General features: G+C 60.2%; 50 protein-coding genes and 2 pseudogenes (1 of these 52 running past the window's edge). 31 read left to right on the forward strand and 21 right to left on the reverse strand.

Annotation, left to right across the window (positions count from 1 at the left end):
* From RDL77_RS08785 to hutI, 5 genes and pseudogenes are all read right to left on the reverse strand, one after another.
* Nucleotides 1-347 (reverse strand): hypothetical protein (locus RDL77_RS08785; RefSeq protein ID WP_288192560.1); only part of this gene is annotated, 347 nt, incomplete at its 3' end.
* Nucleotides 348-549: 202 nt separating this feature from the next.
* A pseudogene (locus RDL77_RS08790) lies at nt 550-1,104 on the reverse strand (urocanate hydratase); the annotation flags it as partial.
* A complete protein-coding gene (hutG, locus tag RDL77_RS08795) occupies nt 1,101-1,907 on the reverse strand; it encodes an N-formylglutamate deformylase (RefSeq protein ID WP_288192561.1) in 807 nt (268 codons plus the stop codon). The gene hutG and the pseudogene RDL77_RS08790, both read right to left, overlap by 4 nt.
* Entirely contained in the window at nt 1,904-3,445 is a 1,542-nt protein-coding gene (hutH, locus tag RDL77_RS08800) for a histidine ammonia-lyase (protein ID WP_288192562.1), read from the reverse strand. The genes hutG and hutH overlap by 4 nt, the downstream gene beginning before the upstream one ends.
* A 2-nt stretch (nt 3,446-3,447) precedes the next feature.
* Nucleotides 3,448-4,641, reverse strand: a complete 1,194-nt coding sequence (hutI, locus tag RDL77_RS08805; protein ID WP_288192563.1) for an imidazolonepropionase — start codon at nt 4,639-4,641, stop codon at nt 3,448-3,450.
* An 85-nt stretch (nt 4,642-4,726) separates the two neighbouring features.
* Here hutI and RDL77_RS08810 point away from each other — a divergent pair, with 85 nt between their 5' ends.
* The 10 genes from RDL77_RS08810 (at nt 4,727) to RDL77_RS08855 (ending at nt 20,909) form a co-directional block, all read left to right on the forward strand.
* Nucleotides 4,727-6,109 carry a formimidoylglutamate deiminase gene (locus RDL77_RS08810; protein WP_288192564.1) on the forward strand — a complete coding sequence of 461 codons (1,383 nt, stop codon included), beginning with the start codon at nt 4,727-4,729 and terminating at the stop codon, nt 6,107-6,109.
* Entirely contained in the window at nt 6,106-6,807 is a 702-nt protein-coding gene (locus RDL77_RS08815) for a GntR family transcriptional regulator (RefSeq protein WP_288192565.1), read from the forward strand. The genes RDL77_RS08810 and RDL77_RS08815 overlap by 4 nt, the downstream gene beginning before the upstream one ends.
* A 251-nt stretch (nt 6,808-7,058) precedes the next feature.
* The gene (locus RDL77_RS08820; RefSeq protein WP_223612239.1) at nt 7,059-7,217 is read left to right on the forward strand and encodes a hypothetical protein; all 159 of its coding nucleotides are present in this window, start codon (nt 7,059-7,061) and stop codon (nt 7,215-7,217) included.
* Nucleotides 7,198-7,704: a hypothetical protein gene (locus RDL77_RS08825; protein ID WP_223612240.1), complete on the forward strand. Its 507-nt coding sequence runs from the start codon at nt 7,198-7,200 to the stop codon at nt 7,702-7,704. The genes RDL77_RS08820 and RDL77_RS08825 overlap by 20 nt, the downstream gene beginning before the upstream one ends.
* Before the next feature lie 17 nt (nt 7,705-7,721).
* Entirely contained in the window at nt 7,722-7,898 is a 177-nt protein-coding gene (locus tag RDL77_RS08830; protein ID WP_288192566.1) for a hypothetical protein, read from the forward strand.
* A gap of 226 nt (nt 7,899-8,124) precedes the next feature.
* On the forward strand, nt 8,125-9,156 hold the full coding sequence (locus tag RDL77_RS08835; RefSeq protein ID WP_223612242.1) for a sulfate ABC transporter substrate-binding protein: 1,032 nt from the start codon (nt 8,125-8,127) through the stop codon (nt 9,154-9,156).
* A gap of 4 nt (nt 9,157-9,160) precedes the next feature.
* A complete protein-coding gene (gene cysT, locus RDL77_RS08840) occupies nt 9,161-10,021 on the forward strand; it encodes a sulfate ABC transporter permease subunit CysT (protein ID WP_223612243.1) in 861 nt (286 codons plus the stop codon).
* Nucleotides 10,011-10,895, forward strand: a complete 885-nt coding sequence (gene cysW / locus RDL77_RS08845; protein ID WP_288192567.1) for a sulfate ABC transporter permease subunit CysW — start codon at nt 10,011-10,013, stop codon at nt 10,893-10,895. The genes cysT and cysW overlap by 11 nt, the downstream gene beginning before the upstream one ends.
* A gap of 11 nt (nt 10,896-10,906) precedes the next feature.
* Nucleotides 10,907-11,944 (forward strand): sulfate/molybdate ABC transporter ATP-binding protein, encoded by a 1,038-nt coding sequence (locus RDL77_RS08850; protein ID WP_288192568.1) that lies wholly within the window; start codon nt 10,907-10,909, stop codon nt 11,942-11,944.
* Nucleotides 11,945-12,305: 361 nt separating this feature from the next.
* A complete protein-coding gene (locus tag RDL77_RS08855; RefSeq protein WP_288192569.1) occupies nt 12,306-20,909 on the forward strand; it encodes a GH36-type glycosyl hydrolase domain-containing protein in 8,604 nt (2,867 codons plus the stop codon).
* A gap of 36 nt (nt 20,910-20,945) precedes the next feature.
* Here the strand turns inward: RDL77_RS08855 and RDL77_RS08860 are convergent, their stop codons facing one another.
* From RDL77_RS08860 to RDL77_RS08875, 4 genes are read right to left on the reverse strand one after another with little or no spacing between them, the layout of a single operon-like run.
* Entirely contained in the window at nt 20,946-21,797 is an 852-nt protein-coding gene (locus tag RDL77_RS08860) for a metal ABC transporter permease (RefSeq protein ID WP_223612247.1), read from the reverse strand.
* Nucleotides 21,794-22,654 (reverse strand): metal ABC transporter permease, encoded by an 861-nt coding sequence (locus RDL77_RS08865; RefSeq protein ID WP_288192570.1) that lies wholly within the window; start codon nt 22,652-22,654, stop codon nt 21,794-21,796. The genes RDL77_RS08860 and RDL77_RS08865 overlap by 4 nt, the downstream gene beginning before the upstream one ends.
* Complete coding sequence (locus RDL77_RS08870; RefSeq protein WP_288192571.1) at nt 22,651-23,547, reverse strand: manganese/iron ABC transporter ATP-binding protein; 897 nt, start codon at nt 23,545-23,547, stop codon at nt 22,651-22,653. The genes RDL77_RS08865 and RDL77_RS08870 overlap by 4 nt, the downstream gene beginning before the upstream one ends.
* On the reverse strand, nt 23,544-24,437 hold the full coding sequence (locus RDL77_RS08875) for a metal ABC transporter substrate-binding protein (RefSeq protein WP_288192572.1): 894 nt from the start codon (nt 24,435-24,437) through the stop codon (nt 23,544-23,546). The genes RDL77_RS08870 and RDL77_RS08875 overlap by 4 nt, the downstream gene beginning before the upstream one ends.
* Nucleotides 24,438-24,672: 235 nt before the next feature.
* On the opposite strand from RDL77_RS08875, the gene RDL77_RS08880 reads away from it, so the two are divergent.
* Both RDL77_RS08880 and RDL77_RS08885 read left to right on the forward strand, forming a co-directional pair.
* On the forward strand, nt 24,673-25,107 hold the full coding sequence (locus RDL77_RS08880) for a Fur family transcriptional regulator (protein ID WP_223612249.1): 435 nt from the start codon (nt 24,673-24,675) through the stop codon (nt 25,105-25,107).
* A 77-nt stretch (nt 25,108-25,184) separates the two neighbouring features.
* Nucleotides 25,185-25,568 (forward strand): cupin domain-containing protein, encoded by a 384-nt coding sequence (locus tag RDL77_RS08885; RefSeq protein WP_288192573.1) that lies wholly within the window; start codon nt 25,185-25,187, stop codon nt 25,566-25,568.
* A gap of 6 nt (nt 25,569-25,574) precedes the next feature.
* On the opposite strand, the gene RDL77_RS08890 is transcribed toward RDL77_RS08885, so the two are convergent.
* The gene (locus RDL77_RS08890) at nt 25,575-26,432 is read right to left on the reverse strand and encodes a LysR substrate-binding domain-containing protein (protein ID WP_223612251.1); all 858 of its coding nucleotides are present in this window, start codon (nt 26,430-26,432) and stop codon (nt 25,575-25,577) included.
* A 101-nt stretch (nt 26,433-26,533) separates the two neighbouring features.
* On the opposite strand from RDL77_RS08890, the gene RDL77_RS08895 reads away from it, so the two are divergent.
* Both RDL77_RS08895 and RDL77_RS08900 read left to right on the forward strand, forming a co-directional pair.
* Nucleotides 26,534-26,878 carry a DMT family transporter gene (locus RDL77_RS08895; protein WP_288192574.1) on the forward strand — a complete coding sequence of 115 codons (345 nt, stop codon included), beginning with the start codon at nt 26,534-26,536 and terminating at the stop codon, nt 26,876-26,878.
* A gap of 6 nt (nt 26,879-26,884) precedes the next feature.
* Nucleotides 26,885-27,430 carry a DMT family transporter gene (locus tag RDL77_RS08900; RefSeq protein ID WP_288192575.1) on the forward strand — a complete coding sequence of 182 codons (546 nt, stop codon included), beginning with the start codon at nt 26,885-26,887 and terminating at the stop codon, nt 27,428-27,430.
* 60 nt (nt 27,431-27,490) lie between these two features.
* On the opposite strand, the gene ptsN is transcribed toward RDL77_RS08900, so the two are convergent.
* The 6 genes and pseudogenes from ptsN to lptC all read right to left on the reverse strand — a co-directional run bounded on the left by ptsN (nt 27,491) and on the right by lptC (nt 32,904).
* Nucleotides 27,491-27,955, reverse strand: coding sequence for a PTS IIA-like nitrogen regulatory protein PtsN (ptsN, locus tag RDL77_RS08905; RefSeq protein WP_105738035.1), 465 nt, complete (start codon nt 27,953-27,955; stop codon nt 27,491-27,493).
* A 60-nt stretch (nt 27,956-28,015) separates the two neighbouring features.
* Nucleotides 28,016-28,609 carry a ribosome hibernation-promoting factor, HPF/YfiA family gene (gene hpf, locus RDL77_RS08910; protein WP_091878871.1) on the reverse strand — a complete coding sequence of 198 codons (594 nt, stop codon included), beginning with the start codon at nt 28,607-28,609 and terminating at the stop codon, nt 28,016-28,018.
* Between the two features lie 207 nt (nt 28,610-28,816).
* On the reverse strand, nt 28,817-30,481 hold the full coding sequence (rpoN, locus tag RDL77_RS08915; RefSeq protein WP_288192576.1) for an RNA polymerase factor sigma-54: 1,665 nt from the start codon (nt 30,479-30,481) through the stop codon (nt 28,817-28,819).
* A 167-nt stretch (nt 30,482-30,648) separates the two neighbouring features.
* Nucleotides 30,649-31,377: pseudogene (gene lptB / locus RDL77_RS08920) on the reverse strand (LPS export ABC transporter ATP-binding protein); the annotation flags it as partial.
* Nucleotides 31,378-31,486: 109 nt separating this feature from the next.
* Nucleotides 31,487-32,122, reverse strand: coding sequence for an LptA/OstA family protein (locus RDL77_RS08925; RefSeq protein WP_288192577.1), 636 nt, complete (start codon nt 32,120-32,122; stop codon nt 31,487-31,489).
* A gap of 44 nt (nt 32,123-32,166) precedes the next feature.
* Nucleotides 32,167-32,904: an LPS export ABC transporter periplasmic protein LptC gene (gene lptC / locus RDL77_RS08930; RefSeq protein ID WP_223612255.1), complete on the reverse strand. Its 738-nt coding sequence runs from the start codon at nt 32,902-32,904 to the stop codon at nt 32,167-32,169.
* Between the two features lie 260 nt (nt 32,905-33,164).
* Between lptC and sppA the strand changes: the two genes are divergently transcribed.
* The 14 genes from sppA (at nt 33,165) to RDL77_RS09000 (ending at nt 49,476) form a co-directional block, all read left to right on the forward strand.
* Complete coding sequence (gene sppA / locus RDL77_RS08935; protein WP_288192578.1) at nt 33,165-34,151, forward strand: signal peptide peptidase SppA; 987 nt, start codon at nt 33,165-33,167, stop codon at nt 34,149-34,151.
* A gap of 78 nt (nt 34,152-34,229) precedes the next feature.
* The gene (locus RDL77_RS08940; RefSeq protein WP_091878879.1) at nt 34,230-34,511 is read left to right on the forward strand and encodes an integration host factor subunit beta; all 282 of its coding nucleotides are present in this window, start codon (nt 34,230-34,232) and stop codon (nt 34,509-34,511) included.
* A gap of 69 nt (nt 34,512-34,580) precedes the next feature.
* Nucleotides 34,581-34,910: a LapA family protein gene (locus RDL77_RS08945; protein WP_105738045.1), complete on the forward strand. Its 330-nt coding sequence runs from the start codon at nt 34,581-34,583 to the stop codon at nt 34,908-34,910.
* Nucleotides 34,911-34,934: 24 nt separating this feature from the next.
* A complete protein-coding gene (locus tag RDL77_RS08950; protein ID WP_288192579.1) occupies nt 34,935-35,909 on the forward strand; it encodes an ornithine cyclodeaminase family protein in 975 nt (324 codons plus the stop codon).
* Between the two features lie 83 nt (nt 35,910-35,992).
* Complete coding sequence (locus RDL77_RS08955) at nt 35,993-37,099, forward strand: class I SAM-dependent rRNA methyltransferase (protein ID WP_308526390.1); 1,107 nt, start codon at nt 35,993-35,995, stop codon at nt 37,097-37,099.
* Nucleotides 37,096-37,974: an RNA methyltransferase gene (locus RDL77_RS08960; protein WP_223612258.1), complete on the forward strand. Its 879-nt coding sequence runs from the start codon at nt 37,096-37,098 to the stop codon at nt 37,972-37,974. The genes RDL77_RS08955 and RDL77_RS08960 overlap by 4 nt, the downstream gene beginning before the upstream one ends.
* A gap of 5 nt (nt 37,975-37,979) precedes the next feature.
* Nucleotides 37,980-38,483: a signal peptidase II gene (gene lspA / locus RDL77_RS08965; RefSeq protein WP_288192580.1), complete on the forward strand. Its 504-nt coding sequence runs from the start codon at nt 37,980-37,982 to the stop codon at nt 38,481-38,483.
* Between the two features lie 157 nt (nt 38,484-38,640).
* Entirely contained in the window at nt 38,641-39,480 is an 840-nt protein-coding gene (locus tag RDL77_RS08970; RefSeq protein ID WP_223612260.1) for a GNAT family N-acetyltransferase, read from the forward strand.
* Nucleotides 39,481-39,627: 147 nt separating this feature from the next.
* Complete coding sequence (gene mutS / locus RDL77_RS08975; RefSeq protein WP_288192622.1) at nt 39,628-42,348, forward strand: DNA mismatch repair protein MutS; 2,721 nt, start codon at nt 39,628-39,630, stop codon at nt 42,346-42,348.
* A 275-nt stretch (nt 42,349-42,623) separates the two neighbouring features.
* Nucleotides 42,624-45,434 (forward strand): [protein-PII] uridylyltransferase, encoded by a 2,811-nt coding sequence (locus RDL77_RS08980; RefSeq protein ID WP_223612261.1) that lies wholly within the window; start codon nt 42,624-42,626, stop codon nt 45,432-45,434.
* An 82-nt stretch (nt 45,435-45,516) separates the two neighbouring features.
* The gene (gene murJ / locus RDL77_RS08985; protein WP_374042694.1) at nt 45,517-47,070 is read left to right on the forward strand and encodes a murein biosynthesis integral membrane protein MurJ; all 1,554 of its coding nucleotides are present in this window, start codon (nt 45,517-45,519) and stop codon (nt 47,068-47,070) included.
* A 131-nt stretch (nt 47,071-47,201) separates the two neighbouring features.
* Nucleotides 47,202-48,281 (forward strand): tryptophan--tRNA ligase, encoded by a 1,080-nt coding sequence (trpS, locus tag RDL77_RS08990; RefSeq protein ID WP_223612263.1) that lies wholly within the window; start codon nt 47,202-47,204, stop codon nt 48,279-48,281.
* Between the two features lie 27 nt (nt 48,282-48,308).
* Nucleotides 48,309-48,797, forward strand: coding sequence for a universal stress protein (locus RDL77_RS08995; RefSeq protein ID WP_223612264.1), 489 nt, complete (start codon nt 48,309-48,311; stop codon nt 48,795-48,797).
* 100 nt (nt 48,798-48,897) lie between these two features.
* Nucleotides 48,898-49,476, forward strand: coding sequence for a NifU family protein (locus RDL77_RS09000; RefSeq protein ID WP_223612265.1), 579 nt, complete (start codon nt 48,898-48,900; stop codon nt 49,474-49,476).
* Between the two features lie 68 nt (nt 49,477-49,544).
* Here RDL77_RS09000 and RDL77_RS09005 read toward each other — a convergent pair whose 3' ends face one another.
* The 5 genes from RDL77_RS09005 to xylF form a co-directional block, all read right to left on the reverse strand.
* Complete coding sequence (locus tag RDL77_RS09005) at nt 49,545-49,961, reverse strand: type II toxin-antitoxin system VapC family toxin (RefSeq protein ID WP_288192581.1); 417 nt, start codon at nt 49,959-49,961, stop codon at nt 49,545-49,547.
* Nucleotides 49,958-50,206, reverse strand: a complete 249-nt coding sequence (locus RDL77_RS09010) for a plasmid stabilization protein (RefSeq protein ID WP_288192582.1) — start codon at nt 50,204-50,206, stop codon at nt 49,958-49,960. Before RDL77_RS09010 ends, RDL77_RS09005 begins: the two co-directional genes overlap by 4 nt.
* A gap of 137 nt (nt 50,207-50,343) precedes the next feature.
* Nucleotides 50,344-51,123, reverse strand: coding sequence for an ATP-binding cassette domain-containing protein (locus RDL77_RS09015; protein WP_288192583.1), 780 nt, complete (start codon nt 51,121-51,123; stop codon nt 50,344-50,346).
* Between the two features lie 13 nt (nt 51,124-51,136).
* Entirely contained in the window at nt 51,137-52,444 is a 1,308-nt protein-coding gene (locus tag RDL77_RS09020) for a sugar ABC transporter permease (protein ID WP_223612267.1), read from the reverse strand.
* A gap of 86 nt (nt 52,445-52,530) precedes the next feature.
* On the reverse strand, nt 52,531-53,571 hold the full coding sequence (xylF, locus tag RDL77_RS09025) for a D-xylose ABC transporter substrate-binding protein (protein WP_223612268.1): 1,041 nt from the start codon (nt 53,569-53,571) through the stop codon (nt 52,531-52,533).
* A gap of 214 nt (nt 53,572-53,785) precedes the next feature.
* Between xylF and RDL77_RS09030 the strand changes: the two genes are divergently transcribed.
* The 3 genes in view from RDL77_RS09030 to xylA are tightly spaced (at most 24 nt apart) and all read left to right on the forward strand, a layout consistent with a single transcriptional unit that may run on beyond the window.
* Entirely contained in the window at nt 53,786-55,030 is a 1,245-nt protein-coding gene (locus RDL77_RS09030) for an ROK family transcriptional regulator (protein ID WP_223612269.1), read from the forward strand.
* 24 nt (nt 55,031-55,054) lie between these two features.
* Nucleotides 55,055-56,509: a xylulokinase gene (gene xylB / locus RDL77_RS09035; RefSeq protein ID WP_288192584.1), complete on the forward strand. Its 1,455-nt coding sequence runs from the start codon at nt 55,055-55,057 to the stop codon at nt 56,507-56,509.
* Nucleotides 56,506-57,671, forward strand: the 5' portion of a protein-coding gene (gene xylA, locus RDL77_RS09040) for a xylose isomerase (RefSeq protein ID WP_288192585.1). 145 nt of this gene lie beyond the right edge of the window; 1,166 of the gene's 1,311 nt are visible here — the first part of the coding sequence; it begins with the start codon at nt 56,506-56,508; its stop codon lies beyond the right edge, outside the window. Before xylB ends, xylA begins: the two co-directional genes overlap by 4 nt.

The raw sequence follows: 57,671 nt of genomic DNA on the forward strand, positions 1-57,671 counted from the left end.
CGCAAGATCTGGACGATCCGGGTCGGCTCGGTCGGCAGCGTCTTCTTCGGCTCCTCCGGCGCGGCCACCGCAGGGCCAGCGGCGACCGGGCTCGCGTCGAGGTCGCGCTTGATCACCCGGCGCACCCCGGCCACGTCCTGCATCGCGCGCGAGGCAATCGCGCGCGAGAACAGCGAGGGGTCGGCGAAGTGGCCGCTGACTTCGACATCGCCGTCGCCCAGATAACGCGTCTGCGTGGTCAGGCCCTGGCTGCGCAGCACTTCGCGCACGTCGCCGGCGATGTCGTCGCCGGTGCGCAGTTCCAGCCGCGCCTCGACCTCATCGGTGATCAGACGCTTGCGGATCATCTCGCGCGTGGCCGCGTCCTTGACCGTGCCCGACAGCACCAGGCCGCCGTCCTCGTTCTCGACCAGGCGTCCGCCGGCGATCGAGAACTCTTTGATCAACGGCTGCACCAGTTGGGTCGGCGTGGGTTTTTTCTCGAAGCCCGGCATCCCCGCCGCGGCGATCGCCACCGGCACCAGCGACCGCGCCGCCCGGCCGGCCACCGGCGGCCGGCGGCGCCGCGCCCCCCTTCCCGCCAAGGCCGCCGGGAAAAACCACCTTCCCTTTGAATTTCCCGCCGTAATTCTGGCGGCCCGCCTCGACGAAGGTCTCGTAGGTGCCCTGCACGATGCCCTGCGTGCCGATATAGATCCACGAACCGGCGGTCATCTGGCCGTACATGGCCAGGCCCTTCTTATCCAGTTCGTTGAAATGATCCCATGTCGCCCAATGAGGAACGAGGTTGGAATTGGCGATGAGGACGCGCGGCGCATCCGCATGGGTGCGGAACACGCCGACCGGCTTGCCGGACTGCACCAGCAGGGTCTCGTCCTCGTTCAAGGTCTTCAGGGTCGCGACGATCTTGTCGAAATCGTCCCATGTACGGGTGGCGCGGCCGATGCCGCCATAGACCACCAGTTCATTGGGATTTTCGGCCACATCCGGATCAAGATTGTTCATCAGCATGCGCAGGGGCGCTTCTGTCATCCAGGATTTGGTATTGAGTTCCGGTCCGCGGGGGCTGCGGATTTCACGGATATTGTGACGTGGATTGTTCATTTTAAGCTCCCGAGCTTGAAGGCGGTTTGTTCGAGATTTTCGAGAATGTCCTTGAGATGCTTGCGCAGGCGCTCGGCCTTCGTCTCGTCATAGGCAAAGGGAGGCGCTTCGGTCTGCAGATGGGTGGATTGCGCCAGCTCCATCTGGATGGCATGCACACCCTTTTCCGGCTTGCCGTAGTGGCGCGTGGTCCAGCCGCCCTTGAAGCGTCCGTTCATCACGCCGTCGTAACCCGGTGCGGCAAAGGCAAACCGGCCGGTGGCTGCCGCCACCTCCGGGGCACAGCTCGCGCCCTGATTGGTGCCGATGTTGAAATCCGGCAGCTTGCCCTGAAACAGAAACGGGATGTGCGAGCGGATGGAGTGGCAATCATAGAGAATGGCGAGGCCGTGAATGTCCTGCACGCGCTTGATCTCCGCCGCCAGGGCGGCGTGATAGGGCTTGTGGAAATGCTCAAGCCGTTTTTGCGTATCGGCGGCAGCGGGTTTTTCGCCGTCACGCCAGATCGCCCTGCCGTCGAAATCCGTTTCCGGGATGAGGCCAGTGGTGTTCTGTCCGGGATAGAGGCTGACGCCTTCCGGATCGCGGTTGGCATCGATCACATAACGGTGGAAGGTGGCACGAACGGTCGTCGCTTCCGGCAGAAGCCCGTCATAAAGCGTATGGATATGCCAGTCCGTATCGGCCAGCAGCTGACCGTTCTCGTTCAGCCGTGCCCAGATATCGGCCGGAATCTCGGTGCCGGTGTGCGGCAGGCCAAGAATGACCGGGGACGCCCCCTGCTTGACGTCAACAACACTCATAGGCCGGTATCCAGTGCTGGGAGGATGTCGGGGGAGATGGCGGCATTGAGCGTCCCGGAACCAATGAGATCGGACACGGCCTTCAGGTCCGGCGCCATGTAGCGGTCCTCGTCCAGCGTCGGCACGACGGAACGGATCGCGGCATGCGCGCGGGTGAGTTCCGGGCTGGTCTGCAGCGGGCTGCGCAGGTCGATGCCCTGCGCGGCGGTCAATGCCTCGATACCGATGATGGAGAACAGATTGTCCGTCATCTGCAACAGGCGGCGCGCGCCGTGGCAGGCCATGGACACGTGGTCTTCCTGATTGGCCGAGGTCGGCGTGGAATCAACGGACGCCGGATGCGACATCTGCTTGTTTTCCGACATGAGCGCTGCCGAGGTGACCTCGGCGATCATCAGGCCGGAATTCAAACCCGGTTTGCGGGCAAGGAAAGCGGGCAGGCCGTAGCTCAATGCCGGATCGACCAGTAGTGCGATGCGGCGCTGGGCGATCGAGCCGATTTCGCAGATGGCAAGCGCAATCTGATCGGCGGCGAAAGCAACGGGTTCCGCATGGAAGTTGCCGCCCGATACCACCGAGCCATCGCTGAGAACCAGCGGATTGTCGGTGACCGCATTGGCTTCGATTTCCAGCGTCCGCGCCGCCATACGCAGCAGATCGAGGCAGGCGCCGTCGACCTGGGGCTGGCAGCGGATGCAGTAGGGGTCCTGAACGCGTTCGTCGCCTTCGATATGGCTTTCGCGGATCGGCGAATTTTCGAGCAGGCGGCGAAGCGCGGCGCCCGTATCGATCTGGCCGCGATGGCCGCGCAGGGTGTGAATATCGGGGTGGAACGGCGCGGAGGAACCCATCGCCGCATCGGTGGACAGGGCCCCCGTGATCAGTGCCGACTGTGCAGAGCGATGCGCCCGGAACAGGCCCGCGAGCGCCAGCGCCGTTGAAACCTGCGTGCCGTTGATGAGCGCAAGCCCTTCCTTGGCGGCAAGTACCACCGGCTTCAGGCCTGCCTTGGCAAGCCCCTCTCCGGCCGGCATCTGCTTGCCACCGAACACCACATCGCCCTCGCCGATCATTGCCGCCGCCATATGCGCCAGCGGCGCCAGATCGCCGGAAGCGCCCACGGAGCCTTTCTCGGGAATGACAGGAATGACGCCTTTGGCCAGCATCGCTTCGATAAGGCTGATCAGTTCCGGGCGCACGCCCGAAGCACCGCGGCCGAGCGAGATCAGCTTCAGGGCCATGATCAGGCGGACAATGTTTTCCGGCAGCGCATTGCCGACACCGCAGCAATGCGACAGGATCAGATTGCGCTGGAGCGTCCCCACATCGGCGGCGTCGATGCGGATCGAAGCAAGCTTGCCGAAGCCGGTGTTGATGCCATAGACCGGCGCGCTGCCGGCTGCGATTTCGGCGATGCGCGCAGCTGCGGCTGCAATCCCCTTATGAAACGATGCATCGAGCCGGACAGGCGTGCCCTGCCAATAGATTTTTTCCAGTTCAGCCAGAGGAACGGAACCGGGGTGGAGGACGACAGTCATGGTCAAGCCTTCAAGATGAGCTGGTGGAGGGGATTGAAACCGATGCGGTAGCAGAGTTCTGCGGGCTGGGCGGCGTTCCAGATGGCGATTTCGGCGCGTTTGCCGGGAGTGATGGTGCCAATGTCATCCTGCAATCCCAGCGCATGCGCTGCCTCGCGGGTTGCACCCGCCAGCGCTTCCTCGGCGGTCAGGCGGAACAGGGTGCAGGCCATGTTCATGGTCAGGAGCAGCGATGTCAGCGGCGATGTACCGGGGTTGCAGTCCGTGGCGATGGCGATGCGGGCACCGGCGTCGCGCAGGGCTTTGACCGGTGGCGCCTGTTCTTCCCGCAATGCATAGAAGGCACCCGGCAAAAGCACCGCAACCGTGCCTGCGGCGGCCATGGCCCTGGCGCCGTCTTCGTCGAGATATTCAAGATGATCGGCAGACAGTGCACCATAGGATGCGGCAAGCTTGGCACCGCCGAGATTGGACAGCTGTTCCGCATGCAGCTTGACCGGAATGCCAAGAGCTTTCGCCCGGTCAAACACACGCGTGATCTGGGCCGGCGAGAAGGCAATACCTTCGCAAAAGCCGTCGACCGCATCGACCAGACCTTCCGCATGGGCGGCGTCGAGACCCGGCAGCACAACTTCGCTGATATAATCATCCGCGCGGCCGCGATATTCCGGCGGCACCGCATGGGCAGCGAGATAGCTGGTGCGGATGCGCACGGGACGCAGCGTGCCGAGGCGGCGCGCCACCCGCAGCATTTTCAGCTCCGCCTCGATGTTGAGGCCGTAGCCGGATTTGACTTCAACGGTGGAAATGCCCTCCGCCAGCAGGGTGTCAAGCCGCGGCAGGCTTTGCGCGACAAGTTCATCTTCCGATAGACCATTGGTCGATTTCACCGAGGAAACAATGCCGCCGCCAGCCCGGGCGATTTCCTCATAGCTGGCGCCCTCGAGGCGCATTTCAAACTCGCGGGCGCGGTTGCCGCCGAAAACCAGATGAGTGTGGCAGTCGATCAATGCCGGCGTCGCCAGCCGGCCGCCGAAATCCTGCACCTCGACAGCTTTCCAGTCATCCGGAACAGCGGTGCCAACCCAGGAAATACGATCCCCTTCAATGCCGATCGCACCCGCGTCGATCAGGCCATAGGGCGCACCGGTATTCTCCAGCGTCGCGATCCTCAATCCGGACAGAATTTTTCTCATCGGCCTTGATACCATCCCCATTAGTGCTTGCTCATGACGTTATTATGTATATACATATTATGTCAATCCGGGGATGAGAGAAGAAATGAGCGAAGCCAAAAAATCTGTTTTTGCGAGCACGGCCCTCACGGAAAAAGGCTGGGAACGCGACGTCCTCGTGCAGATCGGCGCGAGCGGGCAGATCGTGTCGGTGGACGCAAACAGCACTGCGCCCGCTGACAGTCATCGCACCGCTGTTCTTCTCCCGGCACAGGCCAATCTGCACAGCCACACATTCCAGCGGGCCATGGCCGGCCTTTCCGAAGCGCGCAGCCCGGCGGGCCGCGACAGCTTCTGGACGTGGCGCGAGATCATGTACCGCTTCCTCGATATTCTCGATCCGGATGACATCGAAGCGATCGCCGCCTTCGCATTCGTCGAAATGCTCGAATCCGGCTATTCCAGCGTGGCCGAATTTCACTATGTCCATCACCAGCCGGGCGGCACCCCCTATGCCAGCCTCGGCGAATTGTCGGAGCGCATCGCCGCTGCCGCCAGTGCGAGCGGTATCGGCCTGACATTGCTGCCGGTTGCCTATGCACAGGGCGGCGTTGACGGACGCACGCTGGCGGGCGGGCAATTGCGTTTCGGCAATGATGTCGAGCGCTTTTCCAAACTGGCGCAGGCCGCGCAAAAGGCCGCGCGGCAAACAGGTCCCGATGCGGGTTTCGGCGTCGCACCGCATTCGATCCGCGCCGTCAGCGAACGCGACCTTCTGGAGCTGGAGCGCCGGTTTGCCGCCATGCCCTTCCACATCCACATCGCCGAACAGCTGCCGGAGCTGGCAGAAGTCCAGGCGGCCTATGGCCAGCGCTCCATGAGCTGGCTGCTGGACCATCTGCCCGTCAATGAGCGCTGGTGCCTCATTCATTCGACGCACATGACACCGGAAGAGACCTTGCGCGTTGCTGCCAGCGGCGCGGTGGTCGGCCTCTGCCCGCTGACCGAGGCAAGCCTCGGCGATGGCATTTTTGATGGCGTGCGCTACCTGGGTGCGGGCGGACGGTTCGGTACGGGATCGGATTCCAACATCCGCATTTCACCATCGGAGGAACTACGGCAACTCGAATACAGCCAGCGTTTGCGCGATGTCTCTCGGGTCACGCTTTCCGTCGACGGCAAATCCAACGGCCGTACGCTCTATGACACCGCGCTTGCGGGCGGAATGCAGGCATTGGGCCGCAATGGCGGCAGTCTTGCCGTTGGACAATGGGCCGACATGGTTGCACTCGATGCCGATAATCCCGCGATCCTCGGCCTCCGGGGTGACCGGTTGCTTGACGGCTGGATTTTTGCAGGCGACAGACACGCGGTGACCGATGTGTGGTCGGCGGGCCGTCATGTGGTGCACGAGGGACGCCACCACGCGCGGGAACAAATCTTTGCAACCTACAAGACGCGGCTTGCGTCGGTTCTGGAGCGGGTGTGACGGCAACAGCGCGAAAATCCTTCCATGCCATCAAAGCGGAAATGGCCCGGCGCATCGCCGAGCGGGTCTGGGCACCCGGTGCACTGATTCCCGGAGAGGAAGTGCTGTCCATTGAATTCGGCTGCGCCCGCGCCACGGTCAACCGCGCCTTGCAGGAACTGGCGCGGGGCGGCGTCCTCGTGCGCAAGCGCAAGGCCGGAACCCGGGTAGCCCTGCACCCGATGCGGGAAGCGCGCTTTGTCATTCCCATCGTCCGGCAGGAAATCGAGACAAAGGGCGGCGCCTACCAGTTCAGGCTGCTTTCCAACCAGGTGGAAAAAGCACCGGGAGATGTTGCCCGCCGCATGGGCCTCGCCAAGGCCAAGGACATGCTGCACGTGCGCTGCCTGCACCTCTCCGACGGCAAGCCGTATCAATATGAGGATCGCTGGATCAATCTCGATGCGGTGCCTTCCATTCGCGGCGAGACATTCGAGACCATCAGCCCGAACGAATGGCTGGTGACCCACTCACCGTTCTCGCAGGCCGAGATCGTCTTTCACGCCGGCGTGGCGAGCGCACAGGAGGCTGATATTCTCCGTGTCAGCGAAAAGGACGCCGTGTTCATCGTGGAACGCGTCACCTTCGTGCCGCAGAAGCCGATCACATTCGTGCGGATGATCCACCCCGCCTCGCACCGCATGGTCACACAGCTCTAGAAGACATTCGGCTTGATGACGCAAGGAATAGACCTTCGCGCGCCCTCGGGGTGCGATGATTTGTCAGCTTGCCAGAACAATTGTCTACTAAAAAACTCATAATTTCCTAGAATCATTCTAAGCTATTGATATTTTTCATGCTTTTCGAAAATTATCATTTGACTTTGGAATAAGTCATTGCCTTTATGCACAAGCACACGAGTGCATACCTTTGATGTCTGGGCCTTGAACCCGTTCGATTGGAGGACCCTATGATAGGTCTTTTTCTGCCACGCCTGCGCGTGGTTTTCATGCTGCATGCGCAGCTTCCACGTCCCGCACCCGGCCTGAACCGGCTGACGCAGCCCGTTGCCCGCCCATGCCGCAACAATGAACAGGATGGGAGTGGGCATGTATCCACGCGCATCTGAAGCAGGGCAAGGGACAGGCTGCTATTTCGACCGGGCTCCGGAGAAGCTCGTGCTGGAAGGCTATCGCCGGTGGACTGCCGGTTTTGAAACCGGTTCGGTGATCGCCTGGGAAATGGCGTTTGGCCTGTACAGCGAAATTCTCGGCAGCCGTGCAGGCAACCGCGCCCTGTCGGAACTCTCGTTCTTCATCCGCACCTTGCGCCACTGCGCCCTGTGCCCGCTGAAGACATTTCCATTCGGCTCGCATCACGTGTGCAAGGAAGAATGCCTGACTTTGGGGCTGATCGCCGGACTTCAAAATTGCGACATGCTTGCGGCACGAACCTGCCTCAATGCCATGGCATGCCCCTCCCGCCAGGAAGAGGTTGAGAATGCAGCCATCGGTTTTGCCGAAACGCTCGCCGAGCTGGATCAGGTGCTTTTGCCGATCCCTAAATTTGCCATTGACGACATCATTTCCCGCCCGCTGCGGGCAAAATACCACTAGGACGAAGGGGAAAACCAATGATCATCAACGCACGCATGGAACGACGTCTTTCAATCGCCGCCACCGCATTGCTGACACTGGCGATCTTTGTCACGCCACTCACAGTGCGCACCTCGATCGAAGCCAGGACAGTGACCACCACGTACACCGAAGTCGCAGAGATCACGCCGGTTGACCTGCTGATCCGCAAATAAGGGCCTCCAGCCCGGTACCGGCCGCAGGCCGGTACCACTTCCTCGCCGCCATGAAAGAATCCTGCTGCGGTCAAATTCCACCACCGATCCGGAATAGACTACCATTTCTGTAGACTATGGTATTCAGGTAGAATTTTCTAATTTATCGATATAAAAGGAATTCTTTCCAACGCCCGCTCTGCGGGGCGCTCTGCTACGCTTTAGGTCACACTACACGGAGGCAGGCATGAAACATTCCCGTATATCCCTATCGCTTGCGGCTGCTTTATTCGCCGCAACAGTTTCCTTTCAATCGCTGTCTGCCGCCCATGCGGATACGACGCTGCTGAACGTCTCGTATGACCCGACCCGCGAGCTCTACAAGGACTATAACGCGGCTTTTGCGGCGAAATGGAAGGCGGATACCGGGGAAACGCTGACCATCCAGACATCGCATGGCGGGTCTGGCGCGCAGGCCCGTTCGGTGATTGACGGGCTCGACGCCGATGTGGTGACGCTGGCGCTTGAAAGCGACATCTCCGCCATCGCCAAGGCAACGAAAAAGATCAATCCTGACTGGCGCACGAAATATCCGCACAATTCCGCACCGTATACGTCAACCATCGTCTTCCTGGTCCGCAAGGGCAATCCGAAGGGCATCAAGGACTGGGGCGATCTCATCAAGGATGGGGTCGAAGTCATCACGCCTAACCCCAAGACATCCGGCGGGGCACGCTGGAATTATCTTGCGGCCTGGGCCTGGGCCAATGGCCAATACGGCGGCGACGAAGCCAAGATCAAGGACTATATCGGCAATCTGTTCCAGCATGTCCCGGTGCTTGACTCGGGCGCACGCGGGTCGACCACGACCTTTGCCCAGCGTGAGCTTGGCGACGTGCTGCTCGCCTGGGAAAACGAAGCCTATCTTGCCTCCGATGAATTCGGCGCCGACAAATTCGACATTGTCGTGCCGCCGCAATCCATCCTTGCCGAGCCGCCCGTTGCCGTTGTCGACGGCAATGTCGATGCCAAGGGCACCCGCAAGGTGGCTGAAGCCTATCTCCAGTATCTCTACTCGGCAGAAGGCCAGACCATTGCAGCGAAGCACTTTTATCGCCCTTCCGAGCCCAAGCTGGTATCGGCGGATCTCCTGAAAAAACTGCCGGAGTTGAAACTGGTGACAATCGATGATCCAATCTTCGGCGGGTGGGCAAAAGCACAGCCCTATCACTTCGGAGATGGCGGAACGTTTGACCAGATTTACAAGCCGAAAAAGTAACAGCATGATCTCCAACCTTGCCAAGGCAGGTTGGCGGTTTAAGAGGCCGAGTGTTATTCCAGGGTTCGGAATGACGCTCGGCTTCACTCTTGCCTACCTGACCCTCATCGTCCTTATTCCGCTGACTGGACTGGTCTGGCGCTCCGCCTCGCTGGGCTGGGGCGGCATGTGGCACGTCGCGACGGACGCGCGCACGTTGAACGCCTTGAAAATCAGCTTCGGCACATCGCTGATCGCCGCCCTGATCAATGTCGTGTTCGGCGTTATCGTTGCGTGGGTTCTGGTGCGCTACCGCTTTCCCGGCCGCCGGATCATCGATGCCATCGTCGATCTGCCCTTCGCCCTGCCCACCGCCGTTGCCGGCATTGCCCTGACAGCCCTCTATTCGAAGAATGGCTGGATCGGCCGCTGGCTCGATCCGCTGGGCATCAAGGTTGCCTTCACGCCTGTCGGTATCACCATCGCGCTGATCTTCATCGGATTGCCCTTTGTCGTGCGCACGGTGCAGCCGGTCATGGAAGAAATCCGCAAGGAAGTGGAGGAAGCGGCGGCCACCCTCGGCGCGACCCGCTTCCAGACCATCTCGCGCGTGCTGCTGCCCGGCCTGACCCCGGCAATCCTCACTGGCTTTGCCCTCGCCTTCGCCCGCGCGGTCGGCGAGTATGGTTCGGTGATCTTCATTGCCGGGAACCTTCCCTATATCTCGGAAATCGCACCGCTGCTGATCGTCATTCGCCTGGAAGAGTTCGACTATACCGGCGCAACGGCCATCGCCGCCATCATGCTTCTGATTTCGTTCACGATGCTCTTCGTCATCAATCTGATCCAGGCCTGGAGCCGCAGGAGGTATGGCTATGCGACATGAGTTGCCGCAACCGCCGGAAGCCGCATCCAATGTCTGGCATCCCGCAACCACCGAGAGCCGCACGGCGCGTTTCATCCTCGTCGGCGTGGCGCTGGTCTTTCTCGGCCTGTTCCTGCTTCTGCCCCTGATCGCGGTTTTCTTCGAGGCCTTCCGCAAGGGCCCCGCCGCCTACCTCGCAGCCTTCGCCGACCATGATGCGCTCGCCGCGATCCGGCTGACCCTTCTGGTGGCGGCCATTGCCGTTCCGCTCAATCTCGTCTTCGGGGTGGTGGCGGCCTGGACCATTGCCAAGTTCGAGTTCAAGGGAAAGGCATTCCTGACGACGCTGATCGACCTGCCGTTCTCGGTTTCCCCTGTAATATCGGGTCTCGTCTACGTGCTTTTGTTCAGCACGCACAGCGCACTCGGCCCCTGGCTCAAATCACAGGGAATCGAGATCCTGTTCGCCGTTCCCGGCATCGTGCTCGCAACGGTGTTCGTGACATTTCCCTTCGTTGCACGCGAACTCATCCCGCTGATGCAGGAGCAAGGCACGACCGACGAGGAAGCGGCGCTTTCCCTCGGGGCGAACGGCTGGCAGACCTTCTGGCATGTCACCCTCCCCAACATCAAATGGGGCTTGCTCTACGGTGTGCTTTTGTGCAACGCCCGGGCCATGGGGGAGTTTGGCGCGGTATCCGTCGTTTCAGGCCATATTCGCGGCCTGACCAACACGATGCCGCTGCAGGTCGAAATTCTCTATAATGAATTCAATACGGTCGCTGCTTTTGCGGTGGCTTCGCTTCTGGCGCTTCTGGCGCTGGTGACGCTCGTTCTCAAGACCCTGCTGGAGTTGAGATACGGTGCGGAACTGGCAGCCAATGGCGGACACTGAGAGGAATAAACATGGACGTTCGCGTAAGTGGTGTGCGCAAGGAATTCGATCGCTTCCCGGCGTTGCACGACGTATCGCTCGATATCAATTCGGGTGAACTGATTGCACTGCTCGGCCCCTCGGGTTCCGGCAAGACGACGCTTCTGCGCCTGATCGCCGGGCTGGAAACCCCGACCGAAGGCAAGGTGTTTTTCGGCGACGAGGATGCATCGCTCAAATCCGTGCAGGAGCGCAATGTCGGTTTCGTGTTCCAGCACTACGCCCTGTTCCGCCATATGACCGTGATCGATAATGTCGGCTTCGGGCTCAAGGTTCGCCCCTCCGCCAGCCGGCCGAGCAATGAGGAAATCCGCCGCCGTTCGTCCGAGCTGCTCGATTTCGTCCAGCTCGGCGGCCTGGAAAAGCGCTATCCCGCCCAGCTTTCCGGCGGCCAGCGCCAGCGCGTTGCCCTTGCCCGCGCCATGGCCATCGAACCGCGCGTGTTGCTGCTCGACGAACCGTTCGGCGCATTGGATGCGAAAGTGCGCAAGGAGCTGCGCCGCTGGCTGCGGGAAATTCACGACAAGACCATGCACACGACTGTTTTCGTGACCCATGACCAGGACGAAGCCCTGGAGCTCGCCGACCGCGTGGTGGTGATGAGCCAGGGCAAGATCGAGCAGATCGGAACGCCGGATCAGGTTTATGACACGCCCAATTCGCCGTTTGTCTATGGCTTCATCGGCGAATCAAGTTCGCTGACCGTGCGCATCGACAATGGCGAGGTATGGCTTGCGGACCGCACACTCGGCCTGAAAAGCGATGCACCCGACGGCAACGCCACGCTTTTTTTCCGTCCGCACGATGTCGAGCTGATCGACGGCTGCGGCGGCTGCATTGCCGGAACCGTCATTGCCAGCCGCCGTGTCGGTGCGACAAGGCGCGTGGAACTCGAAATCGGCGGCGCGGCGGAACGCGTCGAGATTGAAATTCCGGCCGATCATCCGGCCCGGGAAAAGAGCCGCGTCGCCTTTCGGCCGAAGCATTGGCGGGTCTTTCCGCAGGCCTGACCCTTTCGGCCCTTGCCCCCGAAGCCGGAGTTCCATGAGCTCCGGCTTTTTGCTGCCCGGCCGTCATATGCTTGTTCACCAGAACAGAAACAGTCTGTTCACAAAGCCCATGCCCGTTCGCAAACAGCTGCAAAGGAGTTTGCGCACTGTGCCTCTGTGCAGCCCGCTACGAATTGCTTAAGATAAACAAATGGCAATCTGACTCATTTTCATCAAAACTGATCGGCAAGGATGAAAGTGGTGGTAGCTTAGTTGATCGTACCCGATTAGATCGTAAACTTCTCCATGGGTCGGTCGACCCGTTATTATCGTCTGTGTTGCAGCCCTGAAGATTTTTTCTTCACAACCGAAACGAAGGCAAATGGCCCTACTGTCTTTTTTTAAATCTTTCACACCACAGAAGAATGCCGTTGGTCAGATTTTTTCGGTCCAACCCAATCCAATCAGAGCCCATTACAAATCCATTGACGACCTGCGGGACCTGGGCGCGCGCGTGGCGCGCGGAGAAGATATCCGCCTGCCCGACTACGAACCGATGGTGTTCGAACAGCGCACGGTTGAAAATGCCCGATTGATCCTCCATTCCTATCGCTCCTCCGACGCGGCTGCACGCAAGGGCGAGACGATTACTCCGGCGGCCCAGTGGCTCCTCGACAATTACTACCTCGTCGACCAGAACATCCAGCAGGTGGAGCGCGATCTTCCGAAGAAGTTTTTCCGCCAGCTGCCGCCGCTGGCCGGCAAGCCGGAAATCCCGCGCGTCATGGCGCTGGCCTGGCTCTATGCGGCCCATACGGACAGCCAGTTCTCGCTCAACAGCCTGACAGCGGTGGTCGAAGGATTCCAGACGGTTGCGCCCCTGCATATCGGCGAACTCTGGGCCCTGCCCTCCGCCGTGCGCTTCATTCTCATCGAAAACGCCCGCCGGCTGTCGCTGCGCGTCGAACGGGCGCGGCGCATGCGCGCCTATGCCAACAGCGTTGCCGACGAAATCACGCTGAATGCCGACAAGGATACCCTGCCGCAGCTTCTGGCGCAGTACACCACTGCCGCACGCGACAGCACCTTCGCCACCCATCTGCTTTACCGCCTGCGCGGCGGCGCCATGCATTCCGGTGCGGCTGTCGCCTGGCTTGAGGAAGAGCTGGAAAAGAACGGCAGCGACGCCGAAGACGCCATCATCCAGGAACATACGCGCCAGTCCACCGGCGGCGTGACCATGGGCAACCTCATCCGCAGCCTGAAGGCTATCGACGACGTCGACTGGATCACCTGGTTCGAGACGGTCAGCGGCGTCGATGCGGTGCTGCGCGAACATTCCAATTTTGATGCGCTCGATTTCCATTCCCGCAATGCCTATCGCGTGGCGATTGAAAAGATCGCGCGCCGCTCGGGCAAGAGCGAGCAGGACATCACCCAGGCCGCCCTCGACCTCGCCCACCACAGCGCCGAAACCAAGGGGGACGAGAAGAGCGTCACGGTGCAGCGCAAGCGCGACGTCGGCTATTATCTCGCCGGCGACGGCCGCTCGGAGCTGGAAGAAACCTGCGGCTCGACCCCAACCGTGCTGCAGCGCTGGGTCCGGTTCTACAAGACACTCGGCCTTGCCGGCCTGTGGATTCCGGCTTCGGTCATTTCCATCGGTATTCTGTTCCTGATCCATTACTGGCTGCGCCGTTACGGCCTGCCGAGCGATACGGTTCTGCTGCTGACGGTCCTGGCGGTGTTCCCGACGATGGAAACCGCCAATGGTTTCGTCAACTGGATCATTCCCATGTTCATGCCGCCGACACGGCTGATCGGTTTTGAATACAAGAATGGCCTGCCCCCCGAGGCGAAAACCCTCGTCGCAGTGCCGACGTTGATCACCTCGCGCGATTCCGTCGACGAGCATATCCGCAACCTCGAAGTGCATTATCTGACCAATCCGCGTGGCGAAATCTATTTCGCCCTGCTCACCGACTGGGCGGACAGCAAGGTCGAGCAGAACGAGAACGATCTCGACATTCTCGACTACGCCCGGGAAAAGGTCACTGCGCTCAATCTGCACTATACGCAGGGCGGCAACCCGCGCTTCTTCCTCCTGCACCGCAAGCGCCTGTACAACGCGCAGGAAGGCCGCTGGATGGGCTGGGAGCGCAAGCGCGGCAAGCTGCATGAGCTGAACCTCCTGCTGCGCGGCGACAAGGACACAACCTATTTCCCCAGCAATGAGGAAGTGCCCGGCGACATCAAATTCGTGATGACGCTCGACTCCGATACGCGCCTCACGCCGGATTCGGTCAACCGCCTGGCGGGCAAGCTGAGCCATCCGCTCAACCGCCCGATCTACAAGGAAAAATCCGGCCGCGTGACCAGCGGCTATGCGATCCTGCAGCCGCGTGTCACCCCCTCGCTGACCACCGGTGACGATGCCTCGTTCCTGCAGCGCGTCTTTTCGGTCAACCGCGGTATCGACCCCTATGTCTTTGCCGTCTCGGACGTTTATCAGGATGTGCTGGGTGAAGGGACATTCACCGGCAAGGGCCTCTATGATGTCGATTTCTTCGAATTGGCGCTCGACGGCAAGATCGACGAGAACACCGTTCTCAGCCATGATCTTCTGGAAGGCGGCTATGCCCGCGCGGCGCTCGTCAGTGACGTCGAGGTGGTTGAAGACTATCCGACAGGCTATAATGTCGACATCTCGCGCCACCATCGCTGGACGCGCGGCGACTGGCAGCTCCTGCCCTACCTGTTCAGCACAAAGCCGGGTGTGACCGCCGTCACGCGCTGGAAGATGACCGACAATCTGCGCCGCTCGCTGACGCCGGTCTTCTGGATCATCGCCTCCATCGCCGGCTGGACATTGCTACCGCCCGGCGTCGCTGCCCTGTGGCAGTTCTTCATGATCTTCAGCATGTTCATCGTCCCGACGATGATCCTGTTCACCAATCTTGTTCCGACAAACATGAACCTGTCGCTGAAGGGCCATTTCCAGGCGATCCTCACCGACATTTTCTCGGGCGCAGCCGATATCGCCCTGCGCATCACCTTCATTGCCAACATGGCCTGCCTGATGGCCGATGCCATTGCACGCACGCTCTACCGCGTCTTCATATCGCGCAAGAACCTGCTGGAATGGCGTGCGGCGGCACAGGCGAAAGCCAGCGCCCCTGACACGCTGCAGTATTATACCCGTCTGATGTGGCCCGCGATCATCGTGGCTGCCGTCGCCATCGCGCTGCCGCTGGCTACCCATAGCCGTGCCTGGTATCTGGCCGTGCCGTTTGCCGTGATCTGGTTCTTCTCGCCGATCATTGCCTGGCTGGTCAGCCGTTCGGCCAAGCCGCTCGATGATCTCAATGTCCGTTCTTCCGACAAGAGCGAATTGCGCCGCTTCGCCCGCCGCACCTGGCACTACTACGATACGTTCGTCACCAAGGAACAGAATTTCATTCCGCCTGATAATTTCCAGGAGGACCCGCATCCGGTTATCGCCACGCGCACATCGCCGACCAATATCGGCATGTACCTGCTGTCGACCGTGGCGGCCCGGGATTTCGGCTGGATCGGCTTCAACGAGACGCTGACCCGTATCGACGACACGCTCTCCACGCTGGAAAAGATGGAGAAGTATCGCGGCCATCTCTACAACTGGTACGAAACAACCACGCTGCGCCCGCTCCTGCCGCTTTACGTCTCGTCGGTGGACAGCGGCAATCTTGCCGGCCATCTGGTGGCACTGTCTTCCGCGCTGGAAAAATGGGCGGAGGCCCCATCCGTCTATCTGCAAAGCGATCTCGACGGCATTCTCGATGTCAGCGATATTCTTGAAGAGGCGATCAACGACATTCCCGATGAACGCCGCGTCCTGCGGCCCCTGCGCCGCCGCCTGGATGAGCGGGTGGCTAATTTCCGCCGGGCCATCACGACCATCAAGGAAGAGCCGGAAACGGCATCGCTGCGCACCATCAACCTTTCGCTGTTCGCCGGTGACATCCAGCGTCTGACGGAAGAACTGCACGGCGAACTCGAAAGCCCGCTCAGCACCACCGCAAACGGCTGGGCGCTGATTCTGGTCAAGACCTGCCAGGCCCATACGGATGACGCCATCGGCACCCACGAGGGAACCGACAGCCTGCGCGAGCGGCTGGTTTCGCTGGCCACCCGCGCCCGCCAACTGGCCTTCGACACCGACTTCACCTTCCTTGAACGCAAGGAACGGCGCCTGCTGTCGATCGGCTTCCGCGTCGATACCAACGAACTCGATGCAAGCTGCTACGATCTTCTCGCTTCGGAAGCGCGTCTTGCCAGCCTGTTTGCCATCGCCAAGGGCGATATCCCGGTCGATCACTGGTTCCGCCTCGGCCGTCTCCTGGTGCCGGTTGGCTGGCGTGGTGCGCTGATCTCCTGGTCGGGCTCCATGTTCGAATATCTCATGCCGCCGCTGGTCATGATCGAACCGCTGGGCTCGATGCTGGATCAGACCAACAAGCTGATCGTCCAGCGCCAGATCGAATACGGTGATTCCAAGGGCCTGCCGTGGGGCATTTCCGAAGCCGCGTACAATGCGCGCGATCCGGAGATGAACTACCAGTACACCAATTTCGGCGTCCCGACGCTGGGACTGAAACGCGGCCTGTCCAAAAACTATGTGGTCGCGCCCTATGCCAGCATCATGGCGAGCCAGTATCGCCCGGCGGAAGCCGTGGCCAATCTGAAACGCCTGCGCGCGATGGGTGCGCTCGGTCAGTACGGTTTCTATGATGCCGTCGACTTCACCCGCTCCCGCGTGCGCGAAGACGAGGAATATGCCATCGTGCGCAACTACATGGCGCACCATCACGGCATGTCGATCGTTGCCGTCAACAATGTCGTGTTCGAAGGCCGCATGCGCGACCGTTTCCACTCGGATCCCGTCATCGAAGCCGCCGAACTGCTGCTGCAGGAAAAGGCACCGCGCGAAATCCCTGTCCTGCAGGCCAAGGCCGACAATCCGATGCGCAAGGCCGTGGAAAGCGGCGAAGAAACGGCCTCCATCCGCTTCATCAAGAACCCGCTTTCCGCTCCGCGTGCCACGCAGATCATGTCGAACGGCCACTACTCGGTCATGGTCACCGCCAATGGCGGCGGCTACAGCCGCTGGAATGGCCTGGCGATCACCCGCTTCCAGCCGGATCCGCTGGAAAGCGGCTATGGAACATTCCTGTTCCTGCGCGATCTCGACAGCGGTGAATGGTGGTCGGCAACCGGCGATCCCGTGCGGGCAGCCGGCGAAAAGAGCACAACCATCTTCGCCGACTACAAGGCCGAGTTCGTCAAGGAAAACGGCACGATCCAGTCGACGGTGGAAACCATCGTCGCTTCGGATTCCGACGGCGAAGGCCGCCGCATCATCATCACCAATACCGGCACGAAAGACCGGATCATTGAAGTGACCTCCTATGCCGAACTGGTTCTGACCGCAGACGATACGGACACGGCACATCCGGCATTCGCCAAGATGTTCGTGGAAACCGAGATCGTTCCGCGCGGCGACACGATCTACGCCACCCGCCGCAAGCGCGGCAGCAACGAACCCGATATTCACGTGGCGCACGTGGTCACGGACGGATCGGGCGCCATGCGTGAAATCCAGGCGGAAACCGACCGCCGGGCCTTCATCGGCCGGGGCCGCAACCTGCGCAACCCGGTTGCCTTCGACGAGGGCGTAACCCTCAACGGCAGCCAGGGCTTTGTGCTGGACCCCATCGCGTCGCTGCGCTGCCGTGTCCGCGTTCCCGCGCACAAGCGCGTCACGCTGGTTTTCTGGACCCTTGTCGGCCCCGACCGGCACGAGCTGGAGGAGGTTGTTTCCCGCTTCCGCCATCCTGACTGCTTTGCCCGCGAATTCTCGCTGTCCTGGACAAGCTCGCAGGTGCGGCTGCACCATATCGAGATCAATCCGGACGAGGCGGCCGATTTCCAGCGCGTCGCCACCAGCCTGATCTATCCGGACAAGGCCCTGCGCATGCCCGCCGAAAGCATCGCTTCCGGCCTTGGCAGCCAGTCCGACCTCTGGCCGATGTCGATCTCCGGCGACTTTCCCATCCTTGCCCTGCGCATTGATGACGAAGCCGACATGGACACGCTGAAGAACGTCCTGAAGGCGCAGGAATACTGGCGGGCAAAGGGGCTTGTGGTTGACGTCGTCGTCATCAACGAACGCTCCTTCTCCTACGCCCAGGACTTCCAGCGCGGGCTCGAAGCGATCTGCGAGAACAGCCGCAACCGCGGCGGCCAGTATGGCCCGCGCGTCCACATCTTCACCGTGCGCAAGGACCAGATGAGCGACGCGAGCTACAACACGCTGCTCGCCTCTGCCCGCATTGTCATGCACGCGCAGAACGGCACGCTGGTTGAACAACTGAAGCGCACGGAGGAACTGTCCGCCGACCTTCAGCCGGTTGCCGCCATACCGGCCGGCAAGGCTCTGGCGACCGGCGATACCGGCCTTGACGAGATGCGCAGCATCGCGCCGGCACCGACGCAGCTGGTGGGCAAGCGCCGTCTGAAAACAGACGGCAATGACCTGGCCTTCTGGAACGGCTTTGGCGGCTTTGACATGAAGACCGGTGAATACGTCGTCCGTCTTGCCGACCGGACCACCACGCCGCAGCCATGGATCAATGTGATCTCCAATGCGGGCTTCGGCTTCCACGTGTCGGCGGAGGGTGCAGGTTTCACCTGGTCGAGCAACAGCCGTGACTATCAGCTGACCCAGTGGTCGAACGATCCCGTGATCAACCGGTCCGGCGAAGCGCTCTATGTCGTTGATCTGGACAAGGGAACCGCGTTCTCGCCGACCGCCTCGGTGCTGCGCGATCCATCGGTTCAGTATGAAACCCGCCACGGCCAGGGCTATTCGACATTCCTGTCGCGCCACGGCAATGTCGGCCTTGAACTGACCCATACCATCGATACGGACATGCCGGTGCGCGTGTCCAGCCTCAAGATCACCAACCATGGCGGGACAGCCAAGCAGTTGCGTGTCTATGGTTTTGTCGAATGGATGCTCGGCAATTCCCGCGCCAAGACGGCTCCGTTCATCGTGCCGTCGCATGATACGGAAAGCGGCGCGCTCTTTGCCCGCAATCCCTACGGCACCGACCGCAAGGATCACGTGGCATTCTTCGCCGCAAACGTGAAGCCGCAATCGGTGACATCGGACCGGACCGAGTTCTTCGGCCCCCTGGGATCGGTGGACCAGCCGGCTGCCGTCCTGCAGGCAAAAACCCTGTCCAACGTCGTCGAGGCGGGGGGCGATCCCTGCGCGGCGCTTGCCGTCGATGTGGAGATCGCGGCGGGCGAAACCAGGGAAATCCTGTTCTATATCGGCGATACCGCCGGTGCCAACGAGGCACGGCATGTTCTCGCAGAACAGTTGAAGCGCCCGTTTGAAAAGACGCTTGCGGCATCCAAGGCAATCTGGACCGGCTTCCTCGATGGCCTGCAGGTGGATACGCCTGATGATGCATTCGACGTGATGGTCAACCGCTGGCTGCCCTATCAGAGCCTTGCCTGCCGCATCTGGGCGCGCACGGCCTTCTATCAGGCCAGCGGCGCCTTCGGCTTCCGCGACCAGCTGCAGGACACGTTGTCCATGCTGGTGCTCGACCCGTCACTGGCCCGGCACCAGATCCTCAATGTCGCCGCCCGCCAGTTCAAGGAGGGCGATGTCCAACACTGGTGGCTGCCGACATCGGGTGCCGGTGTACGGACGATGATTTCCGATGATGTGGTGTGGCTCGGTTATGCCATTGCCCACTACACGTCGGTGACCGGCGATATGAGCATCCTCGACGAGCAGATCGCCTTCATCGAAGGCAAGGCTCTCGAAAACGGCGAGCACGATGCTTTCTATCAGCCGACAATCGCGGCTGATAAAGTCACGGTCTACGAACACGCGGCACGCGCGCTCGATCTGGCAATCGCCCGCACCGGCGTGCATGGGCTGCCGCTCATGCTCACCGGCGACTGGAACGACGGCATGAATCGGGTCGGCGAAGAGGGCAAGGGCGAGAGCATCTGGCTGGGCTGGTTCCTGATCAGCACCCTGCGCGATATCCTGCCGATTGCCCGCCAGCGCAAGGATGCCGACCGCATCAAGCGGTGGGAAGCCCATATCGAAAGCCTCAAGGCGGCGCTGGAAAAGGATGGCTGGGACGGCGAATGGTATCGCCGCGGCTATTTCGACGATGGTTCGCCGCTGGGTTCCAAGACCAGCGACGAGTGCCGGATCGACTCCATCGCCCAGTCCTGGAGCGTTCTCTCCGGCTATGGTGATCCCGATCGCGCCAAGCAGGCCATGCAGTCCGTTGCGACGCATCTGGTCGATGACGAGGTCGATATCATCAAACTGTTCACACCGCCGTTCAACAAAACGCGGCATGAGCCCGGTTACATCAAGGGCTATCCGCCGGGTGTGCGTGAGAATGGCGGGCAGTATACCCATGCCGCAACCTGGGCAGTCTTGGCCATGGCCAAGCTTGGAAATGCCGACGAAGCCTATCGCTGGTTCAGCAAGCTCAATCCGGTGAACCATTCGCTGGATGCCGACAAGGCCGAGTCCTACCGGGTCGAGCCCTATGTCGTCGCTGCGGACGTCTATTCGGTTGATCCGATGCGCGGGCGCGGCGGCTGGACCTGGTACACGGGTTCTGCCGGCTGGCTCTACCGCGTGGCAACGGAAGGCATTCTCGGCATCAGCCGTAGGAATGACCGGCTGTTCGTCGATCCGGCCCTGCCGACGGCATGGACCGACGGCTTCAGCTTCGTGCTGCGCAACGGCAAGGCGCGCTATACCGTCGAGGTGAAACCGGCGGCCAAGGGCGGCAGGAAGATCACTGTGGACGGCAAGAAGCTGGCCAAAGCCGATGCGGGCATTCCGCTCGAGATATCGGGCGAACACACGGTACTCGTGGAAGTCGTGCCGGGAAAATAGCCAGCGGCTTGGTGGCCGCTGACTGAGTTGACGACCCTATTCCGCCGCCTGTGCTTCCGCGCTGGCGGCGGTTCCTTTTCTGGAGAAGACAAAGGCCAGAATGAAGCTTGCCGTCAGCAAAAGTACGATGGTCGGCGCCGGGGCGCTGTCGAGGAAGAAACTCAGATAGATACCGGCCAACGATGTTGAAACGGCAACAAGTGCCGATACGAGCAGCATGCGTTCGAACCTTTTGGTCAAGAGGAAGGCGATGGAGCCCGGCGCAATCAGCATGGCGACGGCAAGGATGATGCCAACAGCCTTGAGCGCGCCGACGATGGTCAGCGACAGGATGCAGAGCAGGCCATAGTGCAGGAATTTGACCGGCAGACCGATGGCCTGCGCGTGCTGCGGATCAAAGGCATGCAGCAGCAAATCCCGCCGCCAGATGCCGAGGGCCAGCAGGGTCACGGCTGCTATCACCCCGGTTTCGGCGATATCGCGCCATGCCACGCCGAGCATGTCGCCGAAGAGGATATGGTCGAGATGCACGTCGGACTGGATCTTGGTGTAGAGGACGATGCCAAGGCCGAACATGCCGGAGAAGACCACGCCCATAACCGTGTCTTCCTTCACCCGGCTGTTCTGCTTGAGGAAGCCGGTGGCAAGGGCGCAGATCATGCCTGCCGCAAAGGCCCCGATTGCCAGCGGGATACCCGCGATATAGGCGAGCACCACGCCGGGCAGCACCGCGTGCGAGATCGCATCTCCCATCAGCGACCAGCCCTTCAGAACCAGAAAGGGCGAGAGCAGGCCCATGGGGATTGCCACGAGAAGCGTGATGACAAAGGCCTGCTGCATGAAGCCGAAGCTGAACGGCTGCAACAAAAGCTGGATCAGGTCGCTCATAGCCCCTCCTCCAATGCCAAGCGGGCGCGGCGGCGCGCGGCGAGCGTTCCGTGCTTGGGTGCGAAAACAAAAGCGGTGAGAAAGACCAGCGTCTGCAATACGACGATGATCCCGCCGGTGGCACCATCGAGGAAATAGCTGAGATAGGCGCCGATAAAACTGGTCAAGGCCCCGATCAGCACACTGGTCTGGATCAGGCGCGGGAAACGGTCATGCAGGAGATAGGCGGTTGCGCCGGGGGTGACGACCATCGCCACCACCAGAAACGCCCCCACGGTCTGCATGGCGGCCACCGTCGATGCACTGAGCAGCGTGAAGAACAGGATTTTCAACAATGGCGGATTGAGGCCGATGGAACGGGCATGATTTTCGTCAAAGAATGTCACCATCAGGTCCTTCCATTTGACCAAGAGGACAGCCAGCGACACCCCGCAGATGATGACCAGTTGCAGCGTATCCTCCGGCGTGATCGCCAGAATATTGCCGAGCACGATGGTCTGGATATTCACCGAGGCGGGTGACAGCGACATCATGAACAGGCCGAGCCCGAAGAAGGAGGTGAAGATCAGGCCGATGATGGCGTCCTCCTTCAGCTTTGTCCGCTGGTTGAGAAACAGCATGGCGACTGCGGCGAGACCGCCGGAAAAGAACGCGCCGATGGAAAATGGCAGGCCGAGCATGTAGGCCCCGGCAACACCGGGCACGATGGAATGGGAGAGCGCGTCGCCGATCAGCGACCATCCCTTCAGCATGAGGTAGGCGGAAAGGAATGCGCAGACACCACCGACCAGCGCACTGACCCACATGGCATTGATCATATAGTTGTAGGAAAAAGGTTCGAGAAGTAGCTGCATCATGATTGCGGCTTACCTTTCCCCTTGGGTTCACCATAGATCACGAAGGGGCGTTCATCGTCGCTGAGCACCGTCACGCTGCGCGGATCGGCATCGGCATGCAGATCAACTCCGCCGAGGATGAAGTGCCGCAGCACACCGCCGAAGGTCATTTCCAGATTGGCCTGCGTGAACACCTCTGCGGTCGGTCCGGAGGCCAGGACGGTGCGGTTGACCAGCACGGCCCGGTCACAGAATTCGGGCACGCTGCCGAGATTGTGGGTGGAGACCAGCATGACCTTGCCGTCATCGCGCAGGGATCGCAAAAGGCCGATGATGGCCTCTTCTGTCCGCACGTCGACGCCTGTAAAGGGTTCGTCCAGAAGAATGATATCGCCTTCCTGCGCCAGCGCGCGGGCGAGAAAGACGCGCTTCTTCTGACCGCCCGAGAGCTCGCCGATCTGGCGCTTGCGGAAATCCGTCATGCCGACCCGCTCCAGCGCGGCAGTCACCATGTGCTGGTCACGCTTTTTCGGCATGCGTAGAAAATTCATATGGCCATATCGTCCCATCATCACGACGTCTTCGACCAGAACCGGAAAATTCCAGTCGACATCCTCGCTCTGCGGCACATAGGCCACCACATTGCGTTTGAGCGCCTGTCCCGCCTGTTCACCCAGGATCGAGACCGATCCCCTGGCGAGGGGCACGAAGCCCATGATGGCCTTGAACAGGGTGGACTTGCCACTGCCATTGACGCCGACCAGCGCGGTGATCGACCCGCGCGGGATATCGAAGCTGGCATTGCGTAAAGCCGTGTGGCCATTGCGATAGGTCACGGTCACGTCATGCACGGAAAGACCAGCCCCCCGCTTTGCAGCGGAGGGGCCGGCGAGCGCTTGGGAGGACGCGCTCACTGGGTAAAGCCTTTGGCAACGGTTTGTGCCGTGACGCGCAGAAGGTCGAGATAGGTGGGCACCGGACCATCGGGATCGCTGAGCGAATCGACATAGAGAACACCGCCATATTTGGCACCGGTCTCGCGGGCGACCTGCTTGGCGGGCGAAGCGGAAATCGTGCTTTCACTGAAAACCACCGGGATTTTCTCGGCGCGAACTTTGTCGATCACCTTGCGCACCTGCTGGGGTGTACCCTGCTGATCGGCGTTGATCGGCCAGAGGTAAAGCTCCTTCATGTCGAAATCGCGGGCGAGATAGCTGAAGGCGCCTTCACTCGTCACCAGCCAGCGGCGCTCGGCGGGAACAGCAGCGAGACTGTCGCGGATGGGCGCAACCGTTGCCCGGATCTTCTCCGAATAGGCCGCGGCGTTGCGGTCATAGACGGCGGCATTGGCCGGGTCATACTTGCCGAGTGCCTTGCGGATATTTTCCACATAAACCAGCGCGGCATTGGGCGACATCCAGGCATGCGGGTTCGGCTTGCCCTCATAGGGCCCCTCCGAAATGCCCATCGGCTCTACACCCTCGCTGACAACGACGCTCGGAACATTCTTGACGTTGCCGAAGAATTTTTCGAACCAGCGTTCCAGACCCAAGCCGTTCCACAGGACCAGATTGGCATCCTGCGCCTTCAGGATATCGCCGGGTGTCGGCTGGTAGTCATGAATTTCAGCGTTGGGTTTCGTAATCGAATCCACGGCGGCCGCGTCCCCCGCAACATTGCGGGCCATGTCGGCGATGATGGTAAAGGTGGTGACCACCTTGAACTTCTTGCCATCGGCAGCGGATGCCGGGCCAAGAATCGTCAAAAGAGCAAAAACAGCAATCAACAGTCGGGAAAATCTCATCTCGCCTCCAGCAAACCGGGAAAATGGTGAGCTTTTTCGTCACCATTGTTACTCCATAACGGCTTGCGGGAGGCGCGTCAATGCAAATGCGAATGATTTGCAAAAAGAAACCCATTCCCGTTTCCCGCAATATGCGGAAGGTCAGACGCCGAAATTCTGTGTACCAACGCCCGTATCTGACAAGGCCAGTTGAGAATCTTTGCAACTGAGCGCGTTCTGGCGCATAATCCCGCGCATGAAACATGCTATCAATCAGAAGCCGGATTACGAGAAGGAGCTGCGCAAGGCAGGCGTTCGCATCACCCGCCCGCGCCGAATCATTCTCGATATTCTGACCTCCACCGAAGACCACCCGGATGCGATGAAGATTTTCCATCGCGCCATCGAGATCGATGACAGCATTTCGCTTTCGACCGTGTACCGCACCATGAACCTGCTGGAAGAAATGGGCGCCATTCATCGCCACGCCTTCAATGGCGGCCCGTCACGCTTCGAACAGGCCCATGGCGAGCATCACGACCACCTGATCGATGTCGATACGGGTGACGTGATCGAATTCCAGTCGGACAAGATCGAGAAACTGCAGGAAGAGATCGCCCGCGCGCTCGGCTATGACATCATCCATCACCGGCTGGAACTCTACGGGCGGAAATCCAAGCGGCCGGAATAACGCACGCACAAACGTCCAAGACGTTTGCTTTCGCGTGAAGCATAACTTCCGCTGGCATTTGCCCAGAGGAGTCCTGCATGCAAACGGTCCAGCCAAAATCCTATCCGGCCATCAATTTCTCCGAAAAGTTCAAGCTGTTTTCTGAACAGTGGTCACCCAAAGTGGTGGCGGAGCTCAACGATTACCAATTCAAGATCGTCCGCATCGAGGGTGATTTCATCTGGCACGATCATCCGGAAACCGATGAAGCATTCATTGTCCTGGACGGGGAACTGCGCATCGATTTCCGCGACGGGTTCGTGACGATCAGGCCGGGTGAAATGTACGTCGTCCCCAAAGGGGTCGAGCACAAACCCTATGCCGAAAGGGAAGTCCGGCTGATGCTGATCGAACCCCGGGGGGTGCTCAATACCGGCCACGAGGGCGGTGAGCGGACAGCACAGAACGACGTGTGGATCTGACAGATCTTACGCAATCTGCGCCAATTCGCGGCGCAGAAAATCATTCAGCCGGTCAATGGCCGGACTGGATGACACCGGGCTGCGCATGATGCCGATTTCCAGATCACGCAGCGGCGGCAGGCCTTCATTCTCGCCGATAACGCGCAGGGTCGACGGCACGCTGCACGCGGCAAGCGCAGCCACCGCCAGCCCGGCCTGCACCACGGCGATCAGTCCGAGCAGGCTGGCGCTGGAATAGGTGCAGCGATAGCTGCGATCCGCATCCCCCAGCGCGTCCAGCACGTTCATGCGCGCGGCGCAGCCGGGTTCAAACAGAGCGATGGGCAGCGGGTCATTTTCCCAGGCGACATGGGTCGGTGATGCCACCCAGATCAAGCGCTCGCGGCGGATCACCTCCAGCGGCTGGGTGGCCCCGCGGGTGACAATCGCCAGATTGACCCGGTCCTCATCGATCGCCTTGACCAGCGAGGTGGATTGCTCGCAGACCAGTTCGACGGTGACCAGCGGATGCTCCTCGGCAAACCGCGACAGAACGGGCGGCAGCAGGAATGCCGCATAGTCATCGGGCACGCCAAGCCGCACGCTGCCGGTTTCCTCGGGGCGGGTGACATTGGCCCAGGCCTCATCCGACAAACGCAGCAACCGCCGCGCATAATTGAGAAAACTCTCGCCGGCCAGGTTCGGCTCGACGGACCGGGGGTTGCGAATAAGCAGCTGTTTGCCCACCGCCTGTTCCAGCCGCTGCATCTGCATGCTGACGGCCGACTGGCTGCGGCCGACACGCGGGGCAGCCGCCGACAGGCTGCCGGTTTCGATGACAGTCACAAAGGTCCGCAGGAGATCGAGGTCGAGGGGTGCAGCCATAATGCTATCAATATAGCGAATAGTTTGTTCCAAATCTATTCGTTTGTTTGGTGGCAGCCAACGGCGCTAACTGGACATCCTTTTCCACGGGGATGACCCACATGCCTGACCCGATATCCGATCGTTTTCCTGCAGCACGGCTGGCCATCGCCATGGCCATCATCGGGACGGTCGGTGCCTTTGCAACGGAAACACGGCTCGATCCGGTCACCATCGTCTTCTGGCGCTGTGTTTTCGGCATGGTCTTCCTCGCAGCCTGGTGTTTCCTGCGCGGCTATCTTCCCGACCGGACCCTCTCCTGGCCGCGGCTGGGCCGGGCAGCGCTCGGCGGCATCTGCATGGTACTCAGCTGGGTATCGTTTTTTGCCGGATTCCGCATGACGTCGATTGCAACCACCACGATCGTCTATCACATCCAGCCGTGCTTCGTTCTTCGCATCGGCTGAGCCCTTTTGAAGGAACGCCCCCCCGTCGATCAGATCATCTTGATCCTCGGCGCCTTTCTCTGCTTCGTCCTGCCCAGCGGCCTTGTCGGCGCGACGGCACCGGTCAGCACGCTATGGATTCTTGGGATCGTCATGTCGCTTGGTGCCGCGATGCTTTATGCCGCCGCAACCATTCTCGCCAAGGGCCTCGGCGAGCAACGGCCGGAAATCACGGTGCTGTGCCAAACCATCGTCGGCATCGTCATGCTCGCGCCTTTTGCCAATTGGGCGGAGCCCGTGCCGCTGGCATCCTGGGGCTGGCTGACCAGTATCGGCATCCTCCATACGGGCATTGCCTATATCCTGATCTATTCGGCCTATCCGCGCCTGTCGACGCCGGTCATCGGCGTCCTGACCTTCATCTATCCGATCGTCGCCATCATCGTGGACTGGGCAATTTACGGACACCCGCTGGGAATGGCACAAGCCGCCGGCATGCTGCTGATTGCCTGCGGTACGCTGGGCGTGCGGCTCGGGTGGCAAATTCCCTGGCGGCGGATTTCGGCAGCTTGACTCCCCGGGAACATGAAAAAGCCGCCCGGAGGCGGCTTTTCGTCAAAAGATGCAAAAGAATCAGGCGGCGTTGGAGGCAGGCTGCGCCGTCAGCAATTCATAGATAAGGGTCGCATCATGGGCGGTGCGCAATTTGGCAATCCGCTCGGGATCGCGCAGCATGCGGGCAATCCGCGACAAAGCCTTCAGATGATCGGCGCCGGCATTCTCCGGCGCCAGCAGAAGAAAAACAATATCGACGGGCTGATCGTCCAGCGCTTCGAAATCCACGGGGGTTTCGAGCTGTGCGAAGACCCCGGTGATGCGTTTGACGCTGTTGATCTTGCCATGCGGGATGGCAATGCCATTGCCAACACCGGTCGAGCCAAGGCGCTCGCGCTGCAGGACGGTGTCAAACACTTCCCGCTCCGTCAAACCGGTCAAGGCGGCAGCCTTCTCCGACATGATCTGCAAAAGCTGCTTTTTGGAATTGACTTTCAATGCGGGCAGGACAGCGTCGGGCTGAATGAGGTCACCCAGATCCATTATTCTCTTCCTTCCTGTTACCGTCCGCGCTTTGGGCGCGGACGGTAGTTCAAATTTCGCCTAAGACCCGGCGCCGTTCTGACCGGCCACGGCCGATGGATCGATCCAGCCGATGTTGCCGTCAGCGCGGCGGTATACGATATTCACCTGCGTACTGCCAGAGTTACGGAAGACAACCACTGGACTATCTTTCAGATCGAGCTCGACCACGGCGGATGCGACACTCATGCTTCTGAGCGCCATCGATGTCTCAGCCACGATTGTCGGCGCGTAATCCTCCGGAATGTCCTCATCTTCATCCGGTACAGGGGCGACGACCCGGTAGGAAATATCGTCGAAAACACCGTTCGAGCCGGGCGCCTGATGCGATTTCAGACGCCGCTTGTAACGGCGAAGGCGTTTGTCCACGCGTTCTCCGGCTGCATCAAAAGCAAGCTGAGGATCCTGTGCCTCGCCCGCTGCCTGCAGCACCGTGCCGGTATCGAGACGGATCAGGCAATCGGCGATAAAGCGCGACCCCTGTTTCTCCACTGTGACGTGGCCTGTATATCCGCCATCGAAATATTTGGTCACCATCTCACCGATCCGTTCGTCAATGCGAATGCGGAAAGCGTCACCAATGTCCATATGTTTCCCAGATACACGCAGACTCATGATACCTCACCTTCATTGTGACTTTTCATTGCCCGAGCCAATCTACACTGTTGTTGAGAGACGAGCAAAGACATCCCGCACATTCCATGCGAGTGATCCATCACATTTCACTTTCTGATTCTTCATCTCCAAAAGGCGCGCTTTCGCTTCAATCGATGCAAATCACCGGCGCTTCACTCTCCCTTGACCAAGCTTCTATGGCTCGGTTCATTTACCCGCTCGCCTCGATTCTACACCTGTGCGGCGGATGAATCCAGAGTTTCCGTCACCCTTGCGCACAGAAGCCTCCGCTTTTTTCTCCCGGCGCCTTTGCACCGAGGATGCGATGTTCATCGCCTCGCGGTACTTGGCAACCGTACGCCGTGCAATCTCAACGCCCTGGCCCTTCAGAAGATCCACGATCGTGTCGTCCGATAAAATATCGTCCGGCTTTTCACTGTCGATCAGCAGCTTGATCTGATGCCGCACGGACTGGGAGGAATGCTGCTCGCCGCCTTCGGTGGCCGAAATCCCCGCATTGAAAAAATAGCGCAACTCGAAGACGCCGCGCTTCGTCAGCATGTATTTGTTGGCGGTGACGCGGCTGACGGTCGACTCGTGCATGCCGATGGCGTCAGCCACATTTCTCAAATTGAGCGGCTTCAGGTGGGCAACGCCGAATTGCAGGAACTCCGCCTGCTGGCGCACGATTTCCGTCGCCACCTTCAAAATGGTCTGGGCGCGCTGATCCAGGCTGCGCGTCAGCCAGTTGGCATTTTGCAGGCATTCGCTCAGAAACCCCTTTTCAGCCGGGGAAGCCGTTACCTTTGCAATGGTCGCATAATAGGTGTTGTTGACGAGGACCCGCGGCAGAGCATCCGGATTGAGCTCGATATTCCACGTCCCGTCCGGCGCCATGTCGACATGCACGTCCGGGATGATGCTGTCGGCCACACCCGAGGAGAAGGCCGTTCCCGGCTTTGGATCGAGCAGGCGTATCTCCTGCAGCATATCGAGCAGATCGGCATCGGCGACCCGGCACAGCTTTCTCAGGCTTTGAAAATCCCGTTTCGCCAGGAGTTCCAGATTTTGCAGAAGCATCGTCATCGCCGGATCGAGCCGGTTTTTTGCACGCAGTTGCAGAGCCAGACATTCAGCCAGATCACGGGCAAACAGCCCCGCCGGTTCGAATGTCTGCAAAACCGCGATCAGTCTGTCGATATGGGCCGCATCGGTGCCCAGCCGTTCGGCAATCTCCTCGACATCGACGCGCAGATAGCCCATTTCGTCGAGGTAATCGGCGAGTTCCGCTGCAATCAGGCGGTCCACCGCATCCTCAAAGGCAAAAATGATCTGCTCGCCGACGTGGTCGCGCAGCGTCAACGGCGATGCGGTCACCTGTTCGAGATTGAACCCCTCGCCGCCCGTCGACACATATCCGTCACCCGATGACGATTTCCATTGCGAGGCCAGATCGCCAGCGATGAAGTCGTGGGTTCCAGGATCATCCGGAAAGATATTCTCGAGAGAACTGTCGAACGTCTCGGACATGGAGCCTGAACTGGTCGACTCGCCGCTGACAAGCCAATGGTCGTTCTGCTCACTTGCGCTGCCCCCGTCGCGGCTTTCGTCGGCGTCACCATGATTGACACCGCGCGAATAGTCGCCGGCTTCTCCCGGCCCGCGATCATCGGACGTATCCCGGCTTTCGAAGGAAAAATGTTCATTTGCCGTTTCATCGCGCTCCAGCAGCGGATTCTTTTCGATCTCCTGCTCGATGAATTGCTCGAGTTCGACATGGGACAATTGCAGCAGCCGAATCGACTGCATGAGCAGCGGCGTCATCACCAGAGACTGGGTTTGTCTCAGATCGAGTTTTGGCGACAGGGCCATGGTGAACGCGGGTACTCCTGTACGAAATTCTTCTCAATGTACAGAAATGGCCCAATCCTTGCTTGTCAATTCCAGCAAGGCAAAAAACGACTCTTTTCGGAAAGATTCATCTGGATTCACGCAGAGGCGAGTAATTTCTGGCAAAAATCTGCCAGAAATTGATAAAATCAGAGCTTGAACTGATCACCGAGATAAAGACGCCGGACATCCGGATTCGCAATAATCTCGTCCGGACGGCCGTGGGTCAGAACCTGCCCCGCATGAATGATGTAAGCGCGGTCAATCAGCTTCAGCGTTTCACGCACATTGTGGTCCGTGATGAGAACGCCGATGCCGCGGCTGGTCAAATGGCGGACGAGCTGCTGGATATCGGAGACCGCAATGGGATCAACGCCGGCAAACGGCTCGTCAAGCAGCATGAAATTGGGCCGTGAGGCCAAGGCGCGGGCAATCTCCAGCCGGCGGCGTTCACCGCCGGAGAGGGAAAGCGCCGGTGCCTTGCGCAGATGGGCGATATGAAACTCTTCCAGGAGGGAATCCAGTTCCTGCGCCCGTGCGGTGCGGTCCTTCTCGACTACTTCGAGCACGGCCTTGATGTTGTTTTCCACGGAGAGGCCGCGGAAAATCGAGGCTTCCTGCGGCAGATAGCCGATACCGAGGCGCGAGCGGCGATACATCGGCATCGTCGTCACATCAAAGCCATCGATTTCGATATTGCCCTTGTCGACCGGCACCAGGCCGGTGACCATATAGAAACAGGTGGTCTTCCCGGCACCGTTCGGGCCGAGAATACCGACCGCTTCGCCGGCCCGCACACCGAAGGAAACACCATTGACCACCTGACGGCCATTATAGCTCTTGGTGATGCCACGGGCGACAAGCGTACCCTTCATCCGGTCCGTCGCCGACGGATCGGCGGCACGCATCTCCTGGGAAATGCGCGCGTCTGGCGATGTGGGGGTCTTTGCGGATCGACGGGAAAACAGGGACACTTATACCGCCGGCCTAGTTCTTCGGAGCGCTCTTCGGCGCAACGACGATAGAAACGCGGCCGGTCTGTCCATTCTTGCAGCTTTCCAGCTGGGCCTGACCGCTCTTCATCTGCACGGTCAGCTTGCAACCGACGCCAACATTATCGCCCTGCGAGAGAACGACCTTGCTGCCGGTCAGAACCAGAACCTGCGTCTTCATGTCGAACGTGCCATGGTCGCCCGTGGCAACCTGATCTTCGGACTTCACGTAGACCTTGTCATTGACCTCGATGTGGTCGATGTCCTGGGCGCCTGCGCCCGCAGGCGCGGCTGCCTTGGTCTCTGTTTTGGCGGCTGCCTTGTCGGCGGCTTTTTCCGCGTCGGTCTTTTCCGGCTTCTTGACGTAGTAAACGATCATGGAACCCGCCTTCATCAGCGTCGTTCCCTGGGTGACCGTTACATTGCCGGTGAAGGTGGCAGTACCCACATCATTATGCACGTCGAGGCGATCGGAATCGATCTGAATGGGCTGATCACTCGAAAGCTTCATGCCGTTGTTCAGGCCGCCGGCCTTGCTCGCATCCTGCGCTGCAACAGGACCAATCATGGAGGATGCCCAAATGCCCAATGCAACAGTCGAAATGCTGATCAGTCTTGTCCCGCGCGACATTGTCTCAATCTCCTAAATCCGGGATATCCCCACCTGGCCGGCAATCACTGCGGTGATTTGGCTTCGTTGCGACCTTCATGCAGCTTTGCGGGCTGAATGACAAGCCTGACCCCCTTTTCAAAGACCATTACTTTGCCACTCTGAGTAATTTTCATACTGTCTGCGACGATACTGGCACTGCTATTTTCGATCTTGACAGGCTGATCGGTCGACATCGAGTTTTCTTGTATATTGATATCGGCGGATTTCAGCTGTGCTTTCATGCCGTCCGAGGTTGTCAGCGTTATGTTGTTGTCAAGCTTCAACTGGCGGTTGGCATTGTCGTAAAGGCCGCCCTTGGCGTTGACCTGCGCCCGCAGATCCTGGCCAACCGGAATTTCCGCGCTGATATTCTCAAGCGTGATCAGCGAGCTGTTGCCGACATCCTGCAGCGCCCGTTCCGCACTCATCTTGTAGGGGAGCTTGTCCTTGGTAAAGCCATCCAGTTTGGGATTGGTCATGACCAGCTTGCCATCCTGAATGCCCGCACTGTCCAAAGTGATATTGCTCGGGATGTTCGTCGTGGAGAAAAATGTGAACCATGAGAAAACCGCAGCGCCGATCACGGCGACGGCAGGCAAGGCAAATTTCATGAAGCGCACGCGCCGCGAATGGCGTTCCGCAGCGCGAAAAACGTGCGAATCCTTCTCGGTGGCAGAAAATTGCCGCGCAACTTCCGCATGCTGCGCAGCAGCCGCTGTTGCATCGCCGTTTGGATGCGTATGTTTCAGTTCAATGGACATGTATTGGCTATACTACCGATTGCGATGTGTTGGCGCCCTGTTAGTTGAACGCCAATATGGTTATTTTTCGATGAAATGAACCAGGGTCTATGGGACACGTTGCATTTGATCGAACAAATATGCCGTCATCCACTCATATACAAGGTGCAGCGCCAATTGCCTATATGGGGCAATGTGCTGAACCCCGGGGGTCTGGACTTCCTCGGAATGTTGCCGCAGAAGAATGCTTGCACTGAATTGCACAGGAAACGGACGATACGATGGCAAACACAGCTGACGCAATCATCGACAGGCGCCGTCTCCGGCGCAAGCTGACATTCTGGCGTGTGCTTTCCCTTCTGGTTGTCGCGCTCGCCCTGATCGGGCTTTACGGATTTCTCTCCGGTTCCGACCGCCTTTCCGGCAAAACCGCAGCGCATATCGCCAAAATCCGTGTTGAAGGCACGATTTTCGAGAATGACGAACTCATCAAGCGTCTGGGCGAAGTCGCCGATTCCACCGCTGTGAAGGGCGTTATCCTTTCGGTGGATTCACCGGGCGGCACCACGGCAGGCGGCGAAGCCATCTATGAAGCCGTGCGCAAGATCGCCGCGAAAAAGCCCGTTGTTGCGCAGGTCGGAACATTGGCGGCCTCGGCAGGCTACATGATCGCCAGCGGTTCGGACCATATTGTCGCACGCCAGTCCTCCATCGTCGGATCGATCGGCGTGCTGTTCCAGTATCCCGATATTTCCGAGCTGCTGACGAAGGTCGGCGTCAAGGTGGAGACAATCAAATCCAGTCCGCTGAAAGCCGAACCGAATTTTTTCAACCCCGCCAGCGACGAAGCCAAAGCCATGATCCATCGCATGATCATGGATTCCTATGACTGGTTCGTCGGAATCGTTCAGGAACGGCGCAATTTTACCCGCGAACAGACGCTTGCGCTGGCCGACGGATCGGTCTTCACCGGCAGACAGGCGCTGGCCAACAAACTCATCGACGAACTTGGCGGGGAAGACAAGTCGATTGCCTGGCTGAAAACCAAGGGCGTTGACGAGAAATTGCCGGTCATCGAATGGAAACCCGCACAAAAGACAAGCTTCAGCTCGTTTCTGTCCCAATCCGCGCTGAAAATGCTGGCGCAATATCTCGGTATTCCGCAGGAAAGCACCGGGTTGCTGCGCGATTTGACGGGTGATCGCATCTTCCTTGACGGGCTCGTTTCTGTTTGGCACGTTGACGGCAGGCCCGTAGGGGCGCAATAGAATATTTAAGCTTACAGGATCAGTGACATAGTCATAATGGCCGTGTCATTTGAACTTGAACCAGAAGGGGATTATGCCGTGATCAAATCAGAGCTCGTCCAGATCATTGCCAACCGCAATCCGCACCTGTTTCAACGCGATGTCGAGAATATCGTCGGCGCCATTTTCGACGAGATCACCGACGCTCTTGCGGAAGGGAATCGGGTCGAGCTTCGTGGCTTCGGTGCATTCTCGGTGAAAAACCGCCCCGCCCGCAGCGGTCGCAATCCCCGCACCGGCGACAGCGTCGAGGTCGAGGAAAAGTGGGTGCCATTCTTCAAGACCGGCAAAGAGCTGCGCGACCGGCTGAACGCCGACTGAATGCAGCAACAAGCTGGGGCGGCTTCATAGCCTGATGATACGTGAAGTGCTGTTACCCTGGAGAGAGATATGATCAATCGCGTCGTTGTCGTCCTCATTCTCGTGCCGCTGGCAGTTATCCTGATTGCACTGTCGGTGGCCAATCGCGGGCTGGTGACCTTTACGATCGATCCGTTCAATCCGGGCAATCCCGGCCTGTCCTATGCCGCACCCCTCTTCGTCTGGCTGTTTCTCGCTCTCTTCGTCGGGCTGATCCTTGGCAGTTTCGCCACCTGGATCAACCAGGGCCGGCACCGCAAACTGGCGCGCCAGCGCAAGCAGGAAACCGAACTCCTGCGCATGGAGGCGCGGAAATCGGCGGCCACGCAGTCCACGCCCAATCTTCCCTCCCTGCACTAAGCAGCATATTTTCAAGGATTTGCAATGAAACTGGTCTCTCCGGCTGACGTCGACGGGCTGTTGAACTGGCCGGACATGATCAACGCCATTGAAACGGCGTTCCGTCAGGGCGTTATCCAACCCGTGCGCCACCATCACACGGTTGATCGCCCCGATGGCGCCGCATCGACGCTTCTGCTGATGCCGGCCTGGTCGGACTTCGATGCGCTCGGCGATTCGTCGAAGGGCTATATGGGCGTCAAGATCGTCACAGTGTCGCCTGACAATGGGGCCATCGGCAAACCGGCCGTCATGGGCGTCTATCTGCTGCTCGATGGCAAGACCGGGGAACCCAAGGCCCTCATCGATGGGCAGCGTTTGACCACATGGCGCACCGCAGGCGCCTCCGCCCTTGCCGCCCGCTATCTCGCCCGCGAAGATGCATCCAAACTCGTTATCCTTGGCGCCGGCGCGCTCTCAGGCTTTCTTGCCCGCGCGCACAGCTCCGTCAGACCGATCCGCGAGATTTCCATCTGGAACCGCAGCATCGACAATGCGCGCAAAGTGGCGGCGTATCTCGTCGCTGACGGGTTCAATGCCAAGGCGGTCACCGACAAGGATGCGGCCATCGCCGACGCCGATATTATCGCCGCTGGCACACTGTCGACCGAACCGCTTATTCTCGGCAGACATCTGAAGAAGGGCGCGCATGTCGATCTTATCGGTGCCTTTACCCCCGCCATGCGGGAAAGCGACGATGAGTGCGTCAAGCGTGCGCGGGTGTTTGTCGACACCAGGGAAGGCGCGCTGAAGGAAGGCGGCGACCTCGTCCAGCCGATCAAGGCGGGCGTCATCGGCGACAGCCACGTGATCGGCGATCTGTTCGATCTCACCCGCGGAACGGTGAAGGGGCGTCAGTCGCCCGATGAAATCACCCTGTTCAAGTCGGTCGGCGCTGCGCTGGAAGACCTTGCCGCCGGCATTCTGGTCTATGAAAAGGCGATTGCAGCCTCTGCCTGAGTGTTTTTGCTTTCGCCTTTCCTCATCTTGGCATAGGAAACCACCATTGAGCGATGGCCAAGGGCATATGAGGGCATAACGGTTTGAAATCGTCTGGCGGAAAAATCAGGAAGGCCAAGGGCACCGGCCCGAAAGGCGCGGGACCGAAAGCTGCCCCCCCCAGGCAGCAGCAGAAAAACCCCCGCCCACATTTTCCCACCCCCCCCCCCCGGGCGAACAATGAGGCGCGCGACACGACGGCGCCGCGCCCCCACCCGCCCCCAAGGCGGTTCCTGCCCCGCCATACCGGCCCGCGCCCGACAGAAAAGACCGGCCTGATCCTCGAAACGCTGCCCTCCGATGATTACGCGCTGCTCGACAGCGGCAACGGCCTCAAGCTCGAGCAATATGGTCCCTACCGGATCATCCGCCCGGAAGGCCAGGCCATCTGGCTCCCGGCCTGGAACAAGGCCGAGTGGGACAAGGCTGACGCGATCTTTACCGGCAATACGGATGAGGAAGGCGTCGGACGCTGGCATTTCCCCAAAGTGCCGCTCGGCGAAACCTGGCCGCTTGCCTATGAGGGCATTCCCTTCTTCGGCCGCTTCACCTCCTTCCGGCATGTGGGCGTGTTTCCCGAACAGGGAACGCACTGGTCGCACATGGACAGCCTCATTCGCGGTGCAAAGCGCCCGGTGAAGGTGCTCAATCTTTTCGGCTATACCGGCGTCGCCTCGCTCGTTGCCGCCCGTGCGGGCGCCGAGGTGACTCATGTCGACGCCTCGAAGAAGGCAATCGTCTGGGCCCGCGAAAACCAGGAAATGGCCGGACTTTCCGGCAAGCCCATCCGCTGGATTTGCGAGGATGCGATGAAGTTTGTCGCCCGCGAAGAGCGGCGCGGCAGCGGTTATGACATCATCCTGCTCGATCCGCCCGCCTATGGCCGCGGCCCGAATGGCGAGGTCTGGCAGCTCTTCGACAATCTGCCCGACATGGTCGATCTGTGCCGGTCGATCCTGACGCCCAATCCGCTCGGCGTGGTGCTGACCGCCTATTCCATCCGCGCATCGTTCTTTGCCATTCACGAGCTGATGCGCGATGCCTTTACCGGTCTTGGCGGCGAAGTGCAGTCCGGCGAACTGATCCTGCGCGAACGGTCTTCCGGGCGCGCCCTTTCCACGTCCCTGTTCAGCCGCTGGGGTGCCAAATGACCAGACATGACGACCGCCAGCACGGCAGCTCCATCGCGCGGCCCGGCAAGGTCAAGGAAGTCACCAGCCTGACCAACCCGATCGTCAAGGATCTGCGATCCCTGGCGCTGAAGAAGTTCCGCGACCAGCAGGGTGTGTTTCTGGCCGAAGGCCTGAAACTCGTCATCGACGCGCTCGATCTCGGCTGGGTCATCAAGACGCTTGTCTATTCCAAGGCCGGCAAGGGCAATTCCCTTGTCGAGCAGGTGGCAGCCCGCACGATTGCCAAGGGCGGTGACGTGCTCGAGGTCAACGAGAAGGTGATTTCCGCCATCACCCGGCGCGACAATCCGCAAATGGTCGTCGGCGTGTTCGAGCAGCAGCTGCAGCCCCTGTCGGCCACCCGACCGCAGGGCAACGATGTTTACGTCGCGCTCGACCGGGTGCGCGATCCAGGCAATCTCGGCACGATCATCCGGACAGCCGATGCGGCAGGCGCCAAGGGTATCATCCTGATCGGCGACACCACGGACCCGTTTTCGCTCGAAACCGTGCGCGCCACCATGGGTTCGGTCTTTGCCGTCCCGCTGATACGCACGAACGAAACGGAATTCCTTTCCTGGCGAAAGGGATTTTCGGGACTCATCGTCGGCACGCACCTCAAAGGCGCTGTCGACTACCGGACCATTCCCTACAAGGGCAAGCCGGTCATTCTGCTGATGGGCAATGAGCAGCAGGGCCTCCCCGACACGCTGGCCTCAACCTGTGACAAGCTGGCCCGCATTCCCCAGGAAGGCCGGGCGGATTCGCTCAATCTCGCCATTGCCACTGGCGTCATGCTGTTCGAGATCCGCCGCGAGGCGTTGACACTCGATGGCGGCAAACAGGATAAATAACCTCCATGAAAAGCAAATCCTTCTTCGGCCTGCTGGCGATTGTGGTGCTTGCCGTGGCGAGCGACCAGATCATCAAATATCTCGTCGAGACCGGCATGGATTACCAGCAGCAGATCGATCTGCTGCCATTTCTGGCACTTTTTCGTGTTCACAATAATGGCATTGCATTTTCGATGCTCAGCGGCATGCACGACCTCGCCCTGATCGGCTTGACCGTCGTCGTCATCGCCTTTGTCAGCTATCTCTGGTGGAGCACCGTACCGGCACGCTGGATCTCGCGCATCGGCTTTGCGCTGATCATCGGCGGTGCCATCGGCAATCTGATCGACCGCAGCCTGCTTGGCTATGTCGTTGATTATATTCTTTTCCATCTGCCGTCATGGTCCTTTGCCGTCTTCAATCTGGCCGATGCCCACATTTCCGTCGGCGCCGCACTGGTCGTGCTTGAAGAAATTTTTGTCTGGCTGCGCGAGCGCAAGACGCCAAAGGGGCAAGCTGGGGGAAACTGAGGAAAACCCAGCATCTGCGGTGTCCCCCGCGTCATGCGCCCGTCATCCAATTGTTGTATTCAAGCATCTAGTGATTGCCGATCAACCATGATGAGAGCGAATCGTTATGAGCTTCGCCTTGCTTGAACCTGCGTCTATCTTTAAAGATCAGCACACGATGTCGCAGGTTGATTCAACACCCTCGCCGTTTACGGCGCCACACCTTGTCGCGGTGCTTGGACGCATTGGGACGATGGAAGTTTGCCTTGCGCAAACCGAAGCCGAAATCGTCTCTGCCCAGCAGCTGCGCTTCAAGGTATTTTTCGATGAACTCGGCGCCAAGGGCTCGGCTTCTCTGGAGCAGCGCGACGCAGACCGTTTCGATCCCGTATGCGATCACCTCCTGGTTTATGACACCTCGATCATTGGCCCCAAGCACAAGCAGATCGTCGGCACCTACCGGCTGATGCGCTCGGAAGTTGCCCACAAAACAGGCGGTTTTTACTCGGCTAGCGAATATACGATCGACAGTCTGGTAGCTGCCAAGCCGCAGATGCATTTCCTTGAGCTCGGCCGGTCCTGTGTTTTGCCGGAATACCGCTCGAAGCGCACGGTCGAACTGCTGTGGCAGGGCATCTGGAGCTATTGCCGCTATCACTCCATCGACGTGATGTTCGGCTGCGCATCCTTCCAGGGAACGGTGCCGGCGGCGCATGCCCTGCCGCTGTCGTTCTTGCATCACAATTGCCGCGCAACGCCGGACTGGGATGTCCAGGCCCTGCCATCGCTGTATCAGCCGATGGATCTCGTTCCCAGCGAAGCGGTCAATCCGAAGGTTGCCCTGTTCGCCATGCCGCCATTGATCAAGGGCTATCTGCGCCTTGGTGCCATGATCGGTGACGGTGCGGTGGTGGATCATGATTTCGGCACGACCGACGTGCTGATCATTCTGCCGGTCAGCCGCATTTCCACGCGCTACGTCAGCCATTACATCTCGAACGCCAAGCGTTTCGACTGAAATTCCACTTTCGCCTCATGCAGGACGAACATCATCTGTGGAGAAAACCGCCGATGATGCGCCTGCACGGTGTGTAAAGTTCCCGATAGCGCATAGATTGGTCTTCTGATCGGAATCGGTCAAAATCAGGAGAACGTCTTGGCCGACATGCCATTCACTGCGGAAACACCATCCTATGAGGCTGACAGCTCGGCACGCCCAACGCCGATGATGGAGCAGTATATCGAGATCAAGGCGACCAATCCGGACAGCCTGCTGTTTTACCGGATGGGCGACTTCTACGAGCTGTTCTTCGACGATGCGATAGCCGCGTCCCGCGCGCTCGGGATCACGCTGACCAAGCGCGGCAAGCATCTGGGCGAGGATATCCCGATGTGCGGCGTACCGGTGCATGCGGCGGACGACTACCTGCAGAAGCTCATCATGCGCGGCTTCCGGGTTGCGGTGTGCGAACAGGTGGAAGACCCGGCTGAAGCGCGCAAGCGCGGATCGAAATCCGTGGTGAAGCGCGATGTCGTGCGGCTGGTCACCCCCGGCACGCTCACCGAGGAAAAGCTGCTCGATCCCTCCGAAGCCAACTATCTCATGACGCTGGGACGGGTGAAAGGCGCGGCGCAGGGCCAGTTTGCCCTCGCCTGGATCGATATTTCCACCGGCACGTTCCGGGTCAGCGAAACTGACCCGTCGCGGCTGCTTGCCGATATTCTGCGCGTCGATCCGCGCGAACTGATCGTTGCCGATCCGGTGTTTCACGATCCGGACCTGCGCCCGACATTCGATGTCATCGGACGCTCCGTCAGCCCGCAGCCGCCAAGCCTTTTCGACAGCGCCACGGCGGAAAACCGCATACAGCGCTATTTCGACGTGGCCACGCTCGACGGCTTCGGGCATTTTTCGCGCGCCGAGCTTTCCGCCATATCGGGCGCCATCGCCTATGTGGAAAAAACCCAGATTTCCGAACGTCCGCCGTTGATGCGGCCGGAGCGGGAATCGGAAGGCTCCACGCTTTTCATCGACCCCGCCACCCGCGCCAATCTGGAAATGCTGCGCACCTTGTCGGGCAATCGCGATGGCAGCCTGCTCAAATCCATTGACCGCACGGTTACCGGCGGCGGCGCCCGGCTGTTGGCCGAGCGGCTGACCTCGCCGCTGACAAATCCCGCCGCCATTGCGGAGCGGCTCGATTCCGTCTCCTGCTTTCTCACCGGACAATCCCTCGCCGATCTGACCCGCGAAGCATTGAAGGGCGTGCCGGACATGCCCCGCGCCCTGTCGCGCCTTGCTGTCGGGCGCGGCGGTCCGCGCGATCTCGGCGCACTCGCGCGCGGACTCGAGGCTGCCGCCCAAATCGCTTCTTTCCTGGGCAGGGAAGTGCTTCCCGCCGAACTCTCCGCCGTTCGGGATTGCCTTGGCAGCCTGCCCCACGACTATGCCGCTCACCTTGACCGGGCGCTGGATGACGAACTGCCTCTGCTCAAACGCGACGGCGGTTTCGTCCGGCCCGGATACAATGCGGAACTCGATGAGATGCGCGCCTTGCGCGACCACTCCCGCCGCATCATTGCCGGTCTCCAGGCCGATTACATGGATCTGACCGGCATCCGCTCGCTCAAGATCAAGCACAACAATGTGCTCGGCTATTTCATCGAGGTCACGGCGAACAATGCGTCCGTGATGACCGATACGGATGAAGCCAAGGGCAAATTCATCCATCGTCAGACCATTGCCAATGCGATGCGGTTCACGACAACGGAGCTCGCCGAACTCGAAACCAAAATCGCCAATGCCGCCGAACGGGCGCTGTCGATTGAACTGGGCATTTTCGACGCGCTGACCGGGGAAACGGTTGCCAATGCCGACGCAATCCGCGCCGGCGCTGCAGCGCTGGCAACCCTCGACGTCTCGGCATCGCTCGCTGCCCTTGCCGAAGAGCAGGGTTATTGCCGCCCCCTCGTCGATGACAGTCTCGCTTTCGAGATCGTTGCCGGGCGCCATCCCGTCGTGGAACAATCCCTGCGCCGTCAGGCTGCCAATCCGTTCGTCGCCAATGACTGCAATCTGTCACCACAAGGAACGGCCAAGGGTGCTATCTGGCTCCTGACCGGACCGAACATGGGCGGCAAATCGACATTCCTGCGCCAGAACGCATTGATTGCCATTCTTGCGCAGATGGGATCGTTCGTCCCGGCCGGTTCAGCGCATATCGGCATTGTCGACCGGCTGTTCTCGCGCGTCGGCGCATCGGACGATCTGGCGCGCGGCCGGTCGACCTTCATGGTGGAGATGGTGGAAACAGCCGCCATCCTCAATCAGGCCAGCGACCATTCCCTGGTCATTCTCGATGAGATCGGCCGCGGCACCGCGACCTTCGACGGCCTGTCGATTGCCTGGGCAGCGGTGGAATATCTGCATGAGAAGAACCAGTGCCGGGCGATTTTCGCCACGCATTTCCACGAAATGACCTCGCTGTCGGAAAAGCTGACGCGCCTGAGCAATGTCACCATGCGGGTCAAGGAATGGGACGGCGACGTCGTCTTCCTGCATGAGGTGGCCAAGGGCGCCGCAGACCGCTCCTATGGCGTGCAGGTGGCGCGGCTGGCCGGATTACCGGAAGCCGTGGTCAACCGCGCCCGCGACGTTCTGCACCAGCTGGAAGCCGGTGAAACCTCGGGTAAGGCTGACAAGCTGATCGATGATCTGCCGCTATTCTCCGTTGAGGTGAAGCGCGAGGTGAAAGCGCCTGCCAAAGGCAAGGACAGTGCGCTGCTGGCAGCCCTTTCGACGGTCAATCCCGATGAAATGACGCCGCGCGAGGCGCTTGACGCGCTCTACCGGTTGAAAGGCCTCGCCACAAACCCGACATCGTGAAGACTTGGGGGCACATCTGTCCCTAGTGGAACGAATTTGACATTCGCACCCGTTTGACATCACGCGAGATAGGCGAATGTCAAATTCAAAGTTCCACTAGGACCATCTACTTGCTAGTGGTCCTTTGATTCTGACATTTGCCTGGATGGCCTGTATCAATGGGTTGCAAATGTCAGAATCGGACCACTAGCGGGTACAGTGTCTTCAAAGGTAAGCATTTCGTTTATGGCAAATACGCGCTATAGCGTGCGGCCATCATTCATAAAGTCGTGTTCATGAGCGCAGACCTGAAACTGGAACAGATCGTCAGTCCGGCCAAACTTCATCGTCAGTTTGAAGATCTGGTCAAGGCGGCAAAAAAACAAGGCGCCGCTTCCGTCAATCGCAATGACGTGCTGCAGCTCCTGAAAGAGACACTCGTTTCGGGTCGCAAGACTGCCGAGGAGATGTTGAAAAAGGACGGCGGCGGCACACGCTGCTCCGTGCGCCTGTCCTATCTGATGGACCAGATCATTTCGGCGCTCTACGATTTTGCGATCACCCATGTCTATCATTCGGTCAATCCATCCACGGCAGAACGGATGACGGTGGTGGCGGTTGGCGGCTACGGCCGCGGCGGGCTGGCGCCCGGCTCGGATATCGACCTTCTGTTCCTGCTGCCCTACAAGCAGACCCCGTGGGGCGAGCAGGTGGTCGAGTATATCCTCTACATGCTCTGGGACATGGGCCTGAAGGTTGGCCACGCCACGCGCAATGTCGACGAATCCATCCGCCAGTCGCTCGCCGACATGACCATCCGCACCAGTATTCTCGAAGCCCGCTACGTCTGCGGCAATGACGAGCTTTTCACCACATTGGTGCGCCGCTTCGATACGGAAGTCGTCAAGGGGACAGGACCGGCCTTCATCGAGGCGAAGCTGACCGAGCGCAACGAACGGCACCGCAAGGCCGGTGCGACCCGCTATCTCGTCGAACCGAACGTCAAGGAAGGCAAAGGCGGCCAGCGCGATCTGCACACGCTGTTCTGGATCGCCAAATATTACTACCACGTGAAGACCAGTGACGAACTGGTCAAGCTCGGGGTATTGTCGCGCGCCGAGCACAATATTTTCCGCAAGGCCGAAGACCTTTTATGGGCCGTGCGCTGCCACATGCATTTCTATACCGGCAAGGCAGAGGAACGGCTGTCCTTCGACATCCAGAGCGAGATTGCCCAGCGGCTCGGCTATACGGCACATCCCGGCCAGCGCGATGTCGAGCGCTTCATGAAGCACTACTTCCTTGTCGCCAAGGAAGTGGGCGACCTGACGCGCATCATCTGCGCCGCGCTGGAAGAAGAACAGGCAAAACATGTTCCCGGTTTCAACCGGATTTTCCTCACCTTCTCGCGCCGCAAGCGCAAACTGCCGGGAACGTCGGATTTCGTCGTCGACAATCACCGCATCACCATCGCCAATGACGGCGTTTTCCAGAAGGATCCGGTCAACCTCATCCGCCTGTTCCACCTGGCCGATCTGCATGGGCTCGAACTCCACCCCGATGCGATGCAGCTGGTGACCCGTTCCCTGTCGCTGATCAAGGCGGATTTGCGCGAAAATCCCGAGGCCAACCGCCTGTTTCTTGAAATCCTGACTTCCGAGCGCAATCCCGAACTTATCCTGCGGCGTATGAACGAATCCGGCGTTCTGGGCAGGTTCATCCCGGATTTCGGCAAGGTCGTCGCGATGATGCAGTTCAACATGTATCATCACTACACGGTCGATGAGCATCTCTTGCGCTGCATCGCCGTATTGTCCGAGATCGATCACGGCGACCTCAGCAATGAGCATCCGCTGGCCAACCAGATCATGCCAGCCCTGAAAAAGGACCGGAAGCTGCTCTACGTCGCCCTGCTCCTGCACGATATCGCCAAGGGCCGGCCGGAGGACCACTCACTTGCCGGTGCGCGCATCGCCAAGCGCGTCTGCCCGCGTCTGGGCCTCTCCAAATCCGATACGGAAACCGTGTCGTGGCTGGTCGAGCAGCACCTGACCATGAGCATGGTCGCCCAGTCGCGCGATCTCAATGACCGCAAGACCATCGAGGACTTTGCCGAGATCGTCCAGACGCTCGACCGGATGAAACTGCTTCTGATCCTCACCGTCTGCGATATCAAGGCGGTCGGGCCGGGCGTGTGGAACGGCTGGAAAGGCCAGCTGCTGCGCACCCTGTTCTACGAAACCGAACTGATGCTGACCGGCGGTTTCTCGGAAGTGTCGCGCAAGGAACGCACCGACCACGCCCGCGCGCAGCTCGAACATGCCCTATCATCCTGGCCGCAGCTCGAGCGCCAGTCCTATCTTGCCCTGCACTATCAGAACTATCTCCTGACGGTCAGTCTGGATGATCAGATCCGCCATGCCAATTTCGTGCGTGAATCCGACAGTTCGGAAAAAACCCTGGCGACCATGGTCAAAACCCATGATTTCGAAGGTGTCACCGAAATCACGGTGCTTTCGCCCGATCATCCGCGCCTTCTGTCGATCATCGCCGGCGCCTGCGCTGCCGCCGGCGCCAATATCGTCGACGCGCAGATCTTCACCACGAGCGACGGCCGTGCGCTCGATACGATCCTGATCAGCCGCGAATTCCCGACCGATGACGACGAGCGCCGCCGCGCCATGCGGGTGGGGCGCCTGATCGAGGATGTGCTGTCCGGCAAGTCCTACCTGCCGGAGATGCTGGCATCGCGCACCAAGCCGAAACGCGCGGTCAAGGCGTTCCGCATCACGCCGCGCGTCGAAATCAACAACACGCTGTCGAACAAGTTCACCGTCATCGAGGTCGAGGGGCTGGACCGTCCGGGCCTGCTCTCCGAGATCACCGGCGTCATTTCCGACCTGTCGCTCGACATCGCCTCGGCGCATGTGACGACGTTCGGCGAAAAGGTCATCGACGTGTTCTACGTCACCGATCTTGTCGGCCACCAGGTCACCAACGGGGCGCGGCAGAACCGCATCCGCAAGAAGCTGCTCGCCCTGTTCGGCGAAGGCGATATCACCACGGCCCAGCCGCAGCGGCACAACATCCTGATGTCTGCAGAATAGGTTCAGCACCCATGTTTATTCGGAATCTGGAACAGATATGAGTCTGGTCAAAAAATTCGCGACGGTGGCTTCCGGCACCCTGATGAGCCGTGTCTTCGGGCTGACGCGAGAAATGCTGATGGCAGCGGCGCTTGGCACCGGCCCCGTCGCCGATGCCTTCAATGCCGCCTTCCGTTTCCCCAACACCTTCCGCCGCCTGTTTGCCGAGGGTGCGTTCAACGCGGCCTTCGTCCCGCTGTTTGCCAAGGAGATCGAGGCGAACGGCATGGACGGGGCAAAGCGCTTTTCCGAGGAGGTGTTCGGCGTCCTGTTCACCGTGCTGATGGCGCTGACCATTCTGATGGAACTGTCGATGCCGCTGATTGTGCGCACGGTGATCGCGCCGGGCTTCCTCGACGACCCGGTGAAGTTCGGCAATACGGTGTCGATGGCGATCATCATGTTTCCCTATCTGGCCTGCATGTCGCTGGCGGCGATGATGAGCGGCATGCTGAACTCGCTGCACCGCTATTTTGCCGCCGCCGTCGCTCCGGTTTTCCTCAACGTGATCCTGATCGGCGTGCTCGCCTATGCCTGGTACAAGGGGCATGACGGTATCACGATCGGTTACGGCCTCTCCTGGGGCGTCATGGCGGCGGGACTGGTGCAACTGGCCATCGTCTGGTTTGCCGTGCGCAATGCCGGCATTTCCATCGGCTTCCGGCTGCCGCACTTCACGCCGAATGTGCGGCGCCTGCTGGTGCTGGCCCTGCCCGCGGCCATCACCGGCGGCATCACCCAGATCAACCTTCTGGTGAACACGAACATCGCTTCCGGCAAGGAGGGCGCGGTGACGTCGCTTGCCAATGCCGACCGCGTCTATCAGCTGCCCCTCGGCGTGGTGGGTATTGCCGTTGCAACGGTGCTGCTGCCCGAGCTTGCCCGTGCATTGCGCTCCGGTAACCACAGGGAAGCCGGCAGCCTGCAGAACCGGTCGGTGGAGTTCATCCTGTTTCTGACGCTGCCGGCTGCAGCGGCGCTGCTCGTCATGTCCGAGCCGATCATCCGCCTCCTGCTCGAGCGCGGTGAATTCACCGCCGAATCGACGCGGCGCGTATCCAACATTCTCGCGGTCTACGGCCTTGGCCTGCCCGCCTTCGTGCTGATCAAGGCTTTCATTCCCGGCTTCTTCGCCCGCGAAGACACCAAGACACCCATGATCTTTGCAGCGGTTTCCGTTGTTATCAATGTCAGCATGGCGCTGACGCTGTTTCCGCTGATGGCCGAAACCGGCATTGCCACGGCGGAAGTGACGGCCGGGTGGGTCAATGCCATTCTCCTCTTCGCAACGCTGGTGTGGCGTGGGCATTGGGGCCGCGACATCCCGCTGCTCACCCGCATTCCACGCCTGATCTTTTCGGCGGCGGCCATGGCTGTTGCCCTGTATTACGCCATCCATTGGGCCGCGCCCTATCTTGCCTCCCACACGCCGGTGCATATCCAGGCGCCCGTGGTCTTCGGCCTGATCATGCTGTCGATGGTTGTCTATTTCGTCCTGGCATTCGCAACCGGCGGCGCCAGTTTCGGCATGATCCGCCGCAATGTGAAACGCGGTGCCAAAGCACCGGTTTTGCCGCCGGAGGGCCCTGCGGCATGAGCGTCTCCTGACGCTCAAATAGCCTTTGCCATCCCGATAGGGCTTGAATAGAGCGCCCTGCTCTGCCAAAACCTCCTCTCCATTGCCACCGGGCCGGAACGGCCCGGTCCCCGAACGATCAAGGACTGTTCATGAGCACGTTTGAGCCGCTCGTCTTTTCCGGTGTCCAGCCAACCGGTAATCTGCATCTCGGCAACTATCTGGGAGCGGTGCGGCGTTGGGTTGCCTTGCAGGAAAACAACAATTGCATCTACTGCGTGGTCGACCAGCACGCCATCACGCAGGCGGTTTCCGTCTGGGGCGGTCCGGCCGAGCTGCAGCGCAACACGCGCGAAGTAACCGCCGCGTTCCTCGCCGCCGGCATTGATGCCGAGAAGCATATTGTCTTCAACCAGAGCCGTGTGCGCCAGCATGCCGAGCTTGCCTGGGTGTTCAATTGCATCGCGCGCATGGGCTGGCTGAACCGCATGACCCAGTTCAAGGACAAGGCAGGCAAGGACCGCGAGAACGCCTCGGTCGGCCTCTTCGCCTACCCCAACCTGATGGCGGCCGATATTCTTGTCTACCGCGCCACCCATGTGCCGGTCGGCGAAGACCAGAAGCAGCATCTGGAGCTGACACGCGACATCGCCCAGAAATTCAACACGGACTTCTCCGATCGCATTGCGGAACTCGGCCTCGGCATCGAGACCCAGTCCGGCGATGAAACGATCCAGAGCTTTTTCCCGCTGACCGAACCGGTCATCGGCGGTCCGGCCGCGCGGGTGATGAGCCTGCGCGACGGCACGAAGAAGATGTCGAAATCCGATCCATCCGACCTGTCACGCATCAACCTGACCGATGACGAGGACACGATTTCGAAGAAGATCCGCAAGGCAAAGACGGATTCCGAGCCCTTGCCATCGGATATCGAGGGCCTGAACGATCGCCCGGAAGCCGACAATCTCGTCGGCATCTATGCCGCCCTGACCGATACGGACAAGGCGGGCGTCATCCGCGATTTCGGCGGCCAGCAGTTCTCGGTGTTCAAGCCGGCGCTGGCCGATCTGGCCGTGGCAAAGCTGGCGCCGATTGCCAGCGAGATGCGCCGTCTTTCCGCCGATACCGCCTATATCGATTCCGTGCTGAAAAATGGCGGCGAGCGTGCAGCTATATTGGCGGAGAAGACGATGCGCAATGTGCGTGATATTGTCGGATTCCTTCAGGATTAGGCTCAACAGTCAGGGCAGGTTGAACAGATGGTATCAAGACGTCTCAGCCGTGAAGCAGGGCACCGCCGCAAGTTCCTGGCGGTGATCGACGAAACGCCGGAATGCGAGCGGGCGGTTGCCTATGCTTCGCGCCGCGCCAAGACCACGAACGGCGTGCTGGTCCTGCTGTTTGTCATCGACTCCGCCGACTTCCAGCAGTTTCTGGGGGTCGAGCAGATCATGCGGGCGGAAGCCGAGGAACGGGCGCATTCGACGCTGAGCAAGTTTGCCGCTTCGGTGCGGGAAACCATCAACATCGAATCCGAGCTTGTGGTGCGTGAAGGCATTACCGCCGAACAGATCCAGAAGCTCATCGAGGAAGACCAGGATATCGCCATTCTGGTTCTGGCGGCCGGTTCCGGCAAGGATGGCCCCGGCCCGCTGGTTCAGACCCTGGCCGGGCGCGAATCCTTCTCGATTCCCGTCACCGTCGTGCCCTATAATCTCTCAAACGAGGATATTGACGCAATCACATGATTGCATCTTGAAACCGTGATACACTCTTGCCTTGAAGAGACTGGCCGAAAGGCCTATATGCCTTTGAACCGTTCTAAACTAGACACGCGAGATATCCGCCATGTTCATCCAGACCGAAGCAACGCCCAACCCGGCGACCTTGAAATTCCTGCCTGGCAAGGTTGTGCTTGAGGAAGGCACGGCAGATTTCCGCGATGCGGCAACCGCTTCGGAAGCCTCGCTGCTCGCCGCCAAGATTTTTGCCGTTCCCGGCGTGACGGGCGTGTTCTTCGGCTATGATTTCGTCACCGTCACCAAGGCCGAAGGCCCGGAATGGCAGCATCTGAAGCCGGCCATCCTCGGCGCGATCATGGAACACTTCATGTCCGGCGCTCCTGTCATGGCGAGCGCGACATCGGTCGCAGCCACAGCCCAGCTGGAAGGCGACGGCGAGTTTTTCGACACGGCCGACACCGAGATCGTCGACACGATCAAGGAACTGCTGGAGACCCGCGTGCGCCCTGCCGTTGCGCAGGATGGCGGCGATATCACTTTCCGCGGTTTCGAGAACGGCACGGTTTACCTGCACATGAAGGGCGCCTGCTCCGGCTGCCCGTCGTCTACAGCAACGTTGAAGCATGGCATCCAGAACCTCCTGAAGCACTTCGTGCCGGAAGTTCAGCAGGTCGAAGCGATCTAAAGCGCTTCCAGATATTGATAATGAAAAGGCCGCTTGATGCGGCCTTTTTGTTGCCAGCTCAATGGCTTTCATCGCCATGGATTGACAATATCCAGTCCGGAATCGGCAAAATCCTTTACATTTCGCGTCGCCAGCGTCGCGCCTCTGGATTGCACGATAGCCGCTATCTGCGCATCGAACTGGCTGATCGACTTACCTGCCCGGCGTCGTTCTGAAAAGATATCCGGGTAGACTGCTGCCGCTGAACCGTCGAATGGCAGAATGCGACCGGCGAAATCGTCACTGAACATGAGTCGCGCCATATCAACCAAAGCAGATTTGCGTTTTCCTTCCGAAAGCAGCGACAGGCCGTACAAAATTTCCGCCTGTGTGATTGTGGTGGTGAACAATGAAACCGCAGGCTGTTCCGCAAGCCATTGCACGACACGCGGATCCGGCTCCAGTTTCATCATTTCTGAAATGACGTTTGTATCGAGGACAATCATTCGCTGAAATCCACGGGATTGCGGGCCGCTTCCCGCGGTGCCATCGGCAGTTCAACCCCGCCCAACGCCTTGAACCGGTTGTGAATGGCATCGGCAAGATTGGCTGGCACAACCGATTCTTTCGACAATGCTGCGCGCAAAATATCGCGTGCCTCGTCCTCCATGGATTTTCCGTGCTGTGCGGCCCGAACACGCAGCCGCGTCTTCAACTGTTCATCCAGATTCCGGATCGTCATGCTGGCCATTGCCGCCTCCATCAATCAATGATGGTATATTAATCAATGACTGCAATGTATTCAATGATGATTGTTCTTGGTTGATCTCCTGAAAGCAAACAGCCCCGCAAGGCGGGGCTGCTGCGAAAACGCTTGCAAACAAACTGTCAGTTCACGGCGCCGGGTCCGGGTATGGCACCGGGCGGGCATTTGCCGAGGATGATCATGCCGAGCACCTCGTCCTCGGTGACATCCCCCACCTTGGCGGTGCCGACCACCTGGCCGTTTTTCATGACAGCCACCCGGTCCGCGAGATGAAAGACATCGTGGATGTCGTGGCTGATCAGGAATATGCCGATGCCTTCGCTCTTCAACTGCTTGATCAGTTCGCCCACCTGCGCGGTTTCCTGCGGGCCCAGCGCCGCCGTCGGCTCGTCCATGATCAGGATGCGGGCATTGAACAGGATCGCCCGGGCAATGGCGACGGACTGCCGCTGCCCGCCGGACAGGGCCTTGACCGGAGCCTTGAAGCGCTGGAAGCGCGGATTGAGCCGCCCCATCACCGCGCGCGCGCTGTGTTCCATGGCCACGTCATCGAGCGTGCCCCACGGCGTCATCAGTTCACGCCCGAGATAGAGATTGGCCGCCGTGTCGACATTGTCGGCCAGGGCCAGCGTCTGGTAGATCGTCTCGATGCCGTAGGCCTTGGCATCGCGCGGATTGCCGATCGAGGCTTCCTCGCCATTGACCTTGATCGTGCCGCTGTCGCGCTTGTAGGCACCGGACAGGATCTTGATCAGCGTCGATTTGCCGGCGCCGTTGTGGCCGAGCAGGGCCACCACTTCGCCCGGATAGAGATTGACGGACGCACCGTCGACCGCGCGGATACCGCCGAATGCGATCGAGATATTGTCCATGTCGATGAGAGGTGTCTGTGCAGTGCTCATGATCTTTCCTCCCTCACGCGGTACGGCGGCGATAGATGGTGTCGAGCCAGACGGCGATCACCAGAACGATACCGACAACAATGTTCTGCAGCGGCGTATCGAGGCCGAGAAGCACCATGCCCGAGCTCAGCGACTGCATGAGCAGCGCGCCGATCATCGCACCGGCGATGGTGCCGACGCCGCCGGCCAGCGACGTTCCGCCAATCACGGCGGCGGCAATGGTCAGAAGCTCGTCGAGCGTGCCCTGGGCATTGGTTGCCGCGTTGAGGCGCGCGGTCGAGATCGCACCGGCGATGGCGCAGAGAATGCCCATGATGATGAAGATCTTCATGGTGACCCAGCGCGTGTTGATACCGGCCAGATCGGCAGCTTCGGGATTGCCGCCCATGGCGAAGACATAGCGGCCGAAGCGCGTGCGCGTGGTCACGAATGTCATGATGATCCCGGTTGCCACGGCAATCAGCACCGGTATGGCAATACCATGCGAGATGAACAGGCCGCCGTCGGGAATGGTGATGTTGTTGGCATCGGCATATTTGCGCACGATGCCGATGGGCCAGTAATAGGCATTGGCAATCGAGACGGCCCCGAGCACCAGACCGCAACTGATGGCAGCCATGAACACTTCGGCCCAGACGGGACGGCGCGGAAAATTGAACCGCTGGCGCTGCCGGCGGCTGTTGGCCACCATGATCACGATGGCGACGCAGGCGGCGATGCCGAGAATCCAGCTCCACATGGAGCCGATGGAGCCTTCCGGACCGCCGCCCATCAGGCGGAAGGTCGAGTCCATCGGTGCGACCGTACGGCCCGATGTGACCCACCAGGCTGCACCGCGCCAGACGAGCAGGCCGCCGAGCGTCACGATGAAGGCAGGAACCCCGAGGAAGGCGATGATGAAGCCCTGAAAGCCGCCGATGACGGCACCGGCGACAATGCCAATGCCAAGCGTGATGATCCAGGTGGCGGGATGTTCGAAGCCGATGAGTTTCGGCAGCATTTCCGTCTGCATGACGCCCATGATCATGCCGATGAAACCCAGCAGCGAACCGACCGACAGGTCGATATTGCGCGTCACGATGATCAGCACCATGCCGGTCGCCATCACGGCAACGGATGACGTCTGCACGGAAAGATTCCACAGGTTGCGCGGTGTAAGGAACTGGCCGCCGGAGAGAACCTGGAAAGCAATCCAGATGACAACCAGCGCACCGATCATACCCAGAAGCCGGGTATCAAGTTCGGTGGCTTTGAAGAAGCGGGCGGTAAGGCCAAGTTCGGAGGCGCGGGCCCGGTCAATACTGACTGCCGGATCACTCATTTGTCTCTCCCCAGTTTCAGGTTCTTTTTAAAACGCCGCCGATCCAGTGGACCAGCGGCGCTCAATATTAGCAGATTATTCAGGACTTACTTGCAGGCTGCGACCGAACCGGCCTTGACGCCCTGGCAGACAACATCCTTCTTCACCCAACCCGCGTCGATAATGACGTTGAGGTTGTCCTTGGTGATCGGAACGGGCGTCAGGAACACGGCATTGACTTCAACCTTGTTCGCACCGCCGGCAAACTTCTGCACATGCGGAATGTCGCCCATCTTCTTGCCGTCGGCGAGTGCCGCGGCAATACCGGCTGCTTCCTTGCCCAGCTCACGCGAGTCTTTCCAGACCGAAACGGTCTGGGTGCCGAGCGCAATGCGGTTCAGGGCGGCGAAATCCGCATCCTGACCGGACACGGGCACCGTACCGGCAAGCCCCTGGGCCTGCAGGGCAGCGATGGCACCGCCGGCAGTGCCGTCATTGGCCGCAACGACAGCGTCGATCTTGTTGTCGTTCTTGGTCAGGAACTGTTCCATGTTCTTCTGCGCATTGGCCGGCAGCCAGCCGTCCGTATAGGCTTCGCCGACATTCTTGATCTTGCCGGACGCGATGGCGTCCTTCAAAACTTCCTGTGCGCCGGAGAAGAGGAAATCGGCGTTCGGATCGGCCGAGCTGCCCTTGATGAAGGCGTAATTGCCTTCCGGCTTCACAGCCAGGACACCGCGTGCCTGCATGCGGCCGACTTCCTTGTTGTCGAAGGTGATGTAGAACGCATCCTTGTTTTCGATCAGGCGATCATAACCGACGACCGGAATACCTTCAGCGACCGCCTTTTCAACAGCTGGTCCGATTGCGCTCGAATCCTGCGCAAGAATGATCAGGGCATTGGCGCCCTGGGCGATCAGGCTTTCAACGTCGGTGAGCTGCTTGGAAGCGGAAGACTGGGCATCGGCCGAAATATACTTGTCGCCATTGGCTTCAAGCGCTTTCTTGATGGCAGCTTCATCTGTCTTCCAGCGCTCTTCCTGAAAGTTGGACCAGGACACGCCAATGATCTTGTCTTTCGCCAGCGCAGGGCCGGCCAAAGAAACGGCAAGAGCAACACCCGCCAGAGCGGTTGCGTATTTTTTCATGATAATCCTCCCAGTGCACATGGCACGTTGATCCCGTCGGATGTCAGGCCTTTCACCTCCGGCCAGTCACCCAAACCTCTTTATTTCGAGGCTCGAAAAAAATAGTGACTTAATTTCATTTCCATGTCAACATAGAATCTGATCTGCTAAGCTATTGCGTTGCAACAATATTTTTGCATCGCATCAAAAAAAGATTTCGGGAGGAGATCGTTCGTTGGTAGATGAGATAGCCCGGCCGGACGATGTCCGGCGTCAGAATCGCAGGCTCGTCCTGGCCGCATTGCGCGGCCATGATCTCCTCTCGCGCACCGATATCGTGGCCCAGACCGGCCTCAGCGCATCGACGGTTTCAGCCATCACCACGGCCCTCATCGCCGAAGGCATTGTCAATGAAAGCCGCGACGGCGATGTCACGGCCAATCGCCGCGGCCGCCCGCAGGTGGCACTGACGCTCAACCCGGAAATCGCGACGATCGCCACGGTTGAACTGGCGCTCAACCTCGCCCACACCGTGCTGTTCGACTACAAGGGACAGGTGATCGCGCAGGAAATCCGCCGTATCCCGACGCTCGATGCGAGCGCCGGCGACCTGACCCGGGCGATCTGCGAAATGCTTGACGGCCTGCTCGCTGCCATGCCGGGCAGCGCGGGCCGGCTCATGCATATCTCCATGGGCGTGCAGGGTGTCACCGATGCCGCCAGCGCGACCATGCTCTGGTCGCCGATCACGCCCGACATCAATGTGGCTTTCGGCGAAATCCTTTCCGCGCGCTACGGCGTCAGCGTTGCGGTTGCCAATGATTGCAGCATGATTGCCGAGGCGCTGCGCTGGACCGATCCGGAACATTACGCCGAAGACTTTGCCGCCATCCTCCTGTCGCACGGCATCGGCATGGGCCTTTATCTCAAGGGCAAGCCGTTTCTCGGCGTCCAGTCTTCCGGTGCCGAATTCGGCCATATGCTGCATGTCCCCAACGGCGCGCTGTGCCGCTGCGGCCGCCACGGCTGCATCGAGGCCTATGCCAGTGATTATGCCATCCTGCGCCGGACAGCGGGCGAGGACGAACAGGCCCAGCCGGCCCAGGATGTCGATGCCGCTTCCTTCAATGCCGTGGCCGATCGTGCCCGCAGCCGCGACGGTGCGGAGCGGGCGGCATTCCGCAAGGCGGGACAGGCCATCGGCTCCGGCCTGCGCAGTCTTTTCTCGCTGATCGATCCCGTGCCCATCGCACTTGTCGGGCCCGGCGCCGGTGTCTTCGACCTCATCGAGGCGGACCTGCGGGAAATCGTATCCGGCACGACCGGCTGGGGCGGCAAGCCTGACCTGACCATCCGCTGCTATCCCGACGAGCATCCGCTCATCCTGCAGGGCTGCATGATGACGTCCCTGCTGCATCTCGATACCCAGCTTTTCGCCCCCGGCGATCTGCGTGAAGCACCGCTGCGGCGGGCGATCTAGCCTCCACATTTCAAAGGATCCTCCATGTATCTCGGTCTCGATTTAGGCACATCCGGCGTCAAGGCGCTGTTGATTGACGACAGGCAATCCGTCATTGGCTCCGGCACAGGAACACTGGATGTTTCACGGCCGCATTCCGGTTGGTCCGAGCAGGACCCCGCACACTGGATACGCGCAACGGAAGATGCCATTGCCGCGCTGAAGGCCAGCCACCCCAAAGAATTGGCTGCTGTGAAAGGCATCGGCCTGTCCGGCCAGATGCACGGCGCAACGCTGCTTGACGGCAACGACAGCGTGCTCCGGCCCTGCATGCTGTGGAACGACACGCGCAGCCATGCGGAAGCAGCCGAACTCGACGGCAACCCGATCTTTCGCGCGCTCAGCGGCAACATTGTTTTTCCCGGCTTTACCGCACCGAAAGTGATGTGGGTGAAGAACAACGAGCCGGAGATTTTCGCAAAACTGCGGCGGGTGTTGCTGCCGAAGGATTATCTGCGGCTCTGGCTGACCGGCGAACACGTCTCCGAAATGTCCGATGCGGCGGGAACCTCCTGGCTCGATGTCGGCAAACGCGCCTGGTCGGACGAGTTGCTCGGTGCATCCGGACTCGACAGGAGCCACATGCCATCCCTCGTCGAGGGAACCGAGGTTTCCGGCACGCTGAAAGCCAGTCTGGCCACGCGTTGGGGCATGGGCAACGGGGTGGTTGTTGCCGGCGGCGCCGGGGACAATGCCGCTTCCGCCTGCGGCATGGGCACCGTGGCTGAAGGCCATGCCTTCGTCTCGCTCGGTACATCCGGCGTGCTGTTTGCCGCCAACAATGCCTATCTGCCCAACCCGGCCAGTGCCGTTCACACTTTCTGCCATGCCATCCCCGACACGTGGCACCAGATGGGCGTGATCCTCTCCGCCACCGATGCGCTCAACTGGTATGCCGGCATCACCGCGCGCAAGCCGGCGGAACTGACCGACGAATTGGGTGACAATTTACGAGCCCCTTCCGGCGTGACCTTCCTGCCCTATCTCTCCGGGGAACGCACCCCGCACAACGATTCCGCCATCCGCGGCTCGTTCCAGGGGTTGGAACATGCCAGCGACCGGGCGAGCCTGACACAGGCTGTCCTCGAGGGCGTCGCCTTTGCCTTCCGCGATTGCCTGCATGCGCTTGCCAGTGCGGGCACCAGGCTTGACCGGGTGACCGCCGTCGGCGGCGGTTCGCGGTCCGCCTACTGGCTGAAAACCATTGCCACGGCGCTCGACATTCCCGTCGACGTGCCTGCCGACGGGGATTTCGGCGCAGCCTTCGGTGCCGCAAGGCTTGGCCTCATCGCAGCGGAAAAGGCCGATCCGCGTGCCATCTGCACACAGCCCGCAACGGAAAAGACCATCGAGCCCGACAAGGGGCTCACCGCCGATTTCGACATCGCCTACCGGCGCTACCACAACCTCTATCCAGCATTAAAGGGAGTTCAATCATGAGCAGCGGATTTTTTGGTGACATCAAACCAGTCAAATATGAGGGGCCGGACAGCACCAATCCGCTTGCCTATCGTTTTTATAATCCCGAAGAGCTGATCAATGGCAAGCGCATGGAAGACCATCTGCGCTTTGCGGTCGCCTACTGGCATTCCTTCACCTGGCCGGGCGGCGATCCCTTCGGCGGCCAGACCTTCGAACGTCCCTGGTTCAATGACACGATGCAGGGTGCGAAGCTGAAAGCCGACGTGGCTTTCGAGATGTTCTCGCTGCTGGGCGCACCGTATTTCTGCTTCCACGACGCCGACGTCCGTCCGGAAGGCGAGACTCTCACCGAAAGCAACAAGCGCCTCTACGAGATTGCAGATTATTTCGCAGGCAAGATGGAAAAGACCGGCACCAAGCTGCTCTGGGGCACCGCCAATCTTTTCTCCAACCGGCGCTACATGGCCGGTGCCGCCACCAACCCCGATCCCGATGTCTTCGCCTATGCGGCAGCGACGGTGAAAACCTGTATCGACGTCACGCAGAAGCTGAAGGGCGAGAACTACGTGCTCTGGGGCGGCCGCGAAGGCTACGAGACCCTGCTCAACACCGACATGAAGCGCGAACTCGACCAGATGGGCCGGTTCCTCAGCCTCGTCGTCGACTACAAGCACAAGATCGGCTTCAAGGGCGCGATCCTCATCGAGCCGAAGCCGCAGGAGCCGACCAAGCATCAGTACGACTACGATGCGGCGACAGTCTATGGCTTCCTCAAGCGCTTTGGTCTGGAGAACGAGGTCAAGGTCAATCTCGAACAGGGCCACGCCATTCTTGCCGGCCACTCCTTCGAACATGAACTGGCAACCGCTGCGGCGCTCGGGATTTTCGGTTCTATCGACATGAACCGCAATGATTACCAGTCGGGCTGGGATACGGATCAGTTCCCCAACAACGTGCCCGAGGTGGCGCTGGCCTATTATGAAATCCTCAAAGCCGGCGGCTTCACCACGGGCGGCACCAATTTCGACTCCAAACTGCGCCGCCAGTCGCTCGATCCGCAGGACCTGCTGATCGCGCATATCGGCGGCATGGATACCTGCGCCCGCGGCCTCAAGGCAGCGGCGAAGATGGTTGAGGACAAGGCCCTCACCGGGTTTGTCGAGGAGCGCTATGCGGGCTG

The sequence above is a fragment of the uncultured Phyllobacterium sp. genome (genome assembly GCF_902479695.1).
GTDB classification, from domain to species: Bacteria; Pseudomonadota; Alphaproteobacteria; order Rhizobiales; family Rhizobiaceae; genus Phyllobacterium; species Phyllobacterium calauticae.

What these genes read in the sequence shown, in the direction of transcription:
- trpS (WP_223612263.1), top strand. Translation starts at nt 47,202, where the DNA reads ATGAGCACGTTTGAGCCGCTCGTCTTTTCCGGTGTCCAGCCAACCGGT.
- RDL77_RS08830 (WP_288192566.1), top strand. Translation starts at nt 7,722, where the DNA reads ATGATCATCAACGCACGCATGGAACGACGTCTTTCAATCGCCGCCACC.
- RDL77_RS08995 (WP_223612264.1), top strand. Translation starts at nt 48,309, where the DNA reads ATGGTATCAAGACGTCTCAGCCGTGAAGCAGGGCACCGCCGCAAGTTC.
- RDL77_RS08880 (WP_223612249.1), top strand. Translation starts at nt 24,673, where the DNA reads ATGAAACATGCTATCAATCAGAAGCCGGATTACGAGAAGGAGCTGCGC.
- RDL77_RS08835 (WP_223612242.1), top strand. Translation starts at nt 8,125, where the DNA reads ATGAAACATTCCCGTATATCCCTATCGCTTGCGGCTGCTTTATTCGCC.
- RDL77_RS09015 (WP_288192583.1), bottom strand. Translation starts at nt 51,123, where the DNA reads ATGAGCACTGCACAGACACCTCTCATCGACATGGACAATATCTCGATC.
- lptC (WP_223612255.1), bottom strand. Translation starts at nt 32,904, where the DNA reads ATGTCCATTGAACTGAAACATACGCATCCAAACGGCGATGCAACAGCG.
- RDL77_RS08865 (WP_288192570.1), bottom strand. Translation starts at nt 22,654, where the DNA reads ATGATGCAGCTACTTCTCGAACCTTTTTCCTACAACTATATGATCAAT.
- RDL77_RS08875 (WP_288192572.1), bottom strand. Translation starts at nt 24,437, where the DNA reads ATGAGATTTTCCCGACTGTTGATTGCTGTTTTTGCTCTTTTGACGATT.
- hpf (WP_091878871.1), bottom strand. Translation starts at nt 28,609, where the DNA reads ATGAGTCTGCGTGTATCTGGGAAACATATGGACATTGGTGACGCTTTC.
- rpoN (WP_288192576.1), bottom strand. Translation starts at nt 30,481, where the DNA reads ATGGCCCTGTCGCCAAAACTCGATCTGAGACAAACCCAGTCTCTGGTG.
- lspA (WP_288192580.1), top strand. Translation starts at nt 37,980, where the DNA reads ATGAAAAGCAAATCCTTCTTCGGCCTGCTGGCGATTGTGGTGCTTGCC.
- RDL77_RS08890 (WP_223612251.1), bottom strand. Translation starts at nt 26,432, where the DNA reads ATGGCTGCACCCCTCGACCTCGATCTCCTGCGGACCTTTGTGACTGTC.
- xylB (WP_288192584.1), top strand. Translation starts at nt 55,055, where the DNA reads ATGTATCTCGGTCTCGATTTAGGCACATCCGGCGTCAAGGCGCTGTTG.
- RDL77_RS08825 (WP_223612240.1), top strand. Translation starts at nt 7,198, where the DNA reads ATGTATCCACGCGCATCTGAAGCAGGGCAAGGGACAGGCTGCTATTTC.
- cysW (WP_288192567.1), top strand. Translation starts at nt 10,011, where the DNA reads ATGCGACATGAGTTGCCGCAACCGCCGGAAGCCGCATCCAATGTCTGG.
- RDL77_RS09005 (WP_288192581.1), bottom strand. Translation starts at nt 49,961, where the DNA reads ATGATTGTCCTCGATACAAACGTCATTTCAGAAATGATGAAACTGGAG.
- ptsN (WP_105738035.1), bottom strand. Translation starts at nt 27,955, where the DNA reads ATGGATCTGGGTGACCTCATTCAGCCCGACGCTGTCCTGCCCGCATTG.
- mutS (WP_288192622.1), top strand. Translation starts at nt 39,628, where the DNA reads ATGCCATTCACTGCGGAAACACCATCCTATGAGGCTGACAGCTCGGCA.
- hutH (WP_288192562.1), bottom strand. Translation starts at nt 3,445, where the DNA reads ATGACTGTCGTCCTCCACCCCGGTTCCGTTCCTCTGGCTGAACTGGAA.
- RDL77_RS08820 (WP_223612239.1), top strand. Translation starts at nt 7,059, where the DNA reads ATGATAGGTCTTTTTCTGCCACGCCTGCGCGTGGTTTTCATGCTGCAT.
- RDL77_RS09010 (WP_288192582.1), bottom strand. Translation starts at nt 50,206, where the DNA reads ATGGCCAGCATGACGATCCGGAATCTGGATGAACAGTTGAAGACGCGG.
- hutI (WP_288192563.1), bottom strand. Translation starts at nt 4,641, where the DNA reads ATGAGAAAAATTCTGTCCGGATTGAGGATCGCGACGCTGGAGAATACC.
- RDL77_RS09000 (WP_223612265.1), top strand. Translation starts at nt 48,898, where the DNA reads ATGTTCATCCAGACCGAAGCAACGCCCAACCCGGCGACCTTGAAATTC.
- murJ (WP_374042694.1), top strand. Translation starts at nt 45,517, where the DNA reads ATGAGCCGTGTCTTCGGGCTGACGCGAGAAATGCTGATGGCAGCGGCG.
- RDL77_RS08860 (WP_223612247.1), bottom strand. Translation starts at nt 21,797, where the DNA reads ATGAGCGACCTGATCCAGCTTTTGTTGCAGCCGTTCAGCTTCGGCTTC.
- RDL77_RS08970 (WP_223612260.1), top strand. Translation starts at nt 38,641, where the DNA reads ATGTCGCAGGTTGATTCAACACCCTCGCCGTTTACGGCGCCACACCTT.
- RDL77_RS08885 (WP_288192573.1), top strand. Translation starts at nt 25,185, where the DNA reads ATGCAAACGGTCCAGCCAAAATCCTATCCGGCCATCAATTTCTCCGAA.
- RDL77_RS08895 (WP_288192574.1), top strand. Translation starts at nt 26,534, where the DNA reads ATGCCTGACCCGATATCCGATCGTTTTCCTGCAGCACGGCTGGCCATC.
- hutG (WP_288192561.1), bottom strand. Translation starts at nt 1,907, where the DNA reads ATGAGTGTTGTTGACGTCAAGCAGGGGGCGTCCCCGGTCATTCTTGGC.
- RDL77_RS08855 (WP_288192569.1), top strand. Translation starts at nt 12,306, where the DNA reads ATGGCCCTACTGTCTTTTTTTAAATCTTTCACACCACAGAAGAATGCC.
- RDL77_RS08850 (WP_288192568.1), top strand. Translation starts at nt 10,907, where the DNA reads ATGGACGTTCGCGTAAGTGGTGTGCGCAAGGAATTCGATCGCTTCCCG.
- cysT (WP_223612243.1), top strand. Translation starts at nt 9,161, where the DNA reads ATGATCTCCAACCTTGCCAAGGCAGGTTGGCGGTTTAAGAGGCCGAGT.
- RDL77_RS08950 (WP_288192579.1), top strand. Translation starts at nt 34,935, where the DNA reads ATGAAACTGGTCTCTCCGGCTGACGTCGACGGGCTGTTGAACTGGCCG.
- RDL77_RS08960 (WP_223612258.1), top strand. Translation starts at nt 37,096, where the DNA reads ATGACCAGACATGACGACCGCCAGCACGGCAGCTCCATCGCGCGGCCC.
- RDL77_RS08810 (WP_288192564.1), top strand. Translation starts at nt 4,727, where the DNA reads ATGAGCGAAGCCAAAAAATCTGTTTTTGCGAGCACGGCCCTCACGGAA.
- RDL77_RS08925 (WP_288192577.1), bottom strand. Translation starts at nt 32,122, where the DNA reads ATGTCGCGCGGGACAAGACTGATCAGCATTTCGACTGTTGCATTGGGC.
- sppA (WP_288192578.1), top strand. Translation starts at nt 33,165, where the DNA reads ATGGCAAACACAGCTGACGCAATCATCGACAGGCGCCGTCTCCGGCGC.
- RDL77_RS08945 (WP_105738045.1), top strand. Translation starts at nt 34,581, where the DNA reads ATGATCAATCGCGTCGTTGTCGTCCTCATTCTCGTGCCGCTGGCAGTT.
- RDL77_RS08980 (WP_223612261.1), top strand. Translation starts at nt 42,624, where the DNA reads ATGAGCGCAGACCTGAAACTGGAACAGATCGTCAGTCCGGCCAAACTT.
- RDL77_RS09020 (WP_223612267.1), bottom strand. Translation starts at nt 52,444, where the DNA reads ATGAGTGATCCGGCAGTCAGTATTGACCGGGCCCGCGCCTCCGAACTT.
- xylF (WP_223612268.1), bottom strand. Translation starts at nt 53,571, where the DNA reads ATGAAAAAATACGCAACCGCTCTGGCGGGTGTTGCTCTTGCCGTTTCT.